The organism is Pseudomonas sp. NPDC079367 (assembly GCF_044542195.1).
In the GTDB taxonomy this organism is placed as follows: domain Bacteria; phylum Pseudomonadota; class Gammaproteobacteria; order Pseudomonadales; family Pseudomonadaceae; genus Aquipseudomonas.
The window spans coordinates 1-54,214 of record NZ_JBITTW010000003.1; the positions used below are offsets into that span (position 1 = coordinate 1).

At 59.1% G+C, this 54,214-nt stretch carries 59 protein-coding genes and 2 pseudogenes; 33 read left to right on the forward strand and 28 right to left on the reverse strand.

What is annotated here, in order from left to right:
- Positions 1-720: pseudogene (locus tag ACIGDJ_RS06130) on the reverse strand (aconitate hydratase B); the annotation flags it as partial.
- Positions 721-1,187: 467 nt separating this feature from the next.
- Here ACIGDJ_RS06130 and ACIGDJ_RS06135 point away from each other — a divergent pair.
- Positions 1,188-1,658, forward strand: coding sequence for a DUF1289 domain-containing protein (locus ACIGDJ_RS06135; RefSeq protein ID WP_101155227.1), 471 nt, complete (start codon positions 1,188-1,190; stop codon positions 1,656-1,658).
- Positions 1,659-1,744: 86 nt separating this feature from the next.
- On the opposite strand, the gene ACIGDJ_RS06140 is transcribed toward ACIGDJ_RS06135, so the two are convergent.
- Complete coding sequence (locus ACIGDJ_RS06140) at positions 1,745-2,608, reverse strand: universal stress protein (RefSeq protein WP_397478534.1); 864 nt, start codon at positions 2,606-2,608, stop codon at positions 1,745-1,747.
- Between the two features lie 160 nt (positions 2,609-2,768).
- On the opposite strand from ACIGDJ_RS06140, the gene ACIGDJ_RS06145 reads away from it, so the two are divergent.
- The 3 genes from ACIGDJ_RS06145 to ACIGDJ_RS06155 all read left to right on the forward strand — a co-directional run bounded on the left by ACIGDJ_RS06145 (position 2,769) and on the right by ACIGDJ_RS06155 (position 5,549).
- Entirely contained in the window at positions 2,769-3,377 is a 609-nt protein-coding gene (locus ACIGDJ_RS06145; RefSeq protein WP_041480839.1) for a tRNA-(ms[2]io[6]A)-hydroxylase, read from the forward strand.
- A 177-nt stretch (positions 3,378-3,554) separates the two neighbouring features.
- A complete protein-coding gene (locus tag ACIGDJ_RS06150) occupies positions 3,555-4,262 on the forward strand; it encodes a winged helix-turn-helix domain-containing protein (protein ID WP_313004769.1) in 708 nt (235 codons plus the stop codon).
- Positions 4,263-5,549 carry an ATP-binding protein gene (locus ACIGDJ_RS06155; RefSeq protein WP_397478533.1) on the forward strand — a complete coding sequence of 429 codons (1,287 nt, stop codon included), beginning with the start codon at positions 4,263-4,265 and terminating at the stop codon, positions 5,547-5,549. It begins immediately after the preceding gene.
- 32 nt (positions 5,550-5,581) lie between these two features.
- On the opposite strand, the gene ACIGDJ_RS06160 is transcribed toward ACIGDJ_RS06155, so the two are convergent.
- The gene (locus ACIGDJ_RS06160; RefSeq protein WP_313004773.1) at positions 5,582-6,070 is read right to left on the reverse strand and encodes a GFA family protein; all 489 of its coding nucleotides are present in this window, start codon (positions 6,068-6,070) and stop codon (positions 5,582-5,584) included.
- A gap of 139 nt (positions 6,071-6,209) precedes the next feature.
- Here ACIGDJ_RS06160 and glsB point away from each other — a divergent pair, with 139 nt between their 5' ends.
- Positions 6,210-7,118, forward strand: coding sequence for a glutaminase B (gene glsB, locus ACIGDJ_RS06165; RefSeq protein WP_024013269.1), 909 nt, complete (start codon positions 6,210-6,212; stop codon positions 7,116-7,118).
- Between the two features lie 101 nt (positions 7,119-7,219).
- Positions 7,220-8,722 carry an aldehyde dehydrogenase family protein gene (locus tag ACIGDJ_RS06170; RefSeq protein ID WP_101155217.1) on the forward strand — a complete coding sequence of 501 codons (1,503 nt, stop codon included), beginning with the start codon at positions 7,220-7,222 and terminating at the stop codon, positions 8,720-8,722.
- A gap of 121 nt (positions 8,723-8,843) precedes the next feature.
- Here ACIGDJ_RS06170 and ACIGDJ_RS06175 read toward each other — a convergent pair whose 3' ends face one another.
- Both ACIGDJ_RS06175 and cynS read right to left on the reverse strand, forming a co-directional pair.
- On the reverse strand, positions 8,844-9,503 hold the full coding sequence (locus ACIGDJ_RS06175; RefSeq protein WP_101155216.1) for a carbonic anhydrase: 660 nt from the start codon (positions 9,501-9,503) through the stop codon (positions 8,844-8,846).
- Positions 9,504-9,561: 58 nt separating this feature from the next.
- Positions 9,562-10,029, reverse strand: coding sequence for a cyanase (gene cynS / locus ACIGDJ_RS06180; RefSeq protein WP_101155214.1), 468 nt, complete (start codon positions 10,027-10,029; stop codon positions 9,562-9,564).
- Between the two features lie 121 nt (positions 10,030-10,150).
- Between cynS and cynR the strand changes: the two genes are divergently transcribed.
- On the forward strand, positions 10,151-11,032 hold the full coding sequence (gene cynR / locus ACIGDJ_RS06185) for a transcriptional regulator CynR (RefSeq protein ID WP_397478532.1): 882 nt from the start codon (positions 10,151-10,153) through the stop codon (positions 11,030-11,032).
- A gap of 79 nt (positions 11,033-11,111) precedes the next feature.
- Here the strand turns inward: cynR and ACIGDJ_RS06190 are convergent, their stop codons facing one another.
- Together ACIGDJ_RS06190 and ACIGDJ_RS06195 are read right to left on the reverse strand one after the other, a co-directional pair.
- Positions 11,112-11,441, reverse strand: coding sequence for a hypothetical protein (locus ACIGDJ_RS06190; RefSeq protein WP_073471181.1), 330 nt, complete (start codon positions 11,439-11,441; stop codon positions 11,112-11,114).
- Positions 11,442-11,984: 543 nt separating this feature from the next.
- A complete protein-coding gene (locus tag ACIGDJ_RS06195; protein WP_397478531.1) occupies positions 11,985-13,928 on the reverse strand; it encodes a DNA topoisomerase III in 1,944 nt (647 codons plus the stop codon).
- Positions 13,929-14,121: 193 nt separating this feature from the next.
- Here ACIGDJ_RS06195 and ACIGDJ_RS06200 point away from each other — a divergent pair, with 193 nt between their 5' ends.
- Positions 14,122-14,484, forward strand: a complete 363-nt coding sequence (locus ACIGDJ_RS06200; RefSeq protein WP_101155208.1) for a DUF427 domain-containing protein — start codon at positions 14,122-14,124, stop codon at positions 14,482-14,484.
- 53 nt (positions 14,485-14,537) lie between these two features.
- Here the strand turns inward: ACIGDJ_RS06200 and ACIGDJ_RS06205 are convergent, their stop codons facing one another.
- Together ACIGDJ_RS06205 and ACIGDJ_RS06210 are read right to left on the reverse strand one after the other, a co-directional pair.
- Complete coding sequence (locus ACIGDJ_RS06205) at positions 14,538-16,160, reverse strand: MFS transporter (protein ID WP_101155206.1); 1,623 nt, start codon at positions 16,158-16,160, stop codon at positions 14,538-14,540.
- A gap of 127 nt (positions 16,161-16,287) precedes the next feature.
- The gene (locus ACIGDJ_RS06210) at positions 16,288-17,955 is read right to left on the reverse strand and encodes a GMC family oxidoreductase N-terminal domain-containing protein (protein ID WP_313004792.1); all 1,668 of its coding nucleotides are present in this window, start codon (positions 17,953-17,955) and stop codon (positions 16,288-16,290) included.
- A 133-nt stretch (positions 17,956-18,088) separates the two neighbouring features.
- On the opposite strand from ACIGDJ_RS06210, the gene ACIGDJ_RS06215 reads away from it, so the two are divergent.
- The 6 genes from ACIGDJ_RS06215 (at position 18,089) to ACIGDJ_RS06240 (ending at position 23,015) form a co-directional block, all read left to right on the forward strand.
- Entirely contained in the window at positions 18,089-18,976 is an 888-nt protein-coding gene (locus tag ACIGDJ_RS06215) for a LysR family transcriptional regulator (protein WP_313004794.1), read from the forward strand.
- Positions 18,977-19,115: 139 nt separating this feature from the next.
- Positions 19,116-19,463 carry a metalloregulator ArsR/SmtB family transcription factor gene (locus ACIGDJ_RS06220; RefSeq protein ID WP_313004796.1) on the forward strand — a complete coding sequence of 116 codons (348 nt, stop codon included), beginning with the start codon at positions 19,116-19,118 and terminating at the stop codon, positions 19,461-19,463.
- A 27-nt stretch (positions 19,464-19,490) separates the two neighbouring features.
- Positions 19,491-19,961 (forward strand): arsenate reductase ArsC, encoded by a 471-nt coding sequence (locus tag ACIGDJ_RS06225; RefSeq protein WP_397478530.1) that lies wholly within the window; start codon positions 19,491-19,493, stop codon positions 19,959-19,961.
- A 9-nt stretch (positions 19,962-19,970) separates the two neighbouring features.
- Complete coding sequence (arsH, locus tag ACIGDJ_RS06230; RefSeq protein WP_397478529.1) at positions 19,971-20,669, forward strand: arsenical resistance protein ArsH; 699 nt, start codon at positions 19,971-19,973, stop codon at positions 20,667-20,669.
- Between the two features lie 148 nt (positions 20,670-20,817).
- On the forward strand, positions 20,818-22,359 hold the full coding sequence (locus ACIGDJ_RS06235; protein ID WP_397478528.1) for a phospholipase effector Tle1 domain-containing protein: 1,542 nt from the start codon (positions 20,818-20,820) through the stop codon (positions 22,357-22,359).
- A complete protein-coding gene (locus ACIGDJ_RS06240; RefSeq protein WP_122507968.1) occupies positions 22,359-23,015 on the forward strand; it encodes a DUF2931 family protein in 657 nt (218 codons plus the stop codon). The genes ACIGDJ_RS06235 and ACIGDJ_RS06240 overlap by 1 nt, the downstream gene beginning before the upstream one ends.
- A gap of 108 nt (positions 23,016-23,123) precedes the next feature.
- Here ACIGDJ_RS06240 and ACIGDJ_RS06245 read toward each other — a convergent pair whose 3' ends face one another.
- Together ACIGDJ_RS06245 and ACIGDJ_RS06250 are read right to left on the reverse strand one after the other, a co-directional pair.
- Positions 23,124-24,227, reverse strand: a complete 1,104-nt coding sequence (locus ACIGDJ_RS06245) for a DNA alkylation repair protein (protein ID WP_313004808.1) — start codon at positions 24,225-24,227, stop codon at positions 23,124-23,126.
- Positions 24,228-24,229: 2 nt separating this feature from the next.
- A complete protein-coding gene (locus ACIGDJ_RS06250; protein ID WP_101155189.1) occupies positions 24,230-24,835 on the reverse strand; it encodes a glutathione S-transferase in 606 nt (201 codons plus the stop codon).
- 405 nt (positions 24,836-25,240) lie between these two features.
- On the opposite strand from ACIGDJ_RS06250, the gene ACIGDJ_RS06255 reads away from it, so the two are divergent.
- The 3 genes from ACIGDJ_RS06255 (at position 25,241) to ACIGDJ_RS06265 (ending at position 27,795) form a co-directional block, all read left to right on the forward strand.
- A complete protein-coding gene (locus ACIGDJ_RS06255; protein ID WP_016775095.1) occupies positions 25,241-25,645 on the forward strand; it encodes a TraR/DksA family transcriptional regulator in 405 nt (134 codons plus the stop codon).
- 613 nt (positions 25,646-26,258) lie between these two features.
- On the forward strand, positions 26,259-27,482 hold the full coding sequence (locus ACIGDJ_RS06260) for a methyl-accepting chemotaxis protein (RefSeq protein ID WP_397504527.1): 1,224 nt from the start codon (positions 26,259-26,261) through the stop codon (positions 27,480-27,482).
- Positions 27,483-27,591: 109 nt separating this feature from the next.
- Complete coding sequence (locus tag ACIGDJ_RS06265) at positions 27,592-27,795, forward strand: hypothetical protein (RefSeq protein ID WP_313004815.1); 204 nt, start codon at positions 27,592-27,594, stop codon at positions 27,793-27,795.
- A 5-nt stretch (positions 27,796-27,800) separates the two neighbouring features.
- On the opposite strand, the gene ACIGDJ_RS06270 is transcribed toward ACIGDJ_RS06265, so the two are convergent.
- Both ACIGDJ_RS06270 and ACIGDJ_RS06275 read right to left on the reverse strand, forming a co-directional pair.
- The gene (locus tag ACIGDJ_RS06270; protein ID WP_101155185.1) at positions 27,801-28,040 is read right to left on the reverse strand and encodes a DUF2789 family protein; all 240 of its coding nucleotides are present in this window, start codon (positions 28,038-28,040) and stop codon (positions 27,801-27,803) included.
- 51 nt (positions 28,041-28,091) lie between these two features.
- Positions 28,092-28,304, reverse strand: coding sequence for a hypothetical protein (locus tag ACIGDJ_RS06275; RefSeq protein ID WP_256589658.1), 213 nt, complete (start codon positions 28,302-28,304; stop codon positions 28,092-28,094).
- A 478-nt stretch (positions 28,305-28,782) separates the two neighbouring features.
- On the opposite strand from ACIGDJ_RS06275, the gene ACIGDJ_RS06280 reads away from it, so the two are divergent.
- From ACIGDJ_RS06280 to ACIGDJ_RS06295, 4 genes are all read left to right on the forward strand, one after another.
- Positions 28,783-29,232 carry a hypothetical protein gene (locus ACIGDJ_RS06280; RefSeq protein ID WP_313004960.1) on the forward strand — a complete coding sequence of 150 codons (450 nt, stop codon included), beginning with the start codon at positions 28,783-28,785 and terminating at the stop codon, positions 29,230-29,232.
- Positions 29,229-29,426: a hypothetical protein gene (locus ACIGDJ_RS06285; protein ID WP_101155179.1), complete on the forward strand. Its 198-nt coding sequence runs from the start codon at positions 29,229-29,231 to the stop codon at positions 29,424-29,426. Before ACIGDJ_RS06280 ends, ACIGDJ_RS06285 begins: the two co-directional genes overlap by 4 nt.
- 125 nt (positions 29,427-29,551) lie before the next feature.
- Positions 29,552-30,568, forward strand: coding sequence for an ABC transporter substrate-binding protein (locus ACIGDJ_RS06290; protein ID WP_101155178.1), 1,017 nt, complete (start codon positions 29,552-29,554; stop codon positions 30,566-30,568).
- A gap of 92 nt (positions 30,569-30,660) precedes the next feature.
- Positions 30,661-31,101 (forward strand): DUF3995 domain-containing protein, encoded by a 441-nt coding sequence (locus ACIGDJ_RS06295; RefSeq protein WP_101155176.1) that lies wholly within the window; start codon positions 30,661-30,663, stop codon positions 31,099-31,101.
- Positions 31,102-31,158: 57 nt separating this feature from the next.
- On the opposite strand, the gene ACIGDJ_RS06300 is transcribed toward ACIGDJ_RS06295, so the two are convergent.
- From ACIGDJ_RS06300 to ACIGDJ_RS06330, 7 genes are all read right to left on the reverse strand, one after another.
- The gene (locus ACIGDJ_RS06300) at positions 31,159-31,521 is read right to left on the reverse strand and encodes a Na+/H+ antiporter subunit G (RefSeq protein ID WP_313004820.1); all 363 of its coding nucleotides are present in this window, start codon (positions 31,519-31,521) and stop codon (positions 31,159-31,161) included.
- On the reverse strand, positions 31,518-31,796 hold the full coding sequence (locus ACIGDJ_RS06305; RefSeq protein ID WP_016775085.1) for a K+/H+ antiporter subunit F: 279 nt from the start codon (positions 31,794-31,796) through the stop codon (positions 31,518-31,520). Before ACIGDJ_RS06305 ends, ACIGDJ_RS06300 begins: the two co-directional genes overlap by 4 nt.
- Positions 31,793-32,281: a Na+/H+ antiporter subunit E gene (locus ACIGDJ_RS06310; RefSeq protein ID WP_101155172.1), complete on the reverse strand. Its 489-nt coding sequence runs from the start codon at positions 32,279-32,281 to the stop codon at positions 31,793-31,795. The genes ACIGDJ_RS06305 and ACIGDJ_RS06310 overlap by 4 nt, the downstream gene beginning before the upstream one ends.
- On the reverse strand, positions 32,278-33,957 hold the full coding sequence (locus tag ACIGDJ_RS06315) for a monovalent cation/H+ antiporter subunit D (protein WP_313004825.1): 1,680 nt from the start codon (positions 33,955-33,957) through the stop codon (positions 32,278-32,280). The genes ACIGDJ_RS06310 and ACIGDJ_RS06315 overlap by 4 nt, the downstream gene beginning before the upstream one ends.
- On the reverse strand, positions 33,954-34,298 hold the full coding sequence (locus ACIGDJ_RS06320) for a Na+/H+ antiporter subunit C (protein WP_016775082.1): 345 nt from the start codon (positions 34,296-34,298) through the stop codon (positions 33,954-33,956). Before ACIGDJ_RS06320 ends, ACIGDJ_RS06315 begins: the two co-directional genes overlap by 4 nt.
- Positions 34,298-37,216 carry a monovalent cation/H+ antiporter subunit A gene (locus tag ACIGDJ_RS06325; protein ID WP_101155168.1) on the reverse strand — a complete coding sequence of 973 codons (2,919 nt, stop codon included), beginning with the start codon at positions 37,214-37,216 and terminating at the stop codon, positions 34,298-34,300. The genes ACIGDJ_RS06320 and ACIGDJ_RS06325 overlap by 1 nt, the downstream gene beginning before the upstream one ends.
- Before the next feature lie 223 nt (positions 37,217-37,439).
- The gene (locus tag ACIGDJ_RS06330; protein ID WP_101155166.1) at positions 37,440-38,375 is read right to left on the reverse strand and encodes a DMT family transporter; all 936 of its coding nucleotides are present in this window, start codon (positions 38,373-38,375) and stop codon (positions 37,440-37,442) included.
- Positions 38,376-38,460: 85 nt separating this feature from the next.
- Here ACIGDJ_RS06330 and ACIGDJ_RS06335 point away from each other — a divergent pair, with 85 nt between their 5' ends.
- Positions 38,461-39,024 (forward strand): helix-turn-helix domain-containing protein, encoded by a 564-nt coding sequence (locus tag ACIGDJ_RS06335; protein WP_101155375.1) that lies wholly within the window; start codon positions 38,461-38,463, stop codon positions 39,022-39,024.
- The gene (locus tag ACIGDJ_RS06340; protein ID WP_101155164.1) at positions 39,025-40,428 is read left to right on the forward strand and encodes an FAD/NAD(P)-binding protein; all 1,404 of its coding nucleotides are present in this window, start codon (positions 39,025-39,027) and stop codon (positions 40,426-40,428) included.
- Between the two features lie 201 nt (positions 40,429-40,629).
- Here ACIGDJ_RS06340 and ppnN read toward each other — a convergent pair whose 3' ends face one another.
- A complete protein-coding gene (ppnN, locus tag ACIGDJ_RS06345; protein ID WP_313004833.1) occupies positions 40,630-42,003 on the reverse strand; it encodes a nucleotide 5'-monophosphate nucleosidase PpnN in 1,374 nt (457 codons plus the stop codon).
- Positions 42,004-42,226: 223 nt separating this feature from the next.
- On the opposite strand from ppnN, the gene ACIGDJ_RS06350 reads away from it, so the two are divergent.
- Positions 42,227-42,754, forward strand: a complete 528-nt coding sequence (locus ACIGDJ_RS06350) for a DUF3087 domain-containing protein (RefSeq protein ID WP_101155160.1) — start codon at positions 42,227-42,229, stop codon at positions 42,752-42,754.
- Here the strand turns inward: ACIGDJ_RS06350 and ACIGDJ_RS06355 are convergent.
- A complete protein-coding gene (locus ACIGDJ_RS06355) occupies positions 42,751-43,137 on the reverse strand; it encodes a DUF2784 domain-containing protein (RefSeq protein WP_101155158.1) in 387 nt (128 codons plus the stop codon). The genes ACIGDJ_RS06350 and ACIGDJ_RS06355 overlap by 4 nt on opposite strands.
- 129 nt (positions 43,138-43,266) lie before the next feature.
- On the opposite strand from ACIGDJ_RS06355, the gene ACIGDJ_RS06360 reads away from it, so the two are divergent.
- Positions 43,267-43,410: a hypothetical protein gene (locus ACIGDJ_RS06360; RefSeq protein WP_178081126.1), complete on the forward strand. Its 144-nt coding sequence runs from the start codon at positions 43,267-43,269 to the stop codon at positions 43,408-43,410.
- 44 nt (positions 43,411-43,454) lie between these two features.
- Here ACIGDJ_RS06360 and ACIGDJ_RS06365 read toward each other — a convergent pair whose 3' ends face one another.
- Complete coding sequence (locus ACIGDJ_RS06365; RefSeq protein ID WP_101155156.1) at positions 43,455-43,727, reverse strand: hypothetical protein; 273 nt, start codon at positions 43,725-43,727, stop codon at positions 43,455-43,457.
- A 262-nt stretch (positions 43,728-43,989) separates the two neighbouring features.
- Entirely contained in the window at positions 43,990-44,670 is a 681-nt protein-coding gene (locus ACIGDJ_RS06370; protein ID WP_397478527.1) for an SOS response-associated peptidase, read from the reverse strand.
- A 155-nt stretch (positions 44,671-44,825) separates the two neighbouring features.
- Here ACIGDJ_RS06370 and ACIGDJ_RS06375 point away from each other — a divergent pair, with 155 nt between their 5' ends.
- The 3 genes from ACIGDJ_RS06375 (at position 44,826) to ACIGDJ_RS06385 (ending at position 47,155) form a co-directional block, all read left to right on the forward strand.
- Positions 44,826-45,773, forward strand: coding sequence for an ABC transporter substrate-binding protein (locus ACIGDJ_RS06375; RefSeq protein WP_397478526.1), 948 nt, complete (start codon positions 44,826-44,828; stop codon positions 45,771-45,773).
- Positions 45,774-45,906: 133 nt separating this feature from the next.
- Positions 45,907-46,806: a polysaccharide deacetylase family protein gene (locus ACIGDJ_RS06380; protein ID WP_101155150.1), complete on the forward strand. Its 900-nt coding sequence runs from the start codon at positions 45,907-45,909 to the stop codon at positions 46,804-46,806.
- Between the two features lie 106 nt (positions 46,807-46,912).
- Entirely contained in the window at positions 46,913-47,155 is a 243-nt protein-coding gene (locus ACIGDJ_RS06385; protein WP_101155149.1) for a DUF1652 domain-containing protein, read from the forward strand.
- Between the two features lie 3 nt (positions 47,156-47,158).
- Here the strand turns inward: ACIGDJ_RS06385 and ACIGDJ_RS06390 are convergent, their stop codons facing one another.
- Complete coding sequence (locus ACIGDJ_RS06390; protein WP_101155373.1) at positions 47,159-47,521, reverse strand: NUDIX hydrolase; 363 nt, start codon at positions 47,519-47,521, stop codon at positions 47,159-47,161.
- Positions 47,522-47,737: 216 nt separating this feature from the next.
- Between ACIGDJ_RS06390 and ACIGDJ_RS06395 the strand changes: the two genes are divergently transcribed.
- Entirely contained in the window at positions 47,738-47,935 is a 198-nt protein-coding gene (locus ACIGDJ_RS06395) for a DUF2188 domain-containing protein (protein WP_101155147.1), read from the forward strand.
- Positions 47,936-47,989: 54 nt separating this feature from the next.
- Here the strand turns inward: ACIGDJ_RS06395 and ACIGDJ_RS06400 are convergent, their stop codons facing one another.
- A complete protein-coding gene (locus ACIGDJ_RS06400; RefSeq protein WP_101155145.1) occupies positions 47,990-48,229 on the reverse strand; it encodes a hypothetical protein in 240 nt (79 codons plus the stop codon).
- A gap of 184 nt (positions 48,230-48,413) precedes the next feature.
- Here ACIGDJ_RS06400 and ACIGDJ_RS06405 point away from each other — a divergent pair, with 184 nt between their 5' ends.
- Positions 48,414-48,749 (forward strand): hypothetical protein, encoded by a 336-nt coding sequence (locus ACIGDJ_RS06405; RefSeq protein WP_313004848.1) that lies wholly within the window; start codon positions 48,414-48,416, stop codon positions 48,747-48,749.
- A gap of 186 nt (positions 48,750-48,935) precedes the next feature.
- Positions 48,936-49,345, forward strand: a pseudogene (locus ACIGDJ_RS06410) (hypothetical protein).
- 140 nt (positions 49,346-49,485) lie between these two features.
- On the opposite strand, the gene ACIGDJ_RS06415 reads toward ACIGDJ_RS06410, so the two are convergent.
- Complete coding sequence (locus ACIGDJ_RS06415; RefSeq protein WP_101155141.1) at positions 49,486-50,385, reverse strand: LysR family transcriptional regulator; 900 nt, start codon at positions 50,383-50,385, stop codon at positions 49,486-49,488.
- 119 nt (positions 50,386-50,504) lie between these two features.
- On the opposite strand from ACIGDJ_RS06415, the gene ACIGDJ_RS06420 reads away from it, so the two are divergent.
- Both ACIGDJ_RS06420 and ACIGDJ_RS06425 read left to right on the forward strand, forming a co-directional pair.
- Positions 50,505-51,872, forward strand: a complete 1,368-nt coding sequence (locus ACIGDJ_RS06420) for an MFS transporter (protein ID WP_397478525.1) — start codon at positions 50,505-50,507, stop codon at positions 51,870-51,872.
- Positions 51,873-51,902: 30 nt separating this feature from the next.
- Positions 51,903-53,177 carry a glucarate dehydratase family protein gene (locus ACIGDJ_RS06425; protein WP_397478524.1) on the forward strand — a complete coding sequence of 425 codons (1,275 nt, stop codon included), beginning with the start codon at positions 51,903-51,905 and terminating at the stop codon, positions 53,175-53,177.
- Between the two features lie 51 nt (positions 53,178-53,228).
- Here ACIGDJ_RS06425 and ACIGDJ_RS06430 read toward each other — a convergent pair whose 3' ends face one another.
- On the reverse strand, positions 53,229-54,113 hold the full coding sequence (locus tag ACIGDJ_RS06430) for a LysR substrate-binding domain-containing protein (protein WP_101155135.1): 885 nt from the start codon (positions 54,111-54,113) through the stop codon (positions 53,229-53,231).
- Between the last annotated feature and the right edge of the window lie 101 nt (positions 54,114-54,214).

The window sequence follows — 54,214 nt, forward strand, 5'->3', positions numbered from 1 at the left end:
GACCACGTCACCGACGTACGCGATCGGGAAACCCTGGCCGCGCATTTCGTCGAACTGCTTCATCGGGCCGCTCTTGCCTTGCACGTCCGGAACGATGCCGTCACGGGCCATTTACAGCAAGGCCAGGGCGTGCAGCGGGATGTCAGGACGCGACCAGGCGTCTGGCGCAGGGGAGAGGTCGTCGGTGTTGGTTTCGCCGGTGACCTTGAATAAGCGCAGGCTGATCTTGTCGGCCAGCACCGGGCGCTTCTTGAACCACTCGCCGTCAGCCCAGGATTGCAGCACGGCCTTGGCGTGAACGTTGCCGTTCTTGGCTTTTTCCGCGACGTCGTGGAAAGCATCGAACATCAGCAGGGTGTGCTTGAGTTCTTCGGCGGCGACTGGCGCCAGCTCGGCGTCGTCCAGCAGTTCAACCAGAGTGACGATGTTGTAGCCGCCCTGCATGGTGCCGAGCAGTTCGACAGCGCGTTTCTTGTCCAGCAGAGGGGAGGAGGCTTCGCCCTTGGCCAGGGCAGACAGGAAGCCGGCCTTGACGTAGGCGGCTTCGTCCACTCCAGGCGGTACGCGATTGGTGATCAGGTCAACGAGGAAAGCTTCTTCGCCAGCCGGAGGGTTTTTCAGCAGCTCGATCAGGCCTGCTGTTTGTTCGGCGTTAAGCGGCTGGGGAACGATACCCAGGGCTGCACGCTCTTCGATATGTTTGCGGTAGGCTTCAAGCACAGTTATTACCCTCATCAGTGGTCCCAAATGGGTGTCCGGGACGCTCATCCCGAAATTGCCGTACTCATGCGCGTCACGACGTTGTGGGTCGTTCGGCCAGAATTACCGGCAATTCCTTACAGAAGCTGCTTTCAAAGTTTTACGCCTGCAGAACGGGGAGCTGATGAGGGTTGGCGTTGGGCTTTTCCCCGCTGGAAAAACCCTTCGCCAACACCGCTCTGAAGGAACGACTGTGCTCGTGACGCTTTGAAAACAGCTTCTAACGGACATTGGCGCCTTAAAAGGCTGGCTGATTCTACGGCAAAAAAAATTTAAAGGTAAGTCGCGCTCTATTGGACTTTCGTGGCAATAAGCGCGGCCGGAGCAAACGTGAGGCGCTGGCGAGACCTTGCTGTTTGAGGGGTGATCAATGCCCGACAAAGGGCTAACATGCCGGCCTGTTCCGCGTTTCAGTGTTCTGCCCATTTATGCCCAATCAGACCATCAAGACCCCCTGCGTCGGCCTCTGCTCCACCGTTTACGGTGACCTGGTGTGCCGTGGCTGCAAGCGTTTCCACCACGAAGTGATCCATTGGAATGGGTACAACGAGGAGGAAAAGCGCGCGGTCTGGCTGCGTCTGGAGCAATTGCTGTCACAAGTGATGGCGAGCAAGGTCGAGATCTTCGACCCGGCGCGGCTGCGCGAGCAGCTGGAGCAGCGCAAGATCCGCTTCGTACCGCATCAGTCGGAATATTGCTGGGCCTATCAGTTGATTGCCCGGGGCGCGCGGGTGATCGTTAATCTGGAAGCGTACGGGATGGTGTTGCTGCCGGAGTTCCGCGACTGGAACCTGCCGGAACTGCGTGACGCCATTGATCGTGAGTTCTTCCTGCTGTCGGAAGCGCATTATCAGCGCTACATCGCCCCCGGTTTCCTCAAAGACGCCTTTGGCGCCTGAACAGCAAAAGATCGCAGCCTTCGGCCGCTCCTACATGGGAATGCGTTCTACCCGCAGGAGCTGCCGAAGGCTGCGATCTTTTGCTTTTAATGTTTCACGGTCAATTCCACCAGATGATCCTCAACTTCCTGCGGCTTGAGCACCAGCACATCGCTCTCAAGCGCATCCAACACTGCTTCGGCGGTATTGCCGATCAACGCACCTGTCAGGCCGCTGCGCGCCACCGTGCCAATCACCGTTACCGCGGCCTGGAGCTTGTGCGCCATGAACGGGATCAGCACATCCGCCGGGCCTTCCTCGATGTGCAGGTGCTCGTCATCGACATCGAACTCCGCCTGGAACGCCCGACACTGTTCGCGATATTTGGCTTCTATGGTCGATTTGAGCTGAAACGTCGGATCGGCTGCCGAGAGCATCGGTGACGGATGCGCGGTGATCACATGCAGATGCGCCTTGGCCAGGCTGGCGATGTCGTAGCCATGATCAATGATGGTGCTGTGCAAATGCCGGTGCTCACCGTCGGCATTACCAACATCAACAGCCGCGAGGATGACCTTGTCCTTCCACGAATCAGCGGTTTTCACCAGCAGCACCGGAGTAGGGCAGTGGCGCAGCAACTTCCAGTCGGCCGGGGTCAGCAGAGCCTTTTTCAGTGAGCTGTCGGGAAAGTGCTGCTTGATTACCAGACCGCAACCCTCGGCCTGCTGCACATCGATGATGGTTTCGTGCAGGCTCTCGTTCCATGCCTGTTCGGTGGTCACGCTGTAGCCTTCGGCGAGCAATGCAGCCTTGAGCACGCTGAGCAGCCCAGCGTGATCATGCTTCTTGTCGCACACCAGTAGATGCAGGTGGGCCTGAGTGACGCCGGCGATCAGCTTGGCGCGCTTGAGCGCCAGGCTTTGCGCATGTTCAGGTTCGATGACCACCAGAATGCTGCGAATGGCTTGCATGAGCGGAGTCTCCAGCAAAGAAAAGGCACGGCGTTGCACAACTATAGTTGCTACCCGAACGTCTGCGACTTGATGCATATCAACAGCCGCTGCTGGTGGTCTGCGGGCAGGCCGGTATAATCGGCGCCTTTCGCTCGAACACCTTTTTACCGTGAGCCCCATGATCCTTCCCGAAATCCACGAATTCCTTGGCTGCCGCACGCCCGACGCCTGGGTCCAGGCGGCATTGGCCGACCAGGAAACCCTGCTGATCGATCACAAGAACTGCGAGTTCAAGGCCGCCAGCACGGCGCTGAGCCTGATTGCCAAGTACCACGCCCATGTTGACCTGATCAACATGATGTCGCGTCTGGCCCGGGAAGAACTGGTGCACCACGAGCAGGTCATGCGCATCATGAAGCGGCGCAAGATCGAGCTGCGTCAACTGCACGCCGGCCGTTACGCCTCGGGCCTGCGCAAAGTGGTGCGCAGTCACGAACCGGTGAAACTGGTGGATACGCTGGTCGTCGGTGCCTTCATCGAAGCACGCAGTTGCGAACGCTTCGAAGCACTGGTGCCGCATCTGGATGAAGAACTGGGCAAATTCTATTTCGGTCTGCTGAAAAGCGAGGCGCGGCATTTTCAGGGTTATCTGAAACTGGCGTATCAGTATGGTGATGCCAAGGATGTCGCTCAGGTGATCGAGCGCGTCCGCGCGGCCGAGCAGGAACTGATCGAATCGCCGGACGAGGAGTTCCGCTTCCACAGCGGTGTTCCGGTCGCCGCATGACGGGGCAGCTCATACAAAAAACGAACATCATCGTCTGATTGTAAAAAACTCTTAAGAGAATGAAACATCACCGAAAACCGGCCCGCGTGGCCGGTTTTTGCTGTCTGCCGTCATCGCCTGTTCGATGAATGCCCGCATAATATCGGCCCTTCCACGTTTGGCTTGGCAACGGTCGTTATGGATAACCTGGGTTTCGGCAAAGTTCTGCTGGTCGAAGACGACGAACGTCTCTCCGCACTGATCGCACACTTTCTTGAGCAACACGGCTACGAGGTACGCACGGTGCATCGCGGCGATCTGGCCGTGGCGGCGTTTCTCGAATTCAAGCCGAAAATGGTGGTGCTGGATCTAATGTTGCCGGGGCAGAGCGGGTTGCAGGTCTGCCGGGAAATTCGCAGCGTGTCGGATACGCCGATCGTCATCCTCACGGCCAAGGAAGACGACCTCGATCACATTCTCGGCCTGGAATCAGGCGCTGACGATTACGTGATCAAACCGATCAAACCGCCGGTATTGCTCGCGCGGTTGCGGGCGTTGCAACGGCGGCAGACGCCGGACACCAGCGTGGTCAGTTCGCTTGAGTTCGGGCAATTGAGCATCGACCGCAGTTGCCGTGAAGTGCGCTTGGCCGGTGAGCTGATCGAGCTGACCACCATGGAGTTCGAGCTGCTCTGGTTGCTCGCCAGCGCGGCGGGCAAGATTCTTTCGCGTGACGACATACTCAACCGCATGCGCGGTATTGCGTTCGACGGCCTCAACCGCAGCGTCGATGTCTACATCAGCAAATTGCGCAACAAACTCAAGGACAACCCTCGCGAGCCGGTCTGCATCAAGACCGTGTGGGGCAAGGGCTATCTGTTCAATCCATTTGCGTGGGAATTGTAGATGCTGCGCTTATTCCTCGGCCTGTTTCTGGTGATGACAGTGGGGCTGGTGCTGGCCTTGCAGACGGTCGAGCACACCTTCAACGCGTTGCTCGACAGCCAGACGCAGGATTACAACCGTGAAGCCGTGCGTGGTCAGGCGTGGTCGCTGGTCGATCATCTGCAAGGTCGCCAGGGCGCCGAGCGTGAACAGAAACTCGATTCATTGCGCGCGCATTACGGTCTGTCGCTGAGTCTGGTCGAGGCCGATCAACTGGCCCTGACACCGCAGGAAAAAGCCGAGCTCGCGCGGAACCTGTTGGTGATCCGCGACGATTACACACAGTTCATCAGCAATATCGATGGTGGCGCGCAGTTGCTCAGCATCAAGCTGCCGCCGGAGCCGAGTCTGATGCCGTTCTACATCACCGCAGCCTACATGATGCTCGCAGTGCTGATCGGCATCGTTCTGTTTTTCTGGGTGCGTCCACACTGGCGCGACCTGGAAAAGCTGCGGCTGGCCGCCGAGCGTTTCGGCGCGAACGATTTGTCGGTGCGCATCCAGTTATCGCGGCGCTCGAACATCCGCGATCTGGCCGAGCACTTCAACCTGATGGCGGCGCGCATCGAGGGGCTGATCGCCAACCAGCGCGAACTGACCAACGCCGTGTCTCACGAATTGCGCACGCCGATCGCGCGGCTGTCGTTCGAACTCGATCAGCTCAAGCAACAGCCGGACCCAAGCCAGAATCGCGAGCTGATCGCCGACATGTATGCCGACCTCGGTGAGCTTGAGGAAATGGTCTCGGAGCTGCTGACCTACGCCAGCCTCGAGCACGGCGCGACGGTAATCAAACGCGAGAAAATTCACGCGGCCGACTGGCTCGACAGCGTTGTCGGCAGTGTCGCGTTGGAAGCTGAAGCGGCGGGTGTGCAGTTGTCGATCTCAGGTTGCCAGGTTGACATCGTGAGCATTGAACCGCGTTTTATGGCGAGGGCGGTGATCAACCTTTTGCGCAACGCCATCCGCTATGCCGAGCAGCGCGTTGAGGTGTCTCTGCTGCGCAACGGCGATGACTATGAAGTGCGGGTCAGCGATGACGGGCCGGGCGTGCCGCTGGATGGACGGGGAAAAATTTTCGAACCGTTTTCGCGCCTCGACGCCAGCCGTGACCGGCGCACCGGTGGTTTCGGACTGGGTCTGGCGCTGGTGCGGCGGGTGTCGCAGTCCCATGGCGGGCAAGTTGAGGTTGGCGATTCGGTGTGGGGTGGAGCGTTGTTCAGGATGACCTGGGCGCATCTGGACTGATTGATATTGCCTGCTCGCGAAGGGCGCGGTATTCAGCGGGTCACGCCGAGTCGCTCATGCCACTGGGCGATCGATTCTTCGGGATATTCATCAAACTGCTGATCCTTCGGCTTGGCCTCGAGCTCAACCCACGGCGCTTTCGAACCAAGCATCAGGTGCGTGTGTTCCGGCGGCACCGGCAGCGGCGTATCGATCGCCGAGGCGAATGGATGAATCAGCTCCGGCCACTGCGGGCTGAACAGCCACAGGCCGCTGCCGCACAGCGCACAGAAGTGGCGCTCGGCGCTGCTGCGATGGGCGCGCTTGTCGCCCTCGGCTTTCATTTTCGCGTGATAGACGCTGATGTTTTTGCGCCCGCGAACCTTGAGGGTGGTCGCATCGCCGCCGAGATTGATCGCATAACCGCCACCGCCCTGCGTCTTGCGGCAGATCGAGCAGTAGCAGCGTTGATAGGGATAAGGATGGGCGCTGTCGAGGCTGAACGTGACTTCGCCGCAATGGCAGGAGCCTTCGAGGTGCATGGTGCTCTCCTGTGTCTGAATGGTCCGCTTGAGCCTAGAACATTTTGCGCCGCGCTTGCCGGTGTGATGCGACCGGCGGGCGCAGCGTCTAGCCCCAGTGTCCCCGCAATCCCATGGGGCGAAACTTTCGGAACCCGGCATGCAAGCGCTGTTGAACGAGATCCTTGACGCGGTCCGGCCCCTGATCGGGCAGGGCAAAGTTGCTGACTATATTCCCGCCCTCGGCACCGTGCCGGCCAACCAATTGGGCATTGCCGTGTACAGCAACGATGGCGAAATGTACTGCGCCGGCGACGCTGAAACGCCGTTCTCGGTGCAGAGTATTTCCAAGGTGTTCAGCCTGGTACAGGCCATCGATCATTCCGGCGAAGCGATCTGGGAACGGCTTGGCCACGAGCCGTCCGGCCAGCCATTCAACTCGCTGGTGCAACTGGAATTCGAGCGCGGCCGCCCGCGCAATCCGTTCATCAATGCCGGGGCACTGGTCATCTGCGACATCAACCAGTCGCGCTTCGCCGCACCGACACTGTCGATGCGCGACTTCGTCCGACGCCTGTCGGGCAACCCGCAGATCATGATCGACGGCAAGGTCGCCGACTCCGAATACCAGCACCGCGCGCGCAATGCGGCGATGGCGTATCTGATGCAGTCGTTCGGCAACTTTCACAACGATGTCGAAGCAGTATTGCGCAGCTATTTCAGCCATTGCGCGCTGCGGATGAATTGCATCGATCTGGCCCGGGCGTTCTGCTTTCTGGCCAATGACGGGTTCTGCAAGCACAGTGGCGAGCAGATCCTGACGCGCCGCCAGACCCAGCAGGTGAACTCGATCATGGCGACCAGCGGTTTGTATGACGAGGCAGGTAACTTTGCTTATCGCGTTGGTCTGCCGGGCAAGAGCGGGGTAGGTGGCGGGATTGTTGCGGTAGTGCCGGGGCAATTCAGTGTGTGCGTCTGGTCGCCGGAGTTGAACGCGGCGGGTAATTCGCTGGCGGGGATGGCGGCGCTGGAGTTGCTGAGCTCGCGGATTGGCTGGTCGGTGTTCTGACCCACCTGAACACCACAGGTTTGTTTAGTGTTTGTAGAGGTGTATTTGAGCCCGTATTGCGCTACATTTTCCGGCCGCCCTCTGCATGGTGAATCCGCTTCATGTCTCTTGCGCTCGAACGTCTAGTCGCTGGCACGCCGATCCCTTTCGCTGGTAACCGCGTCACCGTGGTCAGCCCCGAACTGGCCGCGCGGTTTCAGCCCGGAGACCATTTGCTGGTCGAGCAAGTTACAGGCGAGTTGTTGCTGATCCCTGTGGCCGATCAACAGGCCGCCTCGGTGGCGATCGAGCGTGCGGCTGCGGCATTCAGCGCTTTGTCGACAGTGCCCGATGAAGCCATCGGTCAATTCTTCGACCTGTTCGCTCAGCGCCTGGAAAATCCTGAATGCTGGACGCAGATCGAAGCTGCCAACCGCGCGGACATCGAGCGGGCCAAGGCGCGCGGTCGTTCGACCACACGCTTGCTCGCGGATGAACGCATGCGCCGCGACATGATCGCCGGGCTGCGCGCCTGGCGTGATGCGCCACCGACGCGTGGCAAAGTCATCAGCAGCGTCGAGCACGACGGCTGGAAGGTTGAGCAAGTCGTCTCGCCGCTGGGCATCGTCGCATTTGTCTTCGAAGGCCGACCCAACGTATTTGCTGACGCTGCCGGGGTGTTGCGCACTGGCAATACCGCTGTGCTGCGCATCGGCAGCGATGCGTTGGGCACCGCGCAAGCCATCGTCACCCATGGATTGAACCCGGCACTGGCCGAAGCCGGCTTGCCGGTTGGCGCGGTGTCGTTGGTCGAAAGCGTCAATCATGCCGCCGGTTGGGCGATGTTCGCCGACCGGCGTCTGTCGCTGGCGGTGGCGCGTGGCTCGGGGCGCGCGGTCAGCCAGTTGGGCAGCATTGCCCAGCAGGCGGGCACCGCCGTGAGCCTGCATGGCACCGGCGGCGCGTGGCTGGTCGCCGACCGTGACGCAGACGCCACACGCTTCGCGGCGGTGGTGCGCAACTCGCTGGATCGCAAGGTCTGCAACACCCTGAATGTCTGCCTGATTCAGCGTGAACGCGCCGCTGAACTGGTGCCGCTGTTTCTCGATGCGTTGAAAGGCGCAGGCACGGCGCGCGGCCAAGGCTGCAAATTGCACATCATCGAGGGCAGTGAAAGTTGCCTGCCAAGCGAATGGCGGAACGCGACGGTCGAGGTTTATCGTGCGCAGGGTTACCGGACCGAAGCGCTGGCCGAATCCTTGCCCGAGTCGGACCTGGGCCGCGAGTGGGAATGGGAGGAAACCCCGGAAGTCAGCCTGATGATCGTCGAGGATCTGGATCAGGCAATTGCGCTGTTCAACCGTTACAGCCCGCAATTCACCGTGTCGTTGATCAGTGAGGATGCGGCGGCTCAGGAGCGTTTCTATAATGCCGTGAATGCGCCGTTCGTGGGCAACGGCATCACGCGTTGGGTCGATGGCCAGTACGCGCTGAACAAGCCGGAACTGGGTCTTTCAAATTGGGAGAGCGGGCGCCTGTTTGCGCGCAGTGCAATTCTCTCCGGCGATGGCGTTTTTACCGTGCGCAGTCGCATGACTCAGATTGATCTCACGGTGAAACGCTGATCTGTTGATCGTCCCCACGCTCTGCGTGGGAACGCCTCTAGGGACGCTCCGCGTCCAGTGACGCAGAGCGTTACGGCCTGCATTCCCACGCAGAGCGTGGGAACGATCACCGGCCCGGGCGTCAGGCTGCGTTGGAAGTCCTAGCGCTGATCGCGCAAGTGGTTGGTTGCTCGGCCAACGGTACAAAGGTGCGACGATCGGAAGTGAGCGCGTCGATCGAACCGGTCTCGATGTCATAGACCCAGCCATGCAGATTCAGCCGCCCTTGCTCCTGGGCCAGGCGCACACTCGGGTGGGTCTGAATATTCGCCAGTTGCGCGATCACGTTCTCGCGCACCATCGAGCTCAACTTCGCCGCGTCGCTGCCATGCACGCGCGCTTCGTTCATCACCTTCGCCGACTCGGCATGCTGCAACCAGCCGCTGACGGCTGGCAGGTGATCCATGCACTTGCACTGGGCAATCGCGGTCATCGCGCCGCAATCGGAGTGGCCGCAAATCACGATATCGGTCACTCCCAACACCGCCACCGCATACTCCACCGTCGCTGACACGCCGCCCGGATGTGGGCTGTAGGAGGGCACGATATTGCCGGCGTTGCGGATCACGAACAGCTCGCCGGGTTCCTGCTGGGTCAGCAGCTCAGGCACCACACGGCTGTCGGAACAAGTGATGAACAGCGTGCCGGGTTGCTGTGTGGTCGCCAGGTGTTTGAACAGTTCGCTGCGTTGCGGAAAAGCTTCGTTCTGGAATTTCAGGAAGCCGTCGATCAAGGCTTTCATGGGGCGTGTCCTCTTGGCGGAAATCGGATGGCCCGCACGCAGGGTGCGGGCCGGCGCATCAGAACGGGCGCAGGGGCAGAAACTTGCCGTCGAGGGTCACCACGGCGCGGGAGCCGCCTTCCGGGTCTTCGACTTTCTTGATGTCCAGTTTGAAGTTGATCGCGCTGATGATCCCATCACCAAACTGCTCATGGACCAGCGCTTTGAGGGTGGTGCCGTAGATCTGGATCATTTCGTGAAAACGGTAGATGGTCGGATCGGTCGGCACGCCGCTGAGGCTGCCACGCAGAGGAATGATCTGCAGGGCGGCAACGTCATCCGCGCTGAGGTCGAGTTTGTCGCCGACCACCTTAGCAGCGTTTTCCGGCAACGGATGCTGGCCGAGCAGGGCGGCAGTGACGTAGGCCAGGCTGAGGCCGGTGCCGTCAGCAAGATCCTGCCACGACAGATCTTTTTTCGCCTTGGCGTCGAGAACGCGGGTGGTCAGGGCCAGGCTGTTGTCGTTGTAGGCGTGGGACTGTTGCATGGTGTCACTCCTTTCAGGGGTTGGCTTGCTTGTGTGGAAACAATGTTGCGCCGGTCGATTCATAGCGTCCAAGACCGATATACAATGCTTCGCATAAGTCCTGCCTATAGATGGTGCCCTCATGCTGTTGCGACATTTGCGTTATTTGCTCGCCGTTGCCGATCACGGTGGCTTCACCCGCGCCGCCGAAGCGCTGCATGTGTCGCAGCCGACGTTGTCGCAGCAGATTAGGCAACTGGAAGAGACCCTCGGCGTGAGCCTGTTCGATCGCACCTCGCGCACGGTGAAGCCGACGGATGCCGGCGCGGCTTACATCGAATGCGCGCGGCGCGTGCTGGTGGAGCTGGAAGCCGGGCAGCGCGCCTTGCACGACGTGAAGGACTTGTCCCGCGGCACGCTGCGCCTGGCGATGACGCCGACGTTCATGGCGTATCTGGTCGGGCCACTGGTGCGCGACTACGGGGCACGGTTTCCCGGGATTCATCTGGAGATCTTCGAGTTGTCGATGGACGACATCGAGGCCGGGCTGACGGATGACTCGCTGGATGTCGCGATCGCGTTTACGCCGGTGCGCAATGCCGATATCGAATGCATACCGGCGTTTACCGAGACGCTGGGGATCATGGTCGGGCCTGGGCATCCGCTCTATGACAGCCATTCGGTGTTGACGTCGACGGAATTGGCTTCAATGGATTTCGCCTTGCTGGCGCCGGGCTTCATTACGCGGTTATTGGTGGATGAGTATTTCCGTGAGCACGGGATTACGCCGCATGTGCGGATTGAAGTGAATTCGGTGAGTACGTTGCTGGAAGTGGTGCGGCATGCGCCGCTGGCGACCATGCTGCCCGAGGCGATTGCCAGCGAAGACCGCGCATGGCGCCGCTTGCGGGTCGAAGGGGAGGCGCCACAGCGTGGAGCGGCGTTGTTGCGGCGCAGGAATAATTATCACAGCGCGGCGGCGCTGGCGCTTGTTGACCTTGTTCTGCAAACGCATAACGCATGAACATCTTTGCGCGCGTTCTGGATGTAAAAAGGGCCTGCTCCACCTTGGAAGCAGGCCCTTTCGTGATTGCAGATATTACTCAATAAAACCGATCAATCACCCGAACTTCATTTTTGTTCTGCATCGAATCCCACGCCTGCTTCAGCGTCTGCAGCACGCTGCCAATGAAGTCCTTGTCGGCCGCCGCCTTCTTGCCGACATAACCGTGGCCGCGGCGATACATCTTCAGGCGGGCCAGCAGGTTCTGATGGTTGCGGTCGAATTCTTCTTCGCCAGCGTGGGGCGACAGGCAGTCGATATGCACCTGACCCGACTTGCTGATCCAGAGAATGTGGCTGTCGTGGCTGTCTTTTTGCGCCGCGAACATCCGAGCCAGTTCTTCGATGGTGGGTTGATTATTCAGATTCATTGTTATGCCCCTTGACCAGTCTGGTGATCTTTCAAAGTTGATTCGCTAATACAGGTAGCCCATCGGTTAGTTGATCCCTGGCACCGAAACCAGGACGTCAGCGCTCGCCCGTGTGAAGTACGGGGTCGTGCATCTGTTGCATGTAGTCGTGTTGAATAACTGCTACGCAATAGCGTCACAACGAGGAGAAGCAGCGAAAACCGGGAGGCTCCTTGACGACATGTCCAGTGTCGACCACAAGCGTCTTGAGAATTTTCGCCAGCGCTTCTCGTCCTTGTACTGGACGTTCAGGCCAGGTCAGCTTCTTCAATCTGCCTTGTGGGCAGCGTGTATCCGGAAAAAACAACTCGGCGGTCAGACGAGTTTGCTCAAGCGTGTTACCAGCGCTCCCGATCGGGGAACGTCTTCATCATGCAAAAGCAAAACGACGCCGTCAACGGTTTTGTAGTGATTATTTTCGAGCACTACATATTGTCGGACAAAGCTGTTTTGGAATGAGAAAAGATACGTTTCAGCAACCTGCAGAAGGCACCCCTAAGGCTTTCAGCGGGTCGCCGGCCGTGTCGTGCGTTTGCGCGGACCGGCGGTTTTGCTGGCCGTCGACTTGCGTTTTTTCTTCCACGGCGCTGCGGCTTTGCCGGCGGGAGGCGGGCCGCTGATGGTCAGTCTGAGGGCGGAGCAACGGGTGACCTGCTTGCTCATCCACGCGGCCTGTTTGGTGACAAATTCTTCCAGACTCATCTCGCCGCTTTGCACCATGTCCAGCGCTTGTTCCCAAATGGCTGTGGTGCCCGGATCGGCGATTGCCCGTGGCACTGCGTCGATCAGGCTGAAAGCGGCCGGCGTCGCAGCCAGCGCCTTACCGTTCTTCACCATATAACCTCGATCAAGCAGACCCTGGATAATCGACGCGCGGGTGGCTTCGGTGCCGATGCCGGTGGTGTCTTTGAGTTTCTGTTTGAGCAGCGGATCTTCGACCAGTCTGGCGACGTTCTTCATTGCCTTGATCAGATCGCCTTCGGTGTAGGGTTTTGGCGGTTGCGTCCACAGATCCTTGAGATTCACCTTCAACACAGCGCATTCGACGCCCTGGCTCAGAGCCGGCAAGGTTTGCGGCGCGGGCGCTTCGCGGCCCTTGGCCGGGGCCAGTGCCTCGGGCAATGCGCGCTTCCAGCCCGGTTCGATGATCTGCTTGCCCACGGCACGCAACGCCTGCCCGTTGCAGTCGAAATCGGCCTGGGTACGATCGTATTCGTGATTGGGCAGGAACTGCGCCAGGTAGCGCGCGCGAATCAGCGTGTACACCGCGCGATGCTTGCCGGTTAGACGTTCGAGGTTCTTCGCGGCGATGGTGGGGATGATGCCGTGGTGAGCGCTGACCTTGGCGTCATTCCAGGCCCTTGAGCGCCGCTGCGGTTCGAGAAAACCCTGCAACGCTTCAAGGCTCGGATCGGCCTGGCGCAACGCTGTGAGGATCGACGGCGCCTCACTGTGTTGGCTCAACGGCAGGAAGCCGCAATCGCTGCGCGGGTAGGTGATGACTTTGTAGGTTTCGTAAAGGGCCTGGGCGATGTCGAGGGTTTCCTGGGCGCCAAGGCCAAGCTTCTTCGAGCAGACTTCCTGCAACGTGCCGAGATCGAAGGGCAGGGGCGCGACTTCGCGCATGCGCTCGGTTTTCAGCTTGATCACCCGTGCGCTGTCTGCACTGCTGATCGCCGCCGCTGCTTGTTGCGCCAACGCCTGATTCAGGCAGCGATCCTGATCATCACAAACATCCGCAGGTGCGCGCCATTGCGCGGTAAACGCCGTGCCGTTGTGCAGCAAATCCACGTCGATTGCCCAGAACGGTACGGGGACGAAATCGGCGATGCTGCGGTCGCGGTCCACCACCAGTCGCAAGGTCGGCGTCTGTACTCGGCCCACCGGCAAAACGCCCTGATAACCCGACTGCCGGCCCAGCAAGGTGAACAGTCGACTCATGTTCATGCCGATCAGCCAGTCCGCGCGTGAACGGCCCAGCGCCGAGTGATACAGGCTGAATGTTTCGGCTCCCGGTTTCAGCGCGGCCAAGGCCTTGCGAATCGATGCCTCGTCCAGCGCCGACAGCCACAAGCGGCGGATCGGCCCGCGATAGCGGCAATGTTCGACCAGTTCCCGGGCGATCATCTCGCCCTCACGGTCGGCGTCGGTGGCGATGATCAGTTCGCTGGCCTCGCCAAGCAGGCGCTTCACCGCTTTGTACTGACTGGCGGTGCGGGGCTTGACGGTCATTTTCCATTTGTCGGGAATGATCGGCAGATCGGCCAGCACCCAGCGTTTGTAGCGCGCGTCATAGGCATCCGGCGGAGCAGTTTCGAGCAAGTGGCCGATGCACCAGGTCACTGTGACGTCCGTCCCCAACCAGCAACCGTCGCCGCGACGCCTGGCGCCGAGCACGGCCGCGATGTCTTTGGCCTGGGAAGGTTTTTCACAGAGGTACAGCCGCATAGCTACCATCGCTGATTGGTTTGTGGGAGCGCACAGGATGGCTGGAGTCTGCGGCGCGAGCAACTTTTATCTGTATGGATATACAGATAAAACGATTGCCAAAGATTTTCGCCGTTCGGCTGCAATCTCAACCAGACCCGAGCCCATCGGCTATACCTGAACCGGTCTCTTCGCCGTCTTCAGGAGAATTCCCATGAAAAGCCCCAGCCCCGTGATCAGCGTCGAACAACTGAGCGGCTGCCTGCTGGTGAAATTCCACGGCATTCAGGTCGCCGCTTCCTCCCACGCGCTGATCCTCAACGAAGCCAACTACCCGCCGGTGTACTACATCCCCCGCGAAGACATCGACGGGAAATATTTTGCCCGCACCGACCACAGCAGCTATTGCCCATACAAGGGGGACGCCAGTTATTTCACCCTGCAGGTGCCTGGGCATGAGGTCGCCAACGCAGCGTGGACTTACGAAAATCCGAAAGTGTCAGTCGCGCCGATCCGCGACTACCTGGCGTTTTATCCGGACCAGGTGAAATTCGAAGTGATCAAAGCGGACATCTGAGCCAAAAAAATGGCGAGAGGATCGCGTCCCTCGCCATTGTTGTCAGCGCGTTTTCAGTTCTTGTCGAGATCGATATTCTTCGTCTCACGCAGGCAAATCATCCCCACCACCAGGCTCACCCCGGTAATCAGCACCGGATACCACAGCCCGTAGAAAATATCCCCGGTGTACACCACCAGCGCAAACGACACGGTAGGCAGGAATCCGCCAAACCAGCCGTTGCCGATGTGATACGGCAGCGACATCGAGGTGTAGCGAATGCGTGTCGGGAACAGTTCGACCATCAGCGCGGCGAGCGGGCCGTAGCACATAGCGGAAATGATAATCAGCGCGACGATCAGTGCGACGATCATAGGTTTGTTGATTTGCTGCATATCGGCTTGTTGCGGATAGCCGGCGAGGGTGATCGCGCCGCGCAGTGCCGCCTCATCGAAACCATCCAGCTTCACGTCGCCGACACTCACCTGCACGGCGCTACCCGCCGGCGCAGCAACGCTGGAGTAGGGCAGGCCTTGCTTGACCAGGAAGGTCTTGACCTTGTCGCAGGGACTGTCGAATTTGGCCTTGCCCACCGGATCGAACTGGAAGGTGCAAGTCGCCGGGTCGGCGAGCACGGTGATCGGTGCCTGACGGCTGGCCAGATCAATCGCCGGGTTGGCGTAGTGGGCCAGGGATTTGAAGATCGGGAAGTACAGCGCGGTTGCCAGCAGCAGGCCGAGCATCAGCACCGGTTTGCGCCCGACCTTGTCCGACAGCCAGCCGAAAAAGATGAAGAACGGCGCGCCGATCACCACGCTGATGATCAGCAGACTGTTGGCCACTGCCGGGTCCATTTTCAGGAACTGCGTGAGGAAGAACAGCACGTAGAACTGCGCGGCGTAGAAGGTCACCGCTTGCCCGGCGTTGATGCTGAACAGGGCGATCAGCACGACTTTGAGGTTTTCCCATTTGCCGAAGGATTCGCGGATAGGCGCCTTCGAGGTTTTGCCTTCTTCCTTCATTTTCAGATAGGCCGGCGACTCGTGCAGGCTCAGGCGAATCCAGGTGGAAATGCCCAGCAGCACGATCGACAGCAGGAACGGAATGCGCCAGCCCCAGACTTCAAACTGATCGCCGGTGAAGTAGCGGCAACCGAGCACTACCAGCAGCGACAACAGCAGGCCGAGGGTCGCGGTGGATTGAATCCAGCTGGTGTGGAAGCCGCGTTTGCCGATGGGAGCGTGTTCGGCCACGTAGGTCGCCGCGCCGCCGTATTCGCCGCCGAGCGCCAGGCCCTGAAGCATGCGCAGCACCACTAGAATGATCGGCGCCGCGATGCCGATGCTGGCGTAGGTCGGCAGCAGTCCGACGCAAAACGTCGCCACGCCCATCAGAATGATCGTCGCCAAAAAAGTGTATTTGCGCCCGATCATGTCGCCCAAGCGGCCAAACACCAATGCGCCGAACGGCCGCACGATGAAGCCGGCGGCGAACGCCATCAGCGCGAAGATGAACGCGGTGGTGTCGTTGACTCCGGCGAAAAACTGCTTGCTGATCACCGCCGCAAGGGCGCCGTAGAGGAAGAAGTCATACCACTCGAACACCGTCCCGAGTGATGAGGCGAAGATGACTTTCTGTGTCGCATTGCCGGTCTCGGCGCTACCCGCGGCGTCCAGCGGCTGAGCGTGGTCTGACATATCGGTATCCCTCACAGTGATTGTTTTTGTTGTTCCACTGGTGTTGCGTGTCCGGGTGAAGCGCGATGCCTTGAGTCTGCTGCAAAAAACTGTGGGAGGGGGCTTGCTCCCGAAGGGGCCGGGTCGGTCACATCAAGGGTGAATGACACTCCGCTTTCGCGAGCAAGCCCGCTCCCACATTAGAACTGTGTACAGGTTTGGCCAAAATCAGTTGAGCAGCCTTCTCGGCAATCATCAGCGTAGGCGAACAGGTATTGCCCGAGGTGATTTTCGGCATGATCGACGCATCGGCAATGCGCAAACCCGGTACGCCGTGCACGCGAAGTTGCGCATCGACCACCGCGTCGCCGTCGTTGCCCATGCGGCAAGTACCGACCGGGTGGAAAATCGTCGTACCGATTTTTGCCGCCGCTTCGTGCAATTGTTCTTCGCTTTGCAGGTCGGCGCCGGGCAGGTATTCCACCGGTTTGAACGCCTCCAAGGCAGGGGCACTGACGATGCGCCGGGTCAGGCGGATCGCATCGGCGGCGACGCGCAAGTCTTGCGGGTGGCTGAGGTAATTGGGCTGGATCAGCGGCGCCGCTTGCGGATCGGCGGAGCGAATCTCGATGCGCCCACGGCTCTGCGGGCGCAGGTCGCACACCGAGGCGGTGAACGCCGGGAAGCTGTGCAACGGCTCGCCAAAGCGCTCCAGCGACAGCGGCTGCACGTGATATTGCAAGTTCGCCGAGGTTTGCTCAGGGCCGGAGCGGGCAAACGCGCCCAACTGACTCGGCGCCATCGACAACGGCCCGCTGCGGTCGTACAGATAGCGCAGGCCCATGCCCATCTTGCCCCACACGCTGCCAGCGATCTGGTTCAAGGTACGCGCGTTTTCCAGCTTGTAGATCAGGCGCAATTGCAGGTGATCCTGCAGGTTGCCGCCCACCCCCGGCAGCTCATGAATCACGCCGATGCCCAAGCGCTCAAGCAGCGGCCGCGGACCGATGCCGGAGCGCTGCAGAATGCACGGCGAACCGACCGAGCCGGCGCACAAAACAATCTCCTTGCGCGCCTTGAACTGTCTGATCTGGCCTTCATGGCGCGCGCTGACTTTCGTCGCGCGGCCGTTCTCCAGCAAGACACGATCAACCTCTACGCCGGTCAGCACAGTCAGGTTCGCCCGGCTGCGCAGCGGTTTCAAAAAGGCCTTGGCCGCGTTCCAGCGCACCCCGGCTTTCTGGTTGACCTGAAAGTAGCCGCAGCCTTCGTTGTCGCCCTGGTTGAAGTCATTGATGCTGGCGATGCCGCTTTGCTCGGCAGCGCTGCGAAAGGCATCGAGAATCGGCCACGACAGACGCTGTTGCTCGACTCGCCATTCGCCCTGATCGCCATGAAATTGAGCGCCGCCAGCAAAGTGGTTTTCGCTCTGTTTGAACAGCGGCAGCACGTCGTTCCACGCCCAGCCCGGATTGCCAGCCGCCGCCCAACCGTCATAGTCGCCGGCCTGGCCGCGCATGTAGATCATGCCGTTTATCGACGAGCAGCCGCCCAGCACCTTGCCGCGCGGGTAACTCAGCGCGCGGCCATTGAGGCCCGGTTGTTCTTCGGTCTTGAAGCACCAGTCGGTGCGTGGGTTACCGATGCAGAAGAGGTAACCCACAGGAATGTGAATCCACGTGTAGTTGTCGCGGCCGCCGGCTTCGAGCAGCAACACCCGCTGCTGGGGATCCGCTGAAAGCCGATTGGCCAGCAGGCACCCGGCGGGGCCGGCGCCGACCACGATGTAGTCGAATTCATCCAGGGACGTGTGCATGCCCTGACCTCGCTTTTTGTTTTTATTGTCGGACACTCTAGTTGTTAGCTTTCGTTAAAAGAATGTTAGTTTTTGCACAGCCGCTGTGCGTTTTCAAACAGCCTGAAACGACGATAGCCGACAAGGAACCGCCATGTTCGACTGGAACGACCTGCGCTTTTTTCTCGAACTGCAACGCAGCGGTCGCCTGCTCACTGCCGCGCGTCGGCTCAACACTACCCACGCGACGGTCGCGCGGCACATCGAGTCGATCGAGAAAAGCCTCGGCACCGCGCTGTTTGTTCAGCACGCACAGGGCTATGAGATGACCCCGGCGGGGGAGGCGCTGCTCAAACACGCCGAAGCGATGGAAAACGTCGCGCTGCTGGCGCAGGAAGAAATCACCCAGTCCACCGCGCCGCTGGGCAAGATCCGCGTTGGCGTCACCGAAGGCCTCGGCATCAAATTTCTCGCTTCCCGAATGATCGGGCTGTTCGAGCGTTATCCCGGGCTGGAAGTGGAACTGGTCGCCGTGCCGCGCTTTGTCAGCATCCTCAACCGCGAAGCGGAAATCAGCATCCACCTCGAACGGCCATCCGCCGATATGCTCGTCACGCGCAAGCTCACTGACTATCGACTTGCGCTGTATGCCAGCCAAACCTACCTCGACAACGCGCCGCCACTGCAAAGCCGCGAAGACCTGGGCCGACATGCATGGATCGGTTACGTTGACGACCTGCTGTTCAGTCAGGAATTGATGTTCCTCAACAGCTTCTGTCGCAGCCCGCGCGTGGTGTTCCACAGCACCAGCGTGATCGCGCAGCAGGAAGCGGCGCGTTCGGGATTGGGCATCGCAGTGTTGCCCTGCTACATGGCCGAGTCCGATGCCGATCTGGTCGCGCTGCTGCCGGATGAAAGCATCGAGCGCAGCTACTGGATCAGCACACGGCGGGAGCTGCATAAATCGGTGCGGCTGCGGGTGGTTTGGGATTATATGGTGGGGTTGTGTGAGGCGGAGCAGGGGTTGTTGCTAAACCTTTGAGATCAAAAGATCGCAGCCTTCGGCAGCTCCTGCACCGAGTTCTGCAGGAGCTGACGAAGGCTGCGATCTTTTGATCTTGATTGACCATATATGTGGCTATCCGTATATTCGTCTTCCCGCATATGGCGAACCGAGCACCATGATCACCCCCACCGAAGTCTTCAAAAGCCTCGCCGACGAAACCCGTGTCCGCGCCATCCTGCTTATCGCCGAGCAAGGTGAGCTCTGCGTCTGCGAGCTGATGTGTGCGCTCGCCGAGAGCCAGCCGAAAATCAGCCGCCATCTCGCGCAACTGCGCAGCAATGGTTTGCTGCTCGACCGGCGACAGGGCCAATGGGTGTATTACCGCCTCAATCCGCAATTGCCGGCATGGATTGGCGAAATCCTCCAGGTGACGTCCAAAGCCAATACCGATTGGCTCAAAGACAACGCCGCACGCCTGCAACACATGGATGGCCGTCCCGTGCGCGAACGCGCCTGTTGCTGAATCTTCCATTTTCTACGGAGCGCATCGATGCGAGTCCTGTTCATGTGCACAGCCAACAGCTGCCGCAGCATTCTTTGCGAAGCCATGTTCAATCACCTGGCCCCCGCTGGTTTCCAAGCGGTGAGTGCAGGCAGTTTTCCCAAAGGCCAAGTCCTGCCGCGCAGCCTGTCGACCTTGCAAAAGTACGGAATCGCCATCGACGGGTTGCACAGCAAAGGCAACGAAGCCTTTGAAGACAGCCCGCCGGATATCGTTATCACTGTCTGCGACAAAGCCGCCGGCGAAACTTGCCCGGTGTATTTCGGCCCGGCACTGAAAGCGCATTGGGGACTGGAAGATCCGTCCGAAGTGCAGGGCGACGAAGCGACAATCGACGGAGCATTCCAAGCCACTCTGATGCGCATCGGTGAACGCTGCCAAGCCTTCCTCGATCTGCCGTTTCACTCGCTCAGTCGCGAGCAACTGAAAGCCGAACTCGATCGCATCGGCACGCTGTAAGGAGGCTTCATGACAAATCATTTGCCCAACCTCGACGCCAGCCTGATCGACGCTGTTAAGCCATCGAATGTCGGCGAACACAAACCGCGCATCCTTCTTCTCTACGGCTCGACCCGCGAGCGCTCGTTCAGCCGTTTGCTGGTCGAGGAGGCCGCGCGCCTGCTCGAACACTTTGGCGCCGAAACGCGGATCTTCAACCCATCCGGTTTGCCATTGCCCGACGACGTCCCGGTCGACCATCGCAAGGTGCAGGAATTGCGCGATCTGGTGTTGTGGTCGGAAGGCCAGGTCTGGTGCTCGCCGGAACGCCACGGCGCGATGTCCGCCGTGTTCAAAGCGCAGATCGACTGGATCCCCCTCGAACTCGGCGCCGTCCGCCCGACCCAAGGCAAAACCCTGGCGGTGATGCAAGTCTGCGGTGGCTCGCAGTCGTTCAACGTGGTCAACCAACTACGCATCCTCGGCCGCTGGATGCGCATGTTCACCATCCCCAACCAATCCTCGGTGCCGAAGGCCTATATGGAATTCGACGAAGAAGGGCGGATGAAACCCTCGCCGTACTACGACCGTGTGGTGGATGTGATGGAAGAACTGGTCAAGTTCACCGTGCTGCTGCGTGGGCAGCAGGCGCACCTGGTGGACCGCTATTCCGAGCGCAAGGAAAGTGCTGAACAGTTGATGGCGCGGGTGAATCAGCGGTCGATTTGACCCGCCATCCCCAGCCAGGCTCATTCCTTTTTGGGAGTGAGCCTGCTCGCACTGGCGCTCCATGGCTGGCACACCGCCACGGCTTGCACCGCTCCATCCCGGCTGTCACCCTTCTGGCCGTTCTTCAAGGATCAGAAGGAATCAAGGATTGAGTGGCTACGTTCCAAACCCGCCGAAAAACTATCGCTACGAAGAAGCCAAACCCGTCGACATACACGCCCAACATTGGGCCGAGTATGAGAAGCATGGGAAAGAGCCTGCGCGCGAACCTGAGAAAATCGGGATTGCGTTGAGGATCGGGGTGTTCTTTGATGGCACGGGCAACAATGCGAACAACTCTGCTGCGGGGTTGTTGTGTGGCGCTCAGCATCCGATTGCGCCTGAAGATATCGATGCCAGTTGCAAGCCCTACATGCGCAATCCAGATAGTAGCTATGCCAATGAAACAACCAACGTTTACAAACTGAGTGAACTGTACTTCGCACCTCAGAAAGCCGAAGGAGACGGCTCGCACAAGCGGGCGTTTCGCAGGGTGTACATAGAGGGGATTGGCACTCAATCGGGAGAAGAGGACAGTACATTCGGAGCGGGCACGGGCCGCGGAGACACGGGTATAGCGGGTCGTGTCCAACAATCATTTAGCGAGATCAAATCGCGTATTGAAGATGTAATTAACGAAAATCCAAACAGTGAAATTACCTCTCTGACTTTCGATACGTTCGGATTTAGTCGCGGCGCAGCTGCCGCGAGGCATTTTGCCAATGCAATTGTCCGCGGAAAACAAGGGCCACTCGGAGATGTATTGCGCAACAATGCGAGCGACTTTAGTCGCACCTTCATCGATCAGTACCAAGGCAGCATCAACATGGGATTCATCGGGCTGTTCGACACTGTGCCGTCGGTTGCAGGCTGGTCGAATTTTGGTAACGTTAAAAGTCCTGTGGCCACGGGCATCAAGCTCTACCTCGACCGGCGGTTTTTTACTGACGTCGTTCAGCTGTCGGCGCGGGACGAATATCGCGCTAATTTTGCATTGAGTCGCGTTAAAGCCGACCACTTGGAAGTCATTCTTCCAGGGGTGCATTCCGACATCGGCGGCGGTTATCGCGATGACATTGAAGAGTGTGTACTCGTCAGTCCAATGCAAACGCTTGAGGTCTCGATGTTTACCGATGTATCTACTACGTCGATCTACCGCCATGCCATGGTCATTAAAAATGAGTGGATCTCAAGGGGGTGGCCCGAAGATCTGCTGGAAATTGTTACGCCGGACGGGCTTCTCCTGCCCGTGGATCAACAGGACCGGCTCAGTCCCCGTAGAAAGCGCGTTTATGCAGCTCTGCAACTCAAACGTTCCGTAAGCGGGTTGTTGTCGAGGGTATATCTTCGGGTGATGCATAGCTTGGCAAAAGAGAAGGGGGTTCGCTTCGATGATATTCCAGCCACGGCTGCTTTGGCGGTCCCGTCAGAGCTTCAGGCGTTGTGCGACCGATTTGTCGCAGGTGACTACACCACAACTCAGCAAGAGGAGAACCTGCTGAGGTTGAAATACATCCACATGTCCGCAAATTGGAATCACCCTCTTGGAAGAAGAGACGGCAGCGGAGTCCGCGCCGTCTATATCAATGCGCCCACCGCAGACGCGATTCGCGTGCAGCATCCTCACGTACCTGACTGGACTCTTTGGTAATGAAATTATTTGTCGCCCTGCTACTTGGCGTATGCATAACGGGTTGCCAGTCTCCTGATCTGCTCTCAGCCAAGAGCGATCCAAAGTCGAAATGGTGGGAGCTGGCTTTCACTGAGCCCGATTACATGAAGGTATGGGTGGAGGACAGTTCCGTGCAGGACATAACCGGCAGAGTTTTCTTTAGAACCGGTGGTGGGACTGCTGCGGGCGGAGAGCCTGAAGACGGTACTGACTCTGCTCGCGGCTGGACAGGGGTGGGGGGCAGCGGTAAAAGAGTGGTGGGGGCCGATCTACCCATTCGTATCTATGTTCGCTGGCAATCAATCGTTGAACAGAAAACGTGGCAAGCGTGGGTGGATATTCCAGAGAATGCCAGACAGATAATGGTGACTTCTACCAGTCAACGGTGCCCCGAGAGACCTGACAGGACAGCACGCTTCATGGCCTCTGTTTACTTGGGACTTGCTCCGGGCGGTGTTGTTCAGGTGTGGGTGAGAGACTCATGTCATCGACCGATAAAGGTTGCTCGAGCGCAAGGCGAGATTGAGCCGCTAGGGCCGGAGCTTGGGAAAAACGGTGGTCGCTACGCCTATCCCGTCAGCGAAAAGTCCAAGCGCTATATCGAGAAATTCGGCATCCCGTACGGAAGTTGGTAAGCGCTGAAGCCGTGAGTCGTCCACTGTGCCGCCGCGCGCAATGTCGAAGCACGGCTGCCAGTGCACTGATCCGCTACCGGCTGTTTTGGTAAATAAACAACTCACGCCTCAAATCAAAACCTCAAACGCCGCACTACCCAACACCTCCCCATTAACCATCACCTGCACCCCATGTCGCCCGGCAAAATGCTTGCGCGTAGTAAAATCCTTGATGACTTGATTCCGTCGCACTACCTCAGTCCCGAAACCCGCTAATCCCAAAGTCTTCAACTTGAAAACCTTCCTCGAAACCCCGCCATTCGCCTTCACATACTCAATCGCATAATCAATCACCAGCCTTTGCTCGTGCGCCACCATGGACTTCACCGTAAACGACAAAGTAATCGCTTCCCCCAACCTCACCACCGCAGGCTCAACCCGCACATCCAACAACTCAACCTCAGCCTTCGCCCCTGCGCCGATCACCGTCAGCGCGCGCACGTCGCCCTGTTTGATCAAACTGCGCAGCGCATGCTTGGCAATCCAGGCCGTGTGCTTGTTCTCCAGCGACCAACCTTCAATCGTGTCCAACACCCACTGCGGATGCACCTTCGTCACGTCATTCAAATGATTTGCCACGGACTTGCGCACGTACAAGCTCTCATCCGCCTTCAACTGATCAAGTATCCCGGCGGCCAGCTGCGGATCAGCCTGCACCGCTTCCAGGCGGAACGACCACGGCAGGCGAGGGCGGCTGCCTTCGCTGGCGAGGCGGCGGACGTGGTGGTTTTCGTCTCGGGTCCAGTCATGCATTCGTTCCAGCGAGCGCTCGAGGTCGCTGCGCAAAAAGTAGCGGATGGCGAATTCGGAGGAGCCGAAGGCGGTGAAGTACTTCAGCGCGTCTATTGAGGTGTCGAACGCATGGGCGCCGTAGCTCGCGACGTAGTGTGGCAGGCACATGCTGACGAAGCCGCTGTTCAGCCGTGGCGCGAGTTCGAACAGCACTTCAAGGGAATCTTCGTAGTCCAGCGGCAGCACGGCATGCAGGCTTTCGCTGACACGCGCCATGCGTTGCATTACTGATAGTTCAGCGAGTCCGTCCTGGGCGTGTTTGAGAAACGTCTTGGCCTTGAACGCCGGGTACACCGCGCTCATTTCGTCAGCGATGTGCTGCAAGCGCTCGGCGTTGAAGATTTCCTTTAACGCCGGGGCGGCGGTGTCGGTGGTGCTCATGGTCAGTTCATCGGAGTGCTGACGAACGCGTCGGTGCCTTCTGCGTAGGCGGTGTATTGGGCGATACGTGGATAGCGCGCGGCGTCGATCTGATCCGGCACGACAAGGTGCGTGAAGCTCCAGGCAACCGCCAGACTGATGCCGTCCTGGGCGAGGGAGCCGTCGACAGGCAAGTCGCTGTGTTCAAGCTCTTTTTCCAGCGCGGTAAACGCGGCGGCGAGTTGGCCTTCAACGCGTTCAACCCAAGGTTGATATTGGATCTCGGCCGGCCGCAGGTTGCGTTCGTAATACAGCTGCACGGCTTTTTCGCAAGCGGTGAGGCTGAGGCCGATCATGCGCAGGGCTTGAGCGCGTTGTTTGAGATCGCTTGGCAGCAGGCTTTTGCCGGAGCTGGCTTCGAGGTAATCGAGGATGAGGGTCGAGTCCATCAGGACCACGCCGTCGTCGAGGATCAATGTGGGCGCCTTGACCACAGGGTTGATCTGCTGGAATCGTTCGAAGTGGCGGAACACCGAGACCGACTCGTGTTCGAGGTCGATCCCTAGGCATTTGGCGGAGATTGCTACGCGGCGCACGTAAGGGGAGTCGAGCATGCCAATCAGTTTCATGACGCGTTCCTTCAAGTCGAACCGGTGGGAAGGCATAACCTAGTCGAGCCTGAGGCAATTGTCAGTCCCTGGTGTTCGTTGGCGTGCGAAGCGCAGGCAGTGCTGGCTATCCTGCGTTACGGTTAGCCGTTTGTCTTCTATATACAGCCGCTCGACTGAATTTCTTGCTATAAACGCACTCCGATGGCCGTGTGGCACCTGTGTCAGAGCAGTTTCCGGGTCCTGTCGGACAAATTCCCTGTATTTACAGTTGCTGAGGCTTTGATCGGGCCTTAGACTGCCGCCCCTCGTAAATTGAGTGCCGGGTGGCGTTTGCAATAAAACGATGCCTTTTCGACGGCCCGACACGGTTCGCCGAAACGCTCCCTTATTCGCCTTAATGCACGTTTTTTTATAGAGATATCAATGACAAAGGACAAGTTGCTGGCCATGCCGGCAGATGACTACATGAATGCTGAGCAACACGCTTTCTTCACTGAGCTGTTGCAGAACATGAAAGTCGAAACCCACGAGCGCATTGAGCAAAATCGTATCGCCATTGAAAGCCTGGACACCCCGGCTGACCCGGCGGATGCGGCTTCGGTTGAAGAAGAGCGCACCTGGCTGGTCAACGCGATCGATCGCGACCAGCGCATGCTGCCGCAGTTGGAACAAGCCCTTGAGCGCATCAAGGACGACAGCTTTGGCTGGTGCGACGACAGCGGCGAGGCCATTGGCCTGAAGCGCCTGCTGATCAGCCCGACCACCAAATACTGCATCGAAGCTCAAGAACGTCACGAGCAGATCGATAAGCACCAGCGTCAGGCCTGATTCTGTGGGGTGACCCTCTCAAAAGAGGGCACCTTGAAAAGATCGCAGCCTTCGGCAGCTCCTACACGGGCGTTGCTGAAGGCTGCGATCTTTGTTTTTGCTCGTCTGCATTTTGCCCAAGCGGTTTTCATTGACCTGCCACAAACCCCCACGACTAACGGACCATGGATAATGGCGTTGTAGTGGCGTTTAATGCAGTCACAACAATGACAACGAGCGTGGGGTGATGAACATGACGAGAGACGGATCTCTGGTTGGGGTGCTGCCTGCACCAGTGCTTTTGCCGAAAAACCGCTGGATTGCGCCAACCCTGCAAAGCATCGCCCTGATGCTATTGCTCGCTGGCATGGCCATGGCCGAATGGTCGCTGTACATCGGCATGCCGCTGGCGGTGCTGATCGTCTGGCTGCCGCGCCTGCGTTCGCGCAGGGTTGCTGATGCAGCGCCGGTCGATACTGCCGGCGAATTATCTGCACTGACTCGTGATCTTTCCTACACCACCAGTCACAACGCACTGTCTGCGGCCGGCGTCGCGTTCTCGGTCAAGGCCCTGGCGAGCAAGCTTGAATCGCAACTCGACGCGGCGGCGCAGATCGTCAGCAACGCCGAGGTGATGATCGCTACCGAACAGGCGACTTCACAGCTCAGCCGCGAGGCGCTCGATGCCGCCAGCGAAGCGCATCACAGCAGCGCGGCGGGGCGTAGCGAGCTGCTCGATTCGATTTCGCGCATGCAGCAACTCAGTCAACGCGCCAATGCCAGTCGCGAGCTGATCGAAGCCTTGAGTGTGCGCAGCGACGACATTCAGCGCGTGACGCTGGTAATTCAGTCGATTGCCAGCCAGACCAATTTGTTGGCATTAAACGCTGCGATCGAAGCAGCCCGGGCCGGTGAGCACGGTCGCGGTTTCGCTGTGGTCGCCGATGAAGTGCGCGGATTGGCCGCGCGCACGGCGGCGGCAACGGGCGAAGTCGGGGAGATGGTTGCCGACATTCAGCAACGCACCGCGCAAGTGGTGGCGCAGATTCGCGAGCTGTCGAGTGATCTGCACACTGGCGTAGAACAGGTCGAGCACACCGGTCAGCATCTTGAGAACATTGCACGACTGGCGGCCGGCGTTGAAACCCAAGTCAGCGAAATCGCCCGGGGCGCGCAAACCAATCGCGAGCAGCTCGACGCGCTGTTCAACGCGATTGAGCAAATGCGCGGCGATTTGGCGATCAGCGATCAACAGACCCGCCGCCTCGCCGAGGCAGCGGTGCAGATGGAAGGGCAGGCGGAGACCATCAGTGAGCGTCTGGCCGAGGTGGGGCTGGACGATTATCACCAGCGCATCTATGACCTGGCCCGCGAAGGTGCGAGCCAGATCGCAGCGCGCTTCGAGGCAGATGTCGAGCAGGGCCGAGTCAGCCTTGATGATTTGTTCGATCGCAGCTACCAGCCGATCCCGGGCACCGAGCCAGCCAGGTTTCAGACACGGTTTGATCGATACACCGATCAGGTCTTGCCGGCAATTCAAGAGCCTCTGCTAGCGCGTCATGAAGGTTTGGTGTTCGCGATCGCCTGCACGCAGCAGGGGTATGTTCCGACGCATAACCAGGCATTCAGCCAGCCGCTGACCGGTGATATTCAGATCGACACAGTGAACAATCGCACCAAACGCAAATTTGCCGACCGCACCGGCATCCGCTGCGGCAGCCATCAGCAACCGGTGCTGTTGCAGACTTACACGCGTGACACGGGTGAACTGATGCATGATTTGTCAGTGCCGATCACGATCAAGGGCCGGCATTGGGGCGGGTTGCGGCTGGGCTACAAACCTGAAGCCCCGCGCTGAGATTATTACCGTTGACGCAATGAATCTGTGCGCGGCGATTGCTGTTTCCATCCGCAGGAAAGCATTAATCTTCCGACTTAGTTAGGTAGCTAATTACTTCGGAGAAGACATGCAGTGCAGGGTAGACGTGGCAGTGATGATCGGCAGCGGTGTTCCGGCCGGATTACGAGCGATGGGGCGCAGTGTGTGCTGGGTGGTTTTGCTCAATGGTGAGCGACGCGGCACAGCGTTCGCCAGTCGCGACGAGGCGGAGGAGTGCAAGGCTGCCTGGCTCGAACAAATGAACATCGAGCCCGGCGACAGCCTGCACTGATCGCCTTATTTGCCGCGATGCAAACGTACGTTCAGCTCATCGACGATCGGCGCTTCTTCGCCATCCGCACGCAGCCATTCCTTGAGCAATTGCGCCTGCTGGGGCGTCCAGAAATCGGCATCAATGAGTTTCGTGTCCTGGTCCAATGGATGGGCCTCGACAAAATCGTTGATCGACGCTTCATCAGACGGTAGGCCCAGCTGTTCGAAAAGGGTGGTCAGGTTGAGCTCGGTTGGCAGTTCCATCATCTACTCCTGGGTCGGTGCCGGTGCGGCTTGTTCATTTCACTCCCCTTATCAGAGGCAGGTGCTGGCGTGGAGTTCGATTTTTGATTCAAGCGAGCGGGCGAGGGCGCATGCTTCGTTGTGATTGCCGCGGAAACCTCTGACACGGCCGGTGGATATTTCCTTGATATGAAAGAAGGCGATGCCCGCCGGCACCACCTGAAAGTGCGGAGTCTGCTGATTGTTAGAAGATGTCGGTGGGTTATGGAGGTCGGTTACTTGCATTGCCAGAGATGGGTTGATTCGCGCGTCAGCCGACGTGGCAAAATGAGTCAAAGTGCACATATGAAGTCCTTTTCATCAGTCGGGCCGGGAATTAGCGGCCGTTGCGGGTAGTCGTAATGAGCATCGCTGCTCTAAAATCGCCAGAACCTGCTGACGACGTGGCTTATCTAAAGCAATTTTTCGCCAGCGATATGTCGGAAAAGTGCTTTTTTTCGTGAGAAATTTCCCTAAAGTTCGTAGTCAGATTTGCTCTAGTCGTACTTGAGGCTTTTTCCTTCAGGCTTTGGCGATTTCAGAGCAGATTTCACTCATGACAATCCAGTAGTCTACGAACCTCGCGATTGGAGAGCGCTTTGCTCGCGTCAGGTTTTTGAGTGTTTTGCAATTTTCATCGGCCTTGCCGTTTCTTTGCCGTGGGCGTTTTTCGCAGCGGTTTTTCAAATGTGGGGATGTTTCTTTGGCAGTCAGTAACCTCGATATGCATGCTTTGTTCGTGCTGGGTGATTTGCGTGCAAAGCTGGTCAAGCAATTCCAATCACGTTTTGTTTACATCACCGAGCAAAACGCCGAAGGCATTTACATCGCCGAAATCGATACCGAAAGTGCGTTGGTGGTCGATGACAAACCGGGACTCAAACTAAAGGTAGGCGACCATTTCATTGCATCGGTCCTCCCTAGTCGTGAAGGCGGCAAGTTGGACATTCGCTTTCGCGACATCAAGCTGTCGGTTTATGGATTGGGCGACTACGCGTTTGTCAGTACGGCCGACGGTCACGCGATCCTGTTCAAGGAAGGCCATAGTGTCGTTACCGTGTTCGCCGCCAATGAGCAGCTGCAGGAAGGCCTGACCAAGACCTTGAAAGCGGTTACCGCCAAAGCCGCCAAATGGCGCAAGGGCGAACTGGTGACCTTCAAGGCCAGCGAGTGAATCGAGCAGATTTCCATTTGCAAAACCTCGACAGCGCACGCGAAGAAGCGCAGCGGTTGTTCGCCCGAAAGGCCGATTTGCAAGGTGCCTGGCTGAATTGGGTGGCGACGCAGATTTATGCATTGCAACCGGCGGCTTACGCCAGCATGGTCAGACGTGAGCTGCACAGCCTGCAGGAAAAGTCTGAAACGTAACCTTGCGCGCATCCCATCCCAAAAAAAGCAGGAACCTCGGCTAAAGTCAGTTGACTGAGTCATTCAGAGGCTTGCGTTTCTGTCAGGCCAACTGCCATTGCTGTGAACAGCACGAGGTGCGATGCATGAACGGATTTCGACGGTTACTGGCCGCCAGCGTGGCCACCTTCGGTTTGCTGACGTCGGCGCAATCGCTGCAGGCGGCACAGACGCCGATCCACTTTGCCGACCTTAACTGGGAAAGCGGCAGCCTTATTACCGAGGTGCTGCGGGTGATTGTCGAGAAAGGCTACGGCTTGCCGACCGATACACTGCCGGGCACTACCATTACCCTTGAGACCGCACTGGCGAATAATGACATTCAGGTAATTGGCGAAGAGTGGGCCGGGCGCAGTCCGGTCTGGGTAAAGGCCGAAGCCGAGGGCAAAGTCGTCGGCCTGGGCGATACGGTAAAAGGCGCCACTGAAGGTTGGTGGGTGCCGGAATATGTGATCAAGGGCGACCCGGCCAAAGGCATCAAGCCGCTGGCGCCAGATCTGCGCAGTGTCACTGATCTGAAGAAATACAAAGACGTGTTCAAGGACCCTGAAAGCCCGGGCAAAGGGCGTTTCCTCAATAGCCCTATCGGCTGGACGTCGGAAGTGGTCAACAAGCAGAAGCTCACCGCGTATGGCTTGCAGGACGATTACACTAACTTCCGCAGCGGTTCGGGTGCCGCGCTGGATGCCGAAATCAGCTCTTCGATTCGTCGCGGCAAACCCGTGTTGTTCTATTACTGGTCGCCGACGCCTCTGCTTGGCAAATTCAAACTGGTGCAACTGGAAGAGCCGCCGTTCGACGCCGAAGCGTGGAAGACGCTGACCGACGCCGATAATCCCAATCCTGAACCGACCCGCTCGCTGGCATCGAAGCTGTCGATTGGTGTGTCTACGCCGTTCCAAAAGCAGAATCCGCAGATCGCCGAATTCTTCAGCAAGGTTGATTTTCCAATCGAGCCACTGAACAAAGCACTGGCAGACATGAGTGACAAGCACACCGCGCCTCGTGAGGCGGCGGTAGCGTTCATGAAGGCGCATCCGGATGTGTGGCAGGCGTGGCTGCCCAAGGATGTGGCTGACAAAGTGACGGCTGATCTGAAATAACACGGTCAGGCCACCGTACCGCCGACCGGTCGTGCATGGTTGGAAAACCCGACTACGATGGTTTGTTCAAATCCCTTTGAAGGATTTCAACCATGACCTTTGTATTGGCTCAATGGCTGGTGGCTGTCTTCGCAGTAATCGGCCTGATGCACGTGTATTGGGCTTTGGGTGGGCAATGGGCGGCTGCTGTGGTGGTACCGCAAGTGCCGGTGTCGGGCTTCGTTGCCACAGTGCGCCCGGCGTTCAAGCCGTCAGGCGGGCTGACCTTGTTAGTGGCGGCTGCGCTGCTGGTGATCGCGGCGCTGGTTTGCATGCGGGTCGGTTGGGGAATGCCGGCGGTGCGGCACAAGGCACTGCAATGGGTCATCAGCGCGATTGCGTTGCTGATGTTTGCCCGAGCCATCGGTGACTCGAATCTGGTCGGCTTTTTCAAGGAAGTGAAGGATTCGCGATTTGCGCGACTGGACACGTGGGTGTACTCGCCGTTGTGTGCGCTTTTAGGAGCGGGGCTTTTGGCGGTGGCTTGGGTCTGAAAGGCAGGAGCAAGCGATCGTCCGATCACGGCCCAAGCCTTGGCACCTTTGGACTGACTAGCTACCGCTCTCAGTCCGACGGCTACTAACCTCAGCCGGCACATCATCTCCAGCCATACGCTTGCGGAACAACGCTGCCCGCGCCAGCAAAAGGGTGGTCACCGGCACGGTGATGGCCAACAGGACCGGGATCAGCCAGGCGTGCACCACCGGCGCGGACTTCAGCGCTGAAAAACAGATGATCGACGCCAACGCCACACACCAGGCGCCGATTGTCGAGGCCAGTGCTGGCGGATGCATGCGCTGGAAGTAGTCCTTCATGCGCAGCAATCCGGTCGCGCCCAGCAGCGTGAACAAGCCGCTGAGCACCAGCAGAGTCGCCACCGGAATCTCGATCCATAAAGACAATTCGGCATTCATTCGATGACCTCTCCACGCAGCAGGAATTTTGCCAGTGCAAACGAGCCGACGAAGCCGAACAGAGCGATCAGCAGCGCCGCTTCGAAGTAGGTATCACTGGCGTAACGAATGCCCAGCGTCAGCATCATCAGCATGGCGACGATGTACAGGTAATCCAGGGCCAGTACACGATCCTGAGCTGACGGTCCCTTGAACAGACGCACCAGGGTCAGCGCCATCGCTACGCAGTACAGGAACAGCGTCAGCAGGATCGCATTCGACAGCAATGGGCTCATTCGAAAATCTCCATCAGCGGGCGCTCGTAAGTGCTCTTGAAGTGCTCGATGAACTGCGCTTCGTCGTTCAGGTCCCAGACGTGCAGCAATAGAACGCTGCGGTCCAGCGCCAGTTCCGACCACACGGTGCCGGGTACCACGGTGCAGATCATCGCCAGCGCCGCCAGGCCATGAGCATCGCGCAGGTCCAACGGCACCTTGATAAAGCGTGAGTTGGGCGGGCGACGTCCGGCGTTAAGTACGCCCCAGGCGACGATCAGGTTGGACATGATCACGTCACGGCCGACCAGGAGGAACAGGCGCAGGATGGCCATGGGGTTACGGATGCGCGCACGTTTTGGTCGCAACTTGCGCATCATCAGCGGCGCGGCGAAACCCAGTGCGGCGCCGAGTAACAGGTTGCCCGGGCTGACCGACAGGTTCAGGGTCAGCCACAGAATCCACAGGGCCAGCGATAACCACGGCGCCGGAAACAGTCGATTCATGGCTGCACCTCGAGCATGTCGGCTCTGGCTTGCGGGCTCGGTACGGCTCGAGTGCCAAGGACCGCCAGCACATATTGCTGCGGATTGTTCAGCGCTTCGGCCGTGGCCTGGGTGTAGCGCAGCAGCGGTTCAGCCTTGAAAGTCAAGGCGATGCTCAGCCCGAGCAACAGGAAAATCGGCGCGCATTCGAGTTTGCGCAGCAACGGTGACGGACGCTCTTCCGGCGTCCAGAAACGCTGGATGCCCAGGCGAGAGAAAGCCATCAGGGAGGCCAGACCAGTCAGGATCAACAGCGCCAACAGTCCCCATGCGCCGGGAGACAGTGGCGCCTCGGTACCCAGTCCCAAGGGGTTGAGCAATGCGCCGATCAGACTGAGCTTGCCAATGAAGCCGGACAGCGGTGGCATGCCGATGATCAACAGGGCGCAAGCGATAAAGCTCAAACCGAGAAAGGCCATGGTCCACGGGATGACCTGGCCGACCACGGCTTTCTGTTCGTCGTCGAGGTTGATGCCCTTGGGCGGCTGCAGCGATTCCTGCGGACGCGGCAGCAGTTCGCTTTCGTCCTCAAGTGGAATTTCATTGGCCGAGCGCGAGCGCTCGATCAGTTCGGCGAGCAGGAACAGCGCGCTCAGCGCCAGGGTAGAGCTGACCAGATAGAACAATGCAGCGCCAATCAGGTTTGGTTGGGCGAAACCGGTCGCCGAGAGCAGGATGCCCGCCGACACCAGAATGCTCAGGCTGGCCATGCGCTCAAGGCGTTGCGCGGCAAGAACTGCCAGCCCTGCGCAGGCCATGGTCGCCATGCCGCCATAAATCAGCCAGTCGCCGCCAAAGAACGCCGAAGCGCCGGCCTGACCTGAAAAGAGCAGGGTCCACAGGCGCAGCAGCGTATAAACACCGACCTTGGTCATGATCGCGAACATTGCCGCCACCGGCGCGCTGGCCGAGGAATAAGCCGGCACCAGCCAGAAATTCAGCGGCCACATGCCAGCCTTCGCCAAAAACGCCACCGCAAGAATCCCTGCCCCCGCATGCAGCAAACCACGGTCGGCTTCCGGCACCAGCGGGATTTTCATCGCCAGATCGGCCATGTTCAGCGTGCCGGTCACGCCGTAAATCAACGCCGCGCCGATAAGGAACAGTGACGATGCCAACAGGTTGATCGAAATGTAATGCAGCCCCGACGACACTCGCGCCCGGCCCGAGCCGTGCAGCAACAAGCCGTAGGATGCGGCAAGCAACACTTCGAAGAACACGAACAGGTTGAACAGATCCGCCGTCAGAAACGCCCCATACAGACCCATCAATTGAATCTGGAACAACGCGTGGAAACTTGAGCCGGCGCCGTCCCAGCGAGCCATGGCAAACATCAGCGCGCTGACGCCGATCACGCCGGTCAGCACCAACATCATTGCCGACAGACGATCAACCACCAGAACGATGCCGAAGGGGGCCTGCCAGTTGCCCGGCAGATAAACGCCTATGGAACCGGGCACACCGGTGGTCTGCGTCCATTGCAGGAGCATCACCGAAATGAACAGGCCGAGGAAGCTGGAGAAGAGGTTGATTTTGGCCTTCAGCGGCCGATGCTTCTCGCCCAGCATCAGCATGATCGCGGCGGTCAGCAGCGGCAGCAGGATCGGAGCGGCGATCAAGTGAGTCATCACCATCATTCTTTAGGCTCCCGGCCGTCGACGTGGTCGGTGCCGGTCAAGCCGCGCGAGGCGAGCAGTACGACGAGAAACAGCGCGGTCATGGCGAAGCTGATGACGATGGCCGTCAGTACCAGCGCCTGGGGCAAAGGGTCGGTGTAGTGCAGCAGATCCTGGGTTACGCCGTCCTTGATCACCGGCTCCTTGCCGATAAACAGGCTGCCCATGCTGAAAATGAACAGGTTGACGGCATAGGACAACAGGCACAGGCCCATGACCACCTGAAAGGTTCGCGGGCGCAGGATCAGCCAGACTCCGGACGCGGCCAGAATGCCGATGGCGATTGCGATGACTTCTTCCATCAGACGGCTCCTTTGCTGGCGACGGATTTGGGCAGCGATGCAGTCTTGTGTCCGCGCACCGATTGGTGGGCGAGGGCGGTGAGGATCAGCAGTGTCGACCCGACCACCACGGCGTACACGCCGATGTCGAAAAACAGCGCACTGGCGATATGAATATCGCCGAGCAACGGCACGCTGATGTGCCACGTGTGAGTGGTCAGAAACGGATAGCCCACCAGCATCGCACCGAGACCGGTGGCAGTGGCGAACAACAGCCCGGTGCCCATCCAGCGCAATGGGCGCAGGCTCATTTGCGCCTCCACCCACTGCGTGCCTGCGACCATGTACTGCAGGATAAAAGCCACCGACATCACCAGCCCGGCGACAAAGCCGCCGCCCGGTTGATTGTGCCCGCGCATGAACAGGTAGAACGACACCACCAGTGCGACGGGCAGCAGCAGACGCACCAGCACCGCCGGCACCATCATGAAGCCAAGCGCGGTGTCACTGGCCGAACGCGGGTTGACCAGATCCGTCACCACGTCGGGTGCCAGCAAGCGTTGCTGGGCCGGCAATTGCAGGCTTTCTTTCGGCGGGCGGAAGCGGCGCAGCAGCGCGAACACGGTGAGCGCCACGGCGACCAGTACGGTGATTTCGCCAAGGGTGTCGAAACCACGGAAGTCCACCAGCATCACATTCACCACGTTGCTGCCGCCGCCCTCGGGCAGGGCGCGGCTGAGGTAGAACGACGAAATGTGGTTAGGCGTCTGCCGGGTAAGCATGGCGTAGGACAGCAGCGCCATACCCGCACCGACCGCAATCGACAGCAGCAAGTCGCGCAGACGCCGAATGCGCGCCTTGCGCAGGCTGCCTGGCAGCGGAGAAACCTCTTCAATGCGTCGCGGCAACCAACGCAGGCCGAGCAGGATCAACACCGTGGTCACCACTTCGACCGCCAGTTGCGTCAGCGCCAGATCAGGGGCCGAGAACCAGACAAAAGTCACGCAGGTCATCAGGCCACAAACGCTGACCATGGTCAGGGCGGCGAGACGGTGATACTTGGCTTGCCATGCGGCGCCGAGCGCACAAGCGATCGCCAGCAGCCACAGGGTCACGAAGACGATGGAACCAGGGATTTTCGGTCGCTCGCCCCAAGTGAGAGTGCTGTGCAGCATCGGGATCAGACCGGCGAGCACGGCGGCCAATACCATCAGAAAGAGCTGCATCTGCAGTCGCTTGGTACCCAGTCTCCTTTCGACGCGCCGGGCGAGGCGCATCATCACCACCAGACTGCGCTCGAACAGCCGCTTGCCGTTGAAGCGCCCCACCAATGGTGGGTACTTGAAGCGACCGAGCTTGAACTGCTTGCGCAGCAACAAATACAGAAGGATGCCGCCGGTCATGGCGACCAGGCTCATGATCATCGGTGCGTTCAGGCCGTGCCAGATGGCGAGACTGTATTCCGGCAACACGCCCCCAACCACCGGCAGTGCCGCAGCCGCAAGCAATGGCCCGATGATTTGCGCCGGAAAAATCCCCACCAGCAGACAGGTGAAGACCAGCAATTCTACTGGGGCGCGCATCCAGCGTGGCGGCTCGTGCGGGGTGTGCGGCAGGTCGGTGGCGGTGGGGCCGAAGAATACGTCGACAGTGAACCGCAGCGAGTACGCGACGCTGAACATGCCGGCGATGGTTGCGACGATCGGCAGACTGGTTTCCACCCATGCGGTGGCGTTGATGAATACGGTTTCGGCGAAGAACATTTCCTTAGACAGGAAACCGTTAAGCAACGGCACCCCGGCCATTGAGGCGCTGGCGACCATGGCCAGCGTCGCCGTATAGGGAATCAGTTTGATCAGGCCACTGAGTTTGCGGATGTCGCGGGTGCCGCTTTCGTGGTCAATGATGCCGGCGGCCATGAACAGCGAAGCTTTGAACGTGGCGTGATTGAGAATGTGAAAAACCGCTGCGACCGCAGCCAGTGGACTGTTGAGGCCCAAGAGCAAAGTGATCAGGCCGAGATGGCTGATGGTCGAGTAGGCCAGCAGACCTTTGAGATCGTTCTGGAACATCGCGCAGTACGCGCCGAGCAACAGCGTACACGCGCCGGCACCGCTGACGATGTAGAACCATTCTTCACTGCCGGACAGCGATGGCCACAATCGTGCAAGGAGAAAGACCCCGGCCTTGACCATGGTCGCTGAGTGCAAATATGCCGAGACAGGCGTCGGCGCTGCCATGGCGTGGGGCAGCCAGAAGTGAAAGGGGAATTGTGCGCTTTTGCTCAGCGCGCCGATCAGGATGAGCGGCAGAAGAACGGGGTAGAGGGCATGTGCGCGAATCAGATCGCCGGCGGCCAGGACCTTGTCGAGGTCGTAGCTGCCTACGACATGGCCGAGGATCATGACCCCCGCCAGCAGGCTTAACCCGCCTGCACCGGTGACCATCAATGCCATATAAGCACCGCGCCGCGCATCGGCGCGGTGATGCCAGTAGCCGATCAGCAGGAACGAGAAGAGACTGGTCAGCTCCCAGAAAAACACGATCTGAATCAGGTTGCCGGAAATCACCAGGCCAAGCATGGCGCCCATGAACGCTAGGAAGAACGCGAAAAAGCGCGGCACCGGATCGTCCGGCGACATGTAATAGCGGGCATATAAAGAGACGAGTGTGCCGATGCCCAGCACCAGCATCGAGAACAGCCAGGCAAAGCCATCCATGCGCAAAATGAAGTTCAGCCCAAGGCTGGGCAACCACATGAATTCTTCGCGGATCACGCCGCCGTGGGCGATTTGCGGGTACAGCAACGCGACCTGAACGGTGCCGATCAAAGCGACCAGGCCAGCCAGCAGGGATTCGGCATTACGCGCATTGTGCGGCAGGACAGCTGCCAGACAGCTGCCAACGAATGGCAGAAGCAGTAGAACTATCAGGGACATAGGCTTCTAATCTGCGGAAGTTTGTGAAGCATCATACGTGCCAGCTCCCCGATCACCAAATGCGAGGATGTCTCAGAATCCTACAAAGTAGTCTCAAATTTTATGTTTAGTGTTGTTTCAACGAGGCGAATTTACCGTTGATCGCCTTATCGCGAGCAGGATCACTCCTGCTATATGCAACGCGTCGAATGAGCCTGCTCGCGATAGTAAAGGGGCGCGCAACCTAGCCAAGCGTTTTCCGCTCCCGCTCATCCTGGGCTTGAACCATATTTCCTTTGGTCTTCAGCTCACTGACAATTACCGCCACAACAATCAGCCCGGCACCCACCAGCGCAATGGCCGGCAACCGTTCCCCGGCCATCCGTCCGACGATTCCCGCCCATACTGGTTCACCGGCATAGATCAACGTCGCGCGAGTCGGCGAAACACTTTTCTGTGCCCAATTCATCGCCACTTGAATCGCCGCACTGGCTGCGCCCAGGCCTAAAGCCGTCGCGAGCAACAACCAGGAAAAATCCGGAATCACTTCACCGGTCGGCACCACCAGCAAGAACGACAACACCGCGGTCACGGCCAGTTGCACCACGGTCACGCGTCGCACGTCCACCTGCCCGGCGAACGTGCTGATCAGAATGATTTCGGCAGCAATCGCTACGGCGCTGATCAGTGTCGCAATTTCTCCTGGGCTGAAATTCAAGGACGCACCCGAAGGGCCTGACAACAACATCAACCCGGTGAACGCCAGCATGATCCCGATGCTTGGCATCAATCCCGGGCGCCTTCCCATTACCAGCCATTGCAGCAGCGGCACAAAAGGCACATACAGCGCAGTAATGAACGCCGACTGGCTGCTCGGGATACTTTGCAGCCCGACCGTCTGCAAGCCGTAACCGAGCATGATCGCTACACCGATGAACGACCCGGCTTTCACTTCGAACAAGGTCAACTCGCGCAGGTGGCGCCAGGAAAAAAGCGCGACGATCGCCGCCGCTGCGGCAAAGCGCAGGCCGACGAAAAACATCGGGCCGCTGACAGTCATGGCGTGCTGCACCAGCAGAAAGGTGCCGCCCCAGATCATGGTGATCAGTACCAGCACACACTCGGCTTTGCTGAAACGGGAAAAGCGGATTCGGGAGGGAGAAATGTTCGGCGACATCATGACCTTGCGCACTGTAAAAGGGAGGCCGCACAATGCCGCCAACGTTGCGCAGTATACTGCCCAACCCCATCGAGTGAGCAATATAGTGCACAAAGATTCAACTCAGCGAGCCTCCGTCCTGCAACACGTCAGCCAGAACGTCCGGCGCCTGCGCCATGCTGCGGACATGAGCCAGACCGCGCTGGCAGAAAAATCCGGGGTCAGCCGACGGATGCTGGTGGCGATCGAGGCGGGCGAAAAGAACGTCAGTCTGACCACGCTTGATCGAGTTGCCGAAGCGCTCGAGGTGGCCTTCAGCGATCTGATTCAGGCGCCCGAGGCGCGCGATCCGAGCCGGATCAACGAGGTGGCCTGGGCGGGCACTATAGCGGGCAGCAGAGCCGTGCTACTGTCCAAAGCCACCGCGACCCGTGAAGTCGAACAGTGGGAATGGTGCCTGCAACCGGGTGAGGTCTACCCCTCGCAACCGGATGCCGATGGCTGGAGCGAGCAGATTTACGTGTTTGAAGGTTGCCTGACGCTGATGCTGGGCGATCAGCCGCAGCACATCCATAAAGGAGAGTTTTTCATGTTCGCCAGCAATCAACCGCACTCCTACCGCAACGATGGCGAAGTCGCAGCGTGGTTCGTGCGCAATGTGGTGATCTGAATGGAGCAGCCTGACGACATCCTGATCATCGGCGGCGGCCTCAGCGGCACGATGCTGGCGGTGCAATTGTTACGCCTGCCTGGGCAACGGCGGATTCTGCTCATCGAGCCGCGTGATGAACTGGGACGTGGTGAGGCTTACAGCGCGGTCGAGCTGGGGCATACCCTGAACGGCAACGCGGCGCGGATGAGCGTCGACCCCGATAATCCCGACGACCTGACACAGTGGTTGAGGGAACATATTGCGGCCGGCGGCTGGCCGGAGTCGGCTGAGCAGGATGTGCCAGTCAGTGAACTGTTTCCTCCGCGTGGTTTGTTCGGGGTCTATGTGCAACAGCGTCTGGCTGAGGCACGGGCGGTCGGCGCGCAGCAAGGTTCGTTCGTTGAACACGTCCGTGCGGAGGCCGTCGACCTGCAAGTCGATGCTGGTTCAGTGCAGCTCACCTTGAGCGATGAACGGATTTTGCGCGGATCCCGGGCCGTGTTGGCCACCGGGATGTTTCCCGCCGCTCGCACGCCACAGACACAGTCCAGTGGCCTTAACGCAGCCGCTCTCGATCCTTGGGATGTCGCGACCATGCGCCAACTCGCCCCGCAATCCACCGTGTTGATCATCGGTTCCGGTCTGACCATGGTCGATGCCGTGGTGTCGCTGGAGCAGGCCGGGCATCGCGGGCCGATCGAGGTCTTCTCCCGGCATGGCCTGCTGCCGCATGTTCGCCGGCAACCGCCGGCCTGGGCAGATTTTCTGGCGCAGGATGAGCGCATCCGCACACCCCGCCAACTGTTGCGCGAACTGCGTCGGCACTGTCGCGACGCCATCGCTCAGGGTATCGATTGGCAGGCGCCACTGGACACGGTTCGGGCGCATATTGCACGTCTGTGGAGTCAGGCGACCGACGTGCAGCGTCGACAATTCGTACGGCATGTGCGGCCGTGGTGGGAGAGTCACCATCACCGCTCGCCACCGCTGAGTGCCGAATTGATCGAGCGGCTGCACAACGAAGGGCGCTTGCGCATTCATGCCGCGTCGTTCACAGGGCTTGAGCCCGGCACTGACGATGCTGTGAGGATTGGTATTCGTCCGCGCGGTGAGGCCGAAACTTGCGTCGTAAGCGGTGCGGCGCTGATCAACTCCAGCGGCATCGAATATGACTGGCGACGGGTCGCTCGGCCATTGCCGCAGCAATTACTGGCGCGCGGACTGGTGCAGCCGGGGCCTCTGGCGTTAGGCATCGCAGCGGTGGACGGTGCGGTAGTCGATGCCGAAGGGCGCGTGAGTTCTCAGCTGTTTGCGATGGGCCCGCCATTGCGTGGGATGTGGTGGGAGAGTACGGCGGTGACGGATGTGGCGTTGCAGGCCAAGGCATTGGCTGGGCGCTTGGTGAATAGCCTGAAAGAATGATGGATTCTGTTGGGCCTTTTCGCGAGCAGCCTGCTCCCGGAGGGGGGATTGAGGTTGTGGATACAATTTACGCCACACCATAAACCCTGTGGGAGCGAGCTTGCTCGCGAAAGCGTCATCTGATTCAACGTCTCTGTTGAATGAGAGACCGCTATCGCTGGCAAGCCAGCTCCCACATTGGGTTTGTGTGACAGCCTGGTGTTATGCGACGACCTGGTAACACGGCACATACGCCGCGCCACCCGGCAGTTTCATCCGGTGCTGAGCGACGAAGGCTTTGAGTAGTGCATCGAGCGGCTGCATGATCGCCGCATCCCCACGGATCTGATACGGCCCGTGCTCTTCGATCAGACGAATGCCCTTGTCCTTGACGTTGCCGGCCACAATCCCGGAGAACGCCCGGCGCAGGTTGGCCGCGAGTTCATGCGGTGGCTGGTCGCGGTGCAGTTTCAGGTTGGCCATGTTTTCGTGGGTCGGATCGAACGGACGCTGGAAGCCCTCATCGATTTTCAACAGCCAGTTGAAATGGAAGGCATCGTTACGTTCGCGGCGGAACTGCTTCACCGCTTTCAGGCCTTGATTCATCTGGCGCGCTACTTCGGCCGGGTCATCGATGATGATCTCGTAATGCTGCTTGGCCGCTTCGCCGAGGGTCGCAATGACAAACGCATCCAGCTGTTCCAGATACGGCGCGGCATGCTTCGGTCCCGTGAGGATGACCGGGAAGGGCAGGCCTGCGTTGTCCGGGTGCATCAGGATGCCGAGCAGGTACAGGAACTCTTCGGCAGTACCGGCGCCGCCCGGGAAAATGATGATGCCGTGGCCAACACGGACGAAGGCCTCCAGGCGCTTTTCAATGTCCGGCAGGATCACCAGCTCATTGACGATCGGGTTAGGCGCTTCGGCGGCAATGATGCCTGGCTCGGTCAGACCGAGGTAGCGACCGCCATGGATGCGCTGCTTGGCATGGGCGATGGTTGCGCCTTTCATCGGGCCTTTCATCACGCCCGGTCCGCAACCGGTGCAAATGTCGAGGCTGCGCAGGCCCAGTTCGTGGCCGACTTTCTTGGTGTATTTGTATTCTTCGGTGTTGATCGAGTGGCCGCCCCAGCACACCACGATCTTCGGTTCGACGCCCGGGCGCAGGGTGCGCGCGTTGCGCAGCAGGTGAAACACGTAGTCACTGATGCCCTGGGAGTTGCTCAGATCGATGCGCTGGCTGTCGAGTTCGTTCTCGGTGTAGACGATGTCGCGCAGGGCGCTGAAGAGCATTTCACGGGTGCTGGCGATCATCTCGCCATCGACGAACGCGTCGGCCGGAGCGTTCAGCAGCTCCAGGCGTACACCGCGATCCTGCTGGTGAATACGGATTTCGAAGTCCTTGTAGGCTTCGAGGATGGTCTTGGCGTTGTCGACATGCGCGCCGGTATTGAGGATAGCCAGGGCGCACTGGCGGAAGAGGGTATAGGTGCTGCCGGATCCGGCTTCGCTCAGTTGCTGAACTTCACGTTGAGAAAGGGTTTCCAGGCTGCCTTTCGGGCTGACCGAGGCATTGATTACGTGTCGTTGGGTCATGCAGTGATCCTTAAAACGATGCCATCCGCAACGCAGCGGAGAGCACCCGAATAGTGTGTATCCATGAATGAAGATGGCACGATCTGCGCTGTACCGCCATGTCCCCGTTGGACGCTGAAAAGATGAAAAGGAGCCCCAGCATAGCTAAAACCCTGTGCGATGCGATAATGCGTCGGCGAGTTTTTTGCGTTGCGCCTTTTGTCACTCAGGGAAGTCATTTTTGATGTTCGAGATTCAGCCGATGGACCCCGCTACCTTTCGTCAGCAGACCCGCCGCAGCACAGTCATCATCGCTGTGCTGTTTTTGCTGTTGGCCATGTTGTTTTCGTCTGTCGCTGTGGCTCTGTTTGGTGAACCGGACGGGGATAATCTGCGCTTCAATGTTGGCGGCGTATTTGTGGCATTCCTGCTGACGGCGGCGCTGTTGCGCGGGCGTTTCTGGCACCAGACCTGGATGGCCCCGGCGGTGTACAGCTGGCGCCTCAAACGCAACCTGATGAGCATCACTAACGTGATGCATCAAGTAACCGCCGCGGTGCAACGCAACGATCCTACAGCGATGAAGGTGTTGCGTTTCTACCACCTCGGATTGCTGCAGATGCACGAGCTGGACGGCAATTCCAGCGATCACGGCCAATTGCGTGAGGAAGTCGAACAGCACAAGGCGCGAATGCAGGCGCTGGGTCTTGATCCAGACCAGCCACGCTTCGATCCGCAGTGGCTGGAGACGTTGAAAACGGCCTCGCGTTAAAACGGAATGCGCCGGGCGCGGCGCAGTTTCCACGAACGAAGCAGTCGTGCGTATACCAGCAGGTTGACCGCCAGCACCACACTGCCGAGGGCCAATTGAATCTGCGGCGTCAGACCTGCCGGATAGATGATCGGCCAGATGTAATGCTCGATAAAACCCCCGGCGTATTCGGTCTGCCCGGCCGCGTGGCGCATCAGGTTTTCCCAATAGGTCAGCGGGCAGTTCAAGTGCAGCACCTCAACCGCCACGCCCCAGGCGGCCGCTGGCAGGTGCAGCCACAGTAGCCGTGGCCAGCGCAGCACCAGCAGCCCGCCGAACAGCACGAACAAGATGAAACACAAGTGAAACAGCACCAGCCCGTCGGCGGCGATTCGGTACAGCATGGCGTCTTCCTGACGTAAGTTCTGAGAGCGCTATGGTACGCCGTGCGGAGCTGAAATCGTGGGTGAATTCCGGCGTGGGAAAATGTTCTACCCTTTCAGGGATGATCAACTGTTCTGAGTGAGGTGGACATGGCAAACGAGCAAACGCGTCCGAATCAGGATGAGCCAACAGAGGAAGAGATCGAGCGGCAAAAGAGGCAGGAAAAAACCTGGAAGCACGACGACAGTCGCGAGCTGTCTGACCGCGATCAGGAGCGTCCGCTCAAGCCTTGAATTGCACCTGCAAAGAGCCCCGCATCAGCGGGGCTCTTTGCATTTCAGAGGTCTTCCAGCTGCGTGAAGTCCGGGTAAGTTGCTCGGTACCCCAACGTCCTGTCGATCCAAGCATTGAGCTCATTGACCATCACCGGCGGGTGGCCGGGATAACCCTCGAGGGCGTTGCGCAGGGTGCGTTCGATGTCGGGCACGCTGTGCAAGTTTCGGGTCTTGATGTAATGGCCGATAAAACAGTCGAGTTCCAGGCGTTCTGTCTTGGACAGATGGACACACTTCAGGCCGCTGACCTGTTTGATTGCAAAATCGTCGCTCACTTATTTCTCTGCAAGGCTTGAAAGTTGTTGATGGATTCCTGATTTCTTTGACTCTTTGGTCAATTGGTATACCAATCGGAAAGGCGGCGCGCATGCTATCCGCAGCGCGCGAAAATGTATGTATGACTGTCGAAATGTCAGACAGGCGGTTAGCCAGATCGAAGGGCGTTCAAGAGTTGTTGTTTCGCGGTTGAAACACTTTTTGTAACGCGAGGGATTCTGCAGTGGGCTCGTTTGAACAACGCTGGGATGGTGGAATGATCTAGTCGACGCGTTCTATCAAATGCGCACCTTGATTACGCGTATTACCGACCGCTTTGCCGACTTTGTGCCATTCGAAGGCATCACTGGGCTCGCCTTCAAAAAGCAGCATCTGCTCGGCGCGCTCGTGTGACGTAGCCGGATCAAGCCATTCACGAGCATGTTGCGCATCGAAGACCACGGGACGGCGATCATGAATATCGAGCAGGCCGCCCAGGCTGTCGGCGGTGATGATGACGAATCCGTCGTCCTCCCTTGGTAGAACTCCCGGTGCAGGAAATTGGCCGATGCCAGCACAGAAAACCGGGGCGTGATCCGCCCGACGAATCAACCAGGGCTGTCGGGATTTTTCCCCGCTATCAACCCACTCAAACCAGTTGTCGACGGGCACGATCAGCCGCTGCCGCCAGATCGCCCTGAAAAACGCGCCGTGGGCGACTTTTTCCACCCGAGCGTTGATGGGCGCGGCACGATTCTTCGCCCAGTGCGGGCGCCAGCCCCAGCGCAGATCGTTGGCATGAACGGACTGTTCGTGTTGATGCAGAACCGCCAGCGCAGTGGTGGGCGCTGCGTTGTAGCGATTCAGCGGCGCGTCACCAACATGATTGATCAACGCGTCGGGCATGTTCAGCACCGCGACGAAATCATGAATCCCGCAGTACTGGGTGAGTCTTGCGCACATGGCTGAAATCTCCTCAAGGAGTTTTCAGTCTAGTCGCGCCCGAACATCGCCTTTATCAATGTGAAAATAACGAGCTTACGTTATGCGAAATTAGAATTTAAAAATAAAAATCAAGAGCGTTAAGGTCTATGCAAACCACTTCTGCAGGACTCGCCATGAAGCTTTCTCGTGTGCTCCGCCGCGTGCTGAGCGCTGCCTTGTTGACCTCCCCACTTGCCTACGCTGCGGAGCCAGTGGTCCTGCATGTGGGCGATCAAAACTACTACAACATCCGCGCTTCGATTGAGGCATCAGGTGTGTTGAAGGACGCGCCTTACACGGTTGACTGGAAACATTTCCAGGCTGCCGCACCGCTCGCCGAGGCGTTGCAGGCCGGCTCGCTGGATCTGGGGTTTCTCGGCGATTCAGGCTTCCTGTTCCTTGCTGCCAGGCAGGCACCCGTGAAACTGATCGGCGTATCGCGGCAGAACCCCGACACCATTGCCTTGCTGGTGCCCAAGGATTCGCCAGTGAAAACCATCGCCGACCTCAAGGGCAAAAAAGTCGCTTACTGGCCCGGAGCCTGGAGTCAGCAATTGACCCTGCGTGCGCTGGAGCAGGGCGGTCTGCCGGAAAACTACGTCGATTTCGTCAAGCTGATGCCGATCGACGCGGCCGCCGCTCTGCCGCAGGGTAGCATCGACGCCTTTCCAGTGTGGGAGCCGTATATCTCGCAACAGATCGTGTTCTCCGGCGCTCGACCGATTCTGACCGCGAAAAACCTGATGCCGGGGTTGAGCGCCATCGCTGCGTCGACGTCTTCTATCGACAGCAAGCGTGCGGCGATTGCCGATTTTCTCGCACGATTGAAACAGGCGCGCGCCTGGGTGGATAACCACACCGACGAGTACGCCGACCTCTGGGCGAAGAAGGCCAATCTCGATCAACAAGTCTCGCGGCACTGGTTGCGCCAGGCGCACATGACCGTCGGGCCGGTGGATCAGCAGGCGGCAGCGGATTTGCAGAGCACGGCGGACTTCCTGTTCAAAGTCAAGGCACTACCGGCCCCGCTGGCCACGGCAGGCATTATCGACACTTCATTTCAAAACGCCTTGACGCACTGAAAACCAGCACTGGAACCAAACCCTGTGTACCTTATCCAACCTGCGCTCGCCGATAGCGGCGCGGGGAGGGACAAGGGCGAAGGAGTTTTGCCATTCGACAACACGACGGCGGTGGCCGGACTCAGGGCAAAACATGACATCCGGATGCAAATTTTTTTGTGCTGCGCTCATCGCGTTGGGTCTGGCTGGCTGCATCGCCGCGCCGATCGAGATGACCGCGCAAACCGAAACACGCCTGCAATCCCGACCGCCCGTACGTTTTCTCCTGACGTTTGATGATGGCCCCAGCGCTTCGGGATTGTGGAACCCGACGGCCACGGTGCTCGACAGTCTTAAAAGCAATCCAGCGCAGGCAAACATCAAAGCAGTGTTTTTCGTGCAGACCCGAGCGCCGAGGGCAGGTAACAGCGAGATCGGCCGCAGCCTGATGCGTCGTGAACACGCCGAGGGGCATATTCTCGCTTTTCACACCGCAACGCATTGGCACACCAACCATCGCTTGCTTGACCCACAAGAACTGGAGCAGTCGCTGACCGATGGCAGCGCTGATATCGCCGCTATCGCCGGGGCTCCGCCCAAGCTGTTGCGCCCGCCATTCTGGAACTACGACAAACGGACATTTGCGGCTTATCAGAAACATGGCTTGCACGTCCTGCTCACCGACCTGAGTGCCAACGACGGCAAGATCTGGGGTTTTAACGCCAGCCCGCGGCGCCGCGCAAACATGTTGCGGCAGTTATCCGAAGTACGGGAACGCATCGCTGTTGGCCAACTGCCGACCGTGGATGGTGTGATTCCGGTGGTGGTGACGTTCCATGATCTCAATCGCTACACGGCACGACACACGCGAGAGTATCTGCAGATTCTGCTCGATAGCGCCGCGGCGACCGGGGTCAAGCTGGCGGACAAGCCGTTCTACGACGATCAGGCTGCGCTGGAACAAGCAGCGCTGGCGCGTACGGTCCAGCAAAGCGCTGAACCCGTGACTCTGCCCGGCATGTGGAACTGGATTTGGGATCAGGACGCGCACTGAGTGGAGCGCGCAATTTGTGATCGGCTTGGCATTTGCGGGCCGGGCAAATAACACGTCGTGCAACTATGCTCGATGGGTCAATTCTCCGCCTGCGAGGCGTCCGTCCATGCTTGCCATTGCCGATATTTGCCGCATCGTCGAGTCAGGCTTTCCCACGTACAAGTGTGATTGCACACCGAACGGACAGGGTCTGTTGCGAATCAAGGTGTATGAGCCGGGCAGCGGGCGTGTCGAACTCTTGCTTGATGGCGTTTCTCCCGAGCACTTGGTCACGATTCGGGATGTTTCCAATTTCATCGCCGAGTTGCGCACTGAAATGAGCGCTGGACGCCGGGCCTTCGCCGGCTGACCTCTATAAACGCCGTTGAAAGGCCTGCACGATGCGCCGTGTCGCGTCATTGGTTTCGAGATTGTGCACGGCATCGAGCGGGTACCAGATGCAGTCGACAATTTCGTTCTGCGGGCGTACATCATCGAGGTTGGCCACCGAAGCCTCATAAACATGATGCTGCGTACTGCCCGCCTGCAGATCCATCAGGTACAGCACTTCCTCGGCATTCAGCCCGGTTTCCTCCTGCAACTCGCGCACGGCTGCGGCCGCGCGAGTTTCCCCGGGCTCAACCTTGCCGCCGGGTAGTGACCAGTGATGGCGGGGTTTGCGCACCAGGAGGATATGGCGGTCCTGTTCGCAAATGACGGTAGCGCGTACTTTCATGAATACCTTGTAGATGCGTGTCATAAAACTGTAATTGAACTGCAATATTCGAGCCGCAGGCGGATTTAAAGGTTCCTCTTGAAGTGGGAGCTATTTGCAGCGCAAAAAGTGCCAGTCAATTGACAGGGTCAGGTGGCAATCGGGTTTACACCGGAGCGGGGACCGGGTGTAAGGTGAGTACGTACCCCAAACACCGTTGGCAAAAAGGAGGTGCTCATGAGCATTCCAATGCTGAACAAGCTGCACATGAACGGGTATGACGTGCTCAGCGTGAACAACGGCCCATGGCGGGTTTGCACGCAGGGCGACCGATTGGCGTCATTCACCAGCAGGGAGGAGGCGATGGCCTACGCCGCGGCGCTTCCCGGTTACAAAAAGCGTTCCCGGCAGGTGCAAACCCACGATGGTAGTTGACGCGTTGTAACGAAAAAGCCCCGGTTTCGACCGGGGCTTCTTGTTTAAGGCGTGTCAGTGAACCTTGATTCGGCTGATCGTCCGGGCTTTTACCTCCCTGGCATAAATCTGCAATCTTTCCTCGTCGCTTTGCAGAATTTCGCAAGACCGCAATACAGTCTGGGCGTCTGCCTCGTTGCCGGATTTGCGCAGTTGTTCAGCGATGCGCTTGAGATCGACTGCCGACCATCTCAGATCGGATGCCACGCTTTGCAAATCCCGTTGAAGTTCGTGTTCGTATTCATTGAGCCGCATGATCACCTCCAGAACATTCTCGGTAGAAAAGAGTAGCCGCATTTTTCCAGATGCAGCCAGGTCATCTGACGCTCGGCTGAATGGATGTAAATAATTGTCCAGTCGCCCGTAACGGCGGGGTGCCACGATGGATGTGCGGGCAGTTAAACGGTACATTCACGTTTTTTCTGAACAGGTAAACAGCATGCGCGTATGGATCGGCACCTTGACCCTGGCCTTGTTGGCGGGTTGCTCATTACCCGCATCGTTGGTGCCGGGCGAGCCAAACCTGAGCAAGACCAGTGAAAAGCCTCCCCGGGAATATGCCGCTTGTTTGTTACCGTTGTGGCAGAAGGACGTCGCCAGGACATCACAGATGTCGATTTCCAATGGCTACCGGATTACCGCGCCAAGCATCATCACCGCCGATGAGATTCTCGATATCGTCAAGTACAAGGACGGCAGCAAAGTGTCCCTTTACCAGGGGCCGCCATGGGCCAAGTCCGGGTCGCTGCGCCAATCGGTGCGTGACTGCCTGTAGGCAGCTGCTTTATTCGCAAAAAGGCAGGCACCGAAGCCCGGTGTCTGCCTTTTTTCATGGGATGGAGGCTCCGGCTGACCGCCGCAATGGTCTGTGACAGTTGCCTGCGCGGCGCTGCAAAATCCTCGACTAGGCTTTGAATGTCGGCCGGTGATGGGCCGGCATGACGAAAAGGAGCCTCGGATCATGGATGATCTGGTCAAGGAAATCATTCCGCTGTTGCAGTACCTCATTCCCGGGTTTCTATCGGCCTGGGTCTTCTATTCACTTACGGCGTTCAAGCGACCGGATACGTTTGGTCAGATCGTGCAGGCGCTGATGTTTACGTTTGTGATTCAGGGCGCGGTGTTGGCGGTGGGCAACTTTGTCTGTGGATTGGCTCGAAGGGATTTTCTGCAGGCACCTGGGATGCCCGGGCACAAAGGCTTTGGGCTTTATGGCCATCCGAGTCCGGCTGCGGGCAGTTCGTGATGCAGAATCCACGTTGGGTCAATGACGACGGCCAGTCTGCGCCTTTTGGCGCCGAACTTTTGCTGATAGATTTCGCGCAAGTCAAGTGGGTTGAGTTCAGCCCGGTATCAGAGGGTTCATCATGACACTCGCCAGAGCGCCGCAGCTAATGCCAAAACAATACGAACGTCTTTTCAAAGGGCCGGACGGCAAACCGCTGGAGGAGCCGCTGATCAAAGCACCGAGCGCTCCGCCGCCGCTCAAATATGGACTGCCACGATAACTCTCAGCCCCAACCCAGCGCCACCGCCCGGCGAATCGCCTCCAGCAACATCGCGAATGCCGGGTTGTCATTGTTCTCCCGCCAGATCAGATGCAGTTCGCTCTGCACTCCTTCGCCCAGATCGATTTCGCGAAACACTACATTCCTGAACACCACGCTGGTTGCGCAGCGCGGCACCAGCGCCAGGCCCATGCCAGCGTTGACCAACGCCAGAATCGTCAGCGATGAGCCCAGCCACTGCACGTAATCCGGTGCCACCCGCGCTGAACGCAGGGTGCCGGTCAACAGTTCGTTGAACGGTGGATAGGCTTCGTGGGAGTACATCAGGAACGGCTGTTTATCCAGATCACCCACTGACACGTCAGCCGTGTTTGCCAATCGATGCCCGCTCGGCACCGCCAGCACGAACGGTTCCCGCACCAAACATTCGGTGGCATAACCCGGTTCCTGCAATGGCGCCCGGGCAATGCCCAAGTCGATACGGCGGGCGCGCAAGGCCTCGTGCTGCTGATAGGTGTTCATTTCTGCCAGATCGATTTTCACTTGCGGCTGTTTCAGTCGCGCTTCGGCGATCACCTTGGGCAGAAACTCATACACCGCGCTGCCGACGAACGCGATATTCACCGAGCCGATGTCACCCTCGGCAAACCGGCGGGCGGTGATTGCCGCTTGCTGGGCACGCTCCAGCAGGTTCTGCGCTTCGACAAAAAAAGCCCGGCCCGCCGCCGTCAGCGCAACGCTGCGGGTGCTGCGGGTGAACAGCTCTACACCGAGGTGATGCTCCAGCAGCTGAATCTGCCGACTCAGCGGCGGCTGGGTCATGTTCAGCCGTTCGGCGGCGCGGCGAAAGTTGAGTTCGGTGGCGACCGTGGTGAAGCAGCGCAGCTGGGTGAGCTCGAACATTGATTTAATCCGGGTATCAATCGAATGCCAGTTTAGATTAGACGGGATCAATGCGCGACATCCATGATCAGCCCATCGCTTCAAGTCATCCCTAAAAAAACAAGATCGGGAGTCGCCCCTTGAAAACCGTTCAAAGTCCGCCTGACATCACGGTACTCGCCCGCGCCGCCGCCAAGGTCAAACGCCACGTGCTGCCGCTGTTCGTGGTGATGTTCATCGTCAATTACATCGATCGGGTCAACATCGGCTTCGTGCGCAGCCATCTGGAGACCGATCTGGGTATCGGCGCAGCGGCTTACGGACTTGGCGCCGGGCTGTTCTTCATCGGTTACGCTTTGTTCGAGGTGCCGTCGAACATGCTGTTGCAGCGCTACGGCGCGCGGGTCTGGCTGACCCGGATCATGTTCACCTGGGGCGCTGCGGCCATGGCGATGGCGTTTGTTCAAGGTGAAACCAGCTTCTACGTGCTGCGCTTTATTCTCGGCGCGGCCGAGGCCGGGTTCTTCCCGGGAATTATTTATTACTTCACCCAGTGGCTGCCAGCGTCCGAGCGCGGCAAAACCATGGCGGTGTTTCTCAGCGGTTCGGCGATTGCCTCGGTCATTTCCGGCCCGGTGTCCGGTGCGCTGTTGCATGTCAGCGGGTTGGGCATGCACGGTTGGCAGTGGATGTTTCTGATCGAAGGCGCAGCGTCGGTGGTGTTGTGCGCATTCGTCTGGTTCTGGCTGCAATCGCACCCGCGTGAAGCCAAATGGCTGAGCGAGGAGGAGCGTGAAGCGCTGGTTGCGGCGATCGCCGAAGAACAGCGCGCCCGAGAAGCAGTGCAGGTCGCCAGGCCGTCGATGTTCAAGCTGCTGGCCGACCGGCAAATCGCGCTGTTCTGCTTCATCTATTTCTCCATCGCGCTGACCATTTACGGCGCGACGTTCTGGCTGCCGAGCATGATCAAAAAGATGGGCAATCTCGGCGACTTCCAGGTCGGGCTGCTCAACTCCATTCCGTGGATCATCTCGATTATCGCCATGTACGGTTTCGCAGCGATGGCCGGTAAATGGAAATTCCAGCAGGCCTGGGTCGCGCTGACGCTGGTGATCGCAGCCTTCGGCATGTTCATGTCGACCACTGGCGGGCCGGTGTTTGCCTTCGTTGCCATCTGCTTCGCGGCCATCGGCTTCAAAGCGGCGTCGGCGCTTTTCTGGCCGATTCCACAGAGCTATCTGGATGCGCGCATCGCTGCGGCGGTGATCGCGCTGATCAATTCCATCGGCAACCTTGGCGGCTTCGTCGCGCCGACCGCGTTCGGCATTCTCGAACAAACCACAGGCTCCATCGAGGGTGGCCTGTATGGCCTGGCGGCGACATCCCTGATCGCTGCGGTAGTGATCTTCTTCGCCCGTACAGGGCCTGGCGCTAAAGGTAAAACCCCGGCAAAGCCTGAGGACGAGACTGCCGTTGTTGCGGCGGCTCATCCGGCCACGAGCCACTGAATCGATTGTTGATCTGTCAGGAGCGTCATCTTGAAAATCACCCGTGTCAGCGTCACCCCGATCGCCTTCCGCGATCCGCCACTGCTCAATGCCAGTGGCATCCATGAGCCCTTTGCCCTGCGCTCGATCATCGAGATTGAAAGTGACAATGGCTACATCGGCCTCGGCGAGAGCTACGGCGATGCCCCGGCGCTGGCGATCCAGCAGCAATTGCAGAGCCAGTTGATCGGCCTTGATCCGTTCAACCTCAATCAACTGCGCGCGATCGTGCAGGCCACCGTGGCAGCGAATAAACCCGCCAGCGTCGCTGGCGCCGAACTGGCTCCCGGTTCCCACGCCAGCAAAGCGGTGAGCAACGCCTACTCGGCGTTCGAAGTGGCGTTTCTCGATTTGCAGGCGCATTACCTCAATGTGCCGCTGGTGGATCTGCTCGGCGGTGCAATCCGCGATGAAGTGCCGTTCAGCGCTTACCTGTTTTTCAAATACGCCGAACATATCGACTCGCCCTACAAACCCGACAACTGGGGCGAGGCGCTGAGCGAGCAGCAGATCGTGGCGCAGGCCGCGCGGATGATTGAGGCGTACGGATTCAAGAGCATCAAGCTCAAGGCCGGCACCTTGCCGCCGGAGCATGAAGTGGCATGTATCAAAGCGCTGAAAAAAGCCTTTCCGGGTTTTCCGCTGCGCATCGACCCGAACGGCAACTGGTCGCTGGAGACGGCAATTCGCATGGCCGAATTGCTCGGCGATGATCTGCAGTACTACGAAGACCCGACGCCCGACCTTGATGGCATGGCCGAACTGCACAAGCGCACGGGTTTGCCACTGGCGACCAACATGGTGGTGACCGATTTCGACGAGTTCCGCCGCAGCGTTGCGCAGAACAGCGTGCAGATCGTCCTCGCCGACCACCATTATTGGGGTGGCCTGCGTGATACGCAGGCACTGGCGAAAATGTGCGACGTGTTCGGCCTCGGTGTGTCGATGCATTCCAACTCGCACCTGGGCATCAGCCTGATGGCCATGGCCCACGTCGCGGCGGCGGTGCCGAATCTGGATTACGCCTGCGACACCCATTACCCGTGGCAGGAGCCGGACGAGGAGGTGATCAAGGGCGGCAAGCTGCCGATTGTCGATGGCTGCGTGAAGATCACTCGCGCGCCCGGGCTGGGGTTGGAACTGGACCCCGAACAACTGGCCAAGCTGCATGATCAGTACCTGACGTGCGGGATTCGCCAGAGGGATGATGTGCGGCAGATGCAGCGTTACAAGGCGGATTGGCGGGCGGTCAAGCCGAGGTTTTGATCGCGTCGGGACGGGCCCCATCGCGGGCTTGCCCGCGAAAAGGCCCACGAATCAAAGCGTCTCCAGCAGCCAATCCCTGAACGCCTTCAGCGAAGGCAAATTCTCATTGCGCGGCGGATACACCAGGTAATAACTGCGCCGGCTGGTAATCGGTTCGCCCAATTGCAGCAATTCGCCCTTGAACAATTCTTCCTCGACCAGAATGCGCGGTACCAGGCCCACGCCTATATTGGCGCGTACCGCTTGAATCAAGTGCGAGGTCATTTCGAAGCTCGGCCCGATCCTCATGCGGCGATGCGGCAGCTGGTAGTGGCTGAACCATTCCGCCCACGCCTGGGCGTTACTGCTGACATTGAGCAGCAACTGCTCGCTGATGTGCCGCTCGGCCTCGTCGCGTTCAGTCGCCGACAGCTGCGCGCTGGCAATCGCCACCAGTTCTTCGGTGTGCAGGGGCAGGGCGGTCAGGCCCGGCCAATCACCGCCGCCGACACAGATGGCCGCGTCGATTTCGCTGATATCGAAATCGATGGTTTCGATCCTCGAATGCAGGTGCACGGTCATGCCCGGGTGCGCCGTATAGAAATCCTTCAGCCGTGGCAGCAGCCATTTCGAACCGAAGGTCGGCAGCGTTGCCAGGCGCAGGCTGTGAATGCCCGAACCAAACGCCATCGCCTGCAAAGTGGCGCTGCGAATCTGCCCGAGGGCTTCGGTGAGCTCGCGTTGATACATGCGTCCAACATCGGTCAGCGCCACCTGCCGGCCTTCGCGGCTGAACAGGCGCATGCCGAGCATCTTCTCGAGAATCTGTACCTGACGGCTGACCGCACTCTGCGTCAACGACAGTTCATGGGCGGCGCGGGTGTAACTTTCGTGCCGAGCGGCGGCTTCGAAAGCGAGCAACAGCGACATGGACGGCGTGAGCGAGCGCGGATTCATTCGTAAAACTCATCGATAGCGGGTCGAATTTACGCTTGTTCCATGGTTCTTCAGCAAAGAACATGGGCGCATTCAGATGGCGGAGCCTGACGCAATCATTC

Bases quoted from the DNA above. Each gene is read 5' to 3' on its own strand.
- ACIGDJ_RS06225 (WP_397478530.1), top strand. From the start codon at position 19,491: ATGCGAGTCCTGTTCATGTGCACAGCCAACAGCTGCCGCAGCATTCTT.
- ACIGDJ_RS06300 (WP_313004820.1), bottom strand. From the start codon at position 31,521: ATGAATGCCGAATTGTCTTTATGGATCGAGATTCCGGTGGCGACTCTG.
- ACIGDJ_RS06170 (WP_101155217.1), top strand. From the start codon at position 7,220: ATGTCTCTTGCGCTCGAACGTCTAGTCGCTGGCACGCCGATCCCTTTC.
- ACIGDJ_RS06205 (WP_101155206.1), bottom strand. From the start codon at position 16,160: ATGTCAGACCACGCTCAGCCGCTGGACGCCGCGGGTAGCGCCGAGACC.
- ACIGDJ_RS06405 (WP_313004848.1), top strand. From the start codon at position 48,414: ATGCGCGTATGGATCGGCACCTTGACCCTGGCCTTGTTGGCGGGTTGC.
- ACIGDJ_RS06290 (WP_101155178.1), top strand. From the start codon at position 29,552: ATGAACGGATTTCGACGGTTACTGGCCGCCAGCGTGGCCACCTTCGGT.
- ACIGDJ_RS06350 (WP_101155160.1), top strand. From the start codon at position 42,227: ATGTTCGAGATTCAGCCGATGGACCCCGCTACCTTTCGTCAGCAGACC.
- ACIGDJ_RS06255 (WP_016775095.1), top strand. From the start codon at position 25,241: ATGACAAAGGACAAGTTGCTGGCCATGCCGGCAGATGACTACATGAAT.
- arsH (WP_397478529.1), top strand. From the start codon at position 19,971: ATGACAAATCATTTGCCCAACCTCGACGCCAGCCTGATCGACGCTGTT.
- ACIGDJ_RS06315 (WP_313004825.1), bottom strand. From the start codon at position 33,957: ATGATGGTGATGACTCACTTGATCGCCGCTCCGATCCTGCTGCCGCTG.
- ACIGDJ_RS06275 (WP_256589658.1), bottom strand. From the start codon at position 28,304: ATGCAAGTAACCGACCTCCATAACCCACCGACATCTTCTAACAATCAG.
- ACIGDJ_RS06325 (WP_101155168.1), bottom strand. From the start codon at position 37,216: ATGTCCCTGATAGTTCTACTGCTTCTGCCATTCGTTGGCAGCTGTCTG.
- cynR (WP_397478532.1), top strand. From the start codon at position 10,151: ATGCTGTTGCGACATTTGCGTTATTTGCTCGCCGTTGCCGATCACGGT.
- ACIGDJ_RS06400 (WP_101155145.1), bottom strand. From the start codon at position 48,229: ATGCGGCTCAATGAATACGAACACGAACTTCAACGGGATTTGCAAAGC.
- ACIGDJ_RS06360 (WP_178081126.1), top strand. From the start codon at position 43,267: ATGGCAAACGAGCAAACGCGTCCGAATCAGGATGAGCCAACAGAGGAA.
- ACIGDJ_RS06220 (WP_313004796.1), top strand. From the start codon at position 19,116: ATGATCACCCCCACCGAAGTCTTCAAAAGCCTCGCCGACGAAACCCGT.
- ACIGDJ_RS06215 (WP_313004794.1), top strand. From the start codon at position 18,089: ATGTTCGACTGGAACGACCTGCGCTTTTTTCTCGAACTGCAACGCAGC.
- ACIGDJ_RS06140 (WP_397478534.1), bottom strand. From the start codon at position 2,608: ATGCAAGCCATTCGCAGCATTCTGGTGGTCATCGAACCTGAACATGCG.
- ACIGDJ_RS06430 (WP_101155135.1), bottom strand. From the start codon at position 54,113: ATGAATCCGCGCTCGCTCACGCCGTCCATGTCGCTGTTGCTCGCTTTC.
- ACIGDJ_RS06160 (WP_313004773.1), bottom strand. From the start codon at position 6,070: ATGCACCTCGAAGGCTCCTGCCATTGCGGCGAAGTCACGTTCAGCCTC.
- ACIGDJ_RS06145 (WP_041480839.1), top strand. From the start codon at position 2,769: ATGATCCTTCCCGAAATCCACGAATTCCTTGGCTGCCGCACGCCCGAC.
- ACIGDJ_RS06340 (WP_101155164.1), top strand. From the start codon at position 39,025: ATGGAGCAGCCTGACGACATCCTGATCATCGGCGGCGGCCTCAGCGGC.
- ACIGDJ_RS06175 (WP_101155216.1), bottom strand. From the start codon at position 9,503: ATGAAAGCCTTGATCGACGGCTTCCTGAAATTCCAGAACGAAGCTTTT.
- ppnN (WP_313004833.1), bottom strand. From the start codon at position 42,003: ATGACCCAACGACACGTAATCAATGCCTCGGTCAGCCCGAAAGGCAGC.
- ACIGDJ_RS06390 (WP_101155373.1), bottom strand. From the start codon at position 47,521: ATGAAAGTACGCGCTACCGTCATTTGCGAACAGGACCGCCATATCCTC.
- ACIGDJ_RS06270 (WP_101155185.1), bottom strand. From the start codon at position 28,040: ATGGAACTGCCAACCGAGCTCAACCTGACCACCCTTTTCGAACAGCTG.
- ACIGDJ_RS06245 (WP_313004808.1), bottom strand. From the start codon at position 24,227: ATGAGCACCACCGACACCGCCGCCCCGGCGTTAAAGGAAATCTTCAAC.
- ACIGDJ_RS06195 (WP_397478531.1), bottom strand. From the start codon at position 13,928: ATGCGGCTGTACCTCTGTGAAAAACCTTCCCAGGCCAAAGACATCGCG.
- ACIGDJ_RS06305 (WP_016775085.1), bottom strand. From the start codon at position 31,796: ATGAGCCCATTGCTGTCGAATGCGATCCTGCTGACGCTGTTCCTGTAC.
- ACIGDJ_RS06330 (WP_101155166.1), bottom strand. From the start codon at position 38,375: ATGATGTCGCCGAACATTTCTCCCTCCCGAATCCGCTTTTCCCGTTTC.
- ACIGDJ_RS06260 (WP_397504527.1), top strand. From the start codon at position 26,259: ATGATCGCTACCGAACAGGCGACTTCACAGCTCAGCCGCGAGGCGCTC.
- ACIGDJ_RS06150 (WP_313004769.1), top strand. From the start codon at position 3,555: ATGGATAACCTGGGTTTCGGCAAAGTTCTGCTGGTCGAAGACGACGAA.
- ACIGDJ_RS06310 (WP_101155172.1), bottom strand. From the start codon at position 32,281: ATGAATCGACTGTTTCCGGCGCCGTGGTTATCGCTGGCCCTGTGGATT.
- ACIGDJ_RS06200 (WP_101155208.1), top strand. From the start codon at position 14,122: ATGAAAAGCCCCAGCCCCGTGATCAGCGTCGAACAACTGAGCGGCTGC.
- ACIGDJ_RS06295 (WP_101155176.1), top strand. From the start codon at position 30,661: ATGACCTTTGTATTGGCTCAATGGCTGGTGGCTGTCTTCGCAGTAATC.
- ACIGDJ_RS06375 (WP_397478526.1), top strand. From the start codon at position 44,826: ATGAAGCTTTCTCGTGTGCTCCGCCGCGTGCTGAGCGCTGCCTTGTTG.
- ACIGDJ_RS06190 (WP_073471181.1), bottom strand. From the start codon at position 11,441: ATGAATCTGAATAATCAACCCACCATCGAAGAACTGGCTCGGATGTTC.
- ACIGDJ_RS06265 (WP_313004815.1), top strand. From the start codon at position 27,592: ATGCAGTGCAGGGTAGACGTGGCAGTGATGATCGGCAGCGGTGTTCCG.
- cynS (WP_101155214.1), bottom strand. From the start codon at position 10,029: ATGCAACAGTCCCACGCCTACAACGACAACAGCCTGGCCCTGACCACC.
- ACIGDJ_RS06385 (WP_101155149.1), top strand. From the start codon at position 46,913: ATGCTTGCCATTGCCGATATTTGCCGCATCGTCGAGTCAGGCTTTCCC.
- ACIGDJ_RS06370 (WP_397478527.1), bottom strand. From the start codon at position 44,670: ATGTGCGCAAGACTCACCCAGTACTGCGGGATTCATGATTTCGTCGCG.
- ACIGDJ_RS06395 (WP_101155147.1), top strand. From the start codon at position 47,738: ATGAGCATTCCAATGCTGAACAAGCTGCACATGAACGGGTATGACGTG.
- ACIGDJ_RS06355 (WP_101155158.1), bottom strand. From the start codon at position 43,137: ATGCTGTACCGAATCGCCGCCGACGGGCTGGTGCTGTTTCACTTGTGT.
- ACIGDJ_RS06250 (WP_101155189.1), bottom strand. From the start codon at position 24,835: ATGAAACTGATTGGCATGCTCGACTCCCCTTACGTGCGCCGCGTAGCA.
- ACIGDJ_RS06320 (WP_016775082.1), bottom strand. From the start codon at position 34,298: ATGGAAGAAGTCATCGCAATCGCCATCGGCATTCTGGCCGCGTCCGGA.
- ACIGDJ_RS06380 (WP_101155150.1), top strand. From the start codon at position 45,907: ATGACATCCGGATGCAAATTTTTTTGTGCTGCGCTCATCGCGTTGGGT.
- ACIGDJ_RS06280 (WP_313004960.1), top strand. From the start codon at position 28,783: ATGCATGCTTTGTTCGTGCTGGGTGATTTGCGTGCAAAGCTGGTCAAG.
- ACIGDJ_RS06155 (WP_397478533.1), top strand. From the start codon at position 4,263: ATGCTGCGCTTATTCCTCGGCCTGTTTCTGGTGATGACAGTGGGGCTG.
- glsB (WP_024013269.1), top strand. From the start codon at position 6,210: ATGCAAGCGCTGTTGAACGAGATCCTTGACGCGGTCCGGCCCCTGATC.
- ACIGDJ_RS06135 (WP_101155227.1), top strand. From the start codon at position 1,188: ATGCCCAATCAGACCATCAAGACCCCCTGCGTCGGCCTCTGCTCCACC.
- ACIGDJ_RS06415 (WP_101155141.1), bottom strand. From the start codon at position 50,385: ATGTTCGAGCTCACCCAGCTGCGCTGCTTCACCACGGTCGCCACCGAA.
- ACIGDJ_RS06240 (WP_122507968.1), top strand. From the start codon at position 22,359: ATGAAATTATTTGTCGCCCTGCTACTTGGCGTATGCATAACGGGTTGC.
- ACIGDJ_RS06210 (WP_313004792.1), bottom strand. From the start codon at position 17,955: ATGCACACGTCCCTGGATGAATTCGACTACATCGTGGTCGGCGCCGGC.